Origin of the sequence: Kosakonia oryziphila (assembly GCF_900094795.1) — a bacterium.
GTDB lineage: Bacteria > Pseudomonadota > Gammaproteobacteria > Enterobacterales > Enterobacteriaceae > Kosakonia > Kosakonia oryziphila.
In genome coordinates, this window is the sequence record NZ_FMBC01000027.1 from 1 (window position 1) to 57,671 (window position 57,671).

49 protein-coding genes and 2 pseudogenes (1 of these 51 running past the window's edge) are annotated in these 57,671 nt (G+C 53.6%); 17 read left to right on the plus strand and 34 right to left on the minus strand.

From position 1 onward, the window contains the following. Positions 1-338: 338 nt before the first annotated feature. The 3 genes from GA0061070_RS13740 to GA0061070_RS13750 are packed head-to-tail and all read right to left on the minus strand — an operon-like array spanning position 339 to position 2,894. Positions 339-1,106: an inositol monophosphatase family protein gene (locus GA0061070_RS13740; RefSeq protein ID WP_090121859.1), complete on the minus strand. Its 768-nt coding sequence runs from the start codon at positions 1,104-1,106 to the stop codon at positions 339-341. A 10-nt stretch (positions 1,107-1,116) separates the two neighbouring features. Next, entirely contained in the window at positions 1,117-2,139 is a 1,023-nt protein-coding gene (locus tag GA0061070_RS13745; RefSeq protein WP_090136659.1) for a LacI family DNA-binding transcriptional regulator, read from the minus strand. Continuing rightward, positions 2,136-2,894, minus strand: a complete 759-nt coding sequence (locus GA0061070_RS13750; protein WP_090136660.1) for an MBL fold metallo-hydrolase — start codon at positions 2,892-2,894, stop codon at positions 2,136-2,138. Before GA0061070_RS13750 ends, GA0061070_RS13745 begins: the two co-directional genes overlap by 4 nt. Before the next feature lie 153 nt (positions 2,895-3,047). Here GA0061070_RS13750 and GA0061070_RS13755 point away from each other — a divergent pair, with 153 nt between their 5' ends. From GA0061070_RS13755 to GA0061070_RS13770, 4 genes are all read left to right on the plus strand, one after another. Continuing rightward, the gene (locus tag GA0061070_RS13755) at positions 3,048-4,034 is read left to right on the plus strand and encodes an ABC transporter ATP-binding protein (protein ID WP_090136661.1); all 987 of its coding nucleotides are present in this window, start codon (positions 3,048-3,050) and stop codon (positions 4,032-4,034) included. Positions 4,035-4,068: 34 nt separating this feature from the next. Further along, positions 4,069-5,214, plus strand: coding sequence for an ABC transporter substrate-binding protein (locus GA0061070_RS13760; RefSeq protein WP_425256058.1), 1,146 nt, complete (start codon positions 4,069-4,071; stop codon positions 5,212-5,214). A gap of 64 nt (positions 5,215-5,278) precedes the next feature. Next, the gene (locus tag GA0061070_RS13765; protein WP_090136662.1) at positions 5,279-6,112 is read left to right on the plus strand and encodes an ABC transporter permease; all 834 of its coding nucleotides are present in this window, start codon (positions 5,279-5,281) and stop codon (positions 6,110-6,112) included. Next, a complete protein-coding gene (locus GA0061070_RS13770; RefSeq protein ID WP_090136663.1) occupies positions 6,109-6,930 on the plus strand; it encodes an ABC transporter permease in 822 nt (273 codons plus the stop codon). The genes GA0061070_RS13765 and GA0061070_RS13770 overlap by 4 nt, the downstream gene beginning before the upstream one ends. A gap of 100 nt (positions 6,931-7,030) precedes the next feature. Here GA0061070_RS13770 and GA0061070_RS13775 read toward each other — a convergent pair whose 3' ends face one another. Then, positions 7,031-7,312, minus strand: coding sequence for a YjcB family protein (locus tag GA0061070_RS13775; RefSeq protein WP_090136664.1), 282 nt, complete (start codon positions 7,310-7,312; stop codon positions 7,031-7,033). A gap of 502 nt (positions 7,313-7,814) precedes the next feature. Between GA0061070_RS13775 and GA0061070_RS13780 the strand changes: the two genes are divergently transcribed. Further along, a complete protein-coding gene (locus GA0061070_RS13780) occupies positions 7,815-9,221 on the plus strand; it encodes a GGDEF domain-containing protein (RefSeq protein ID WP_090136665.1) in 1,407 nt (468 codons plus the stop codon). Positions 9,222-9,560: 339 nt separating this feature from the next. Further along, positions 9,561-11,132, plus strand: a complete 1,572-nt coding sequence (locus GA0061070_RS13785) for an EAL domain-containing protein (RefSeq protein ID WP_090136666.1) — start codon at positions 9,561-9,563, stop codon at positions 11,130-11,132. A 712-nt stretch (positions 11,133-11,844) separates the two neighbouring features. Here GA0061070_RS13785 and soxS read toward each other — a convergent pair. Continuing rightward, positions 11,845-12,168: a superoxide response transcriptional regulator SoxS gene (soxS, locus tag GA0061070_RS13790; RefSeq protein ID WP_090136667.1), complete on the minus strand. Its 324-nt coding sequence runs from the start codon at positions 12,166-12,168 to the stop codon at positions 11,845-11,847. 81 nt (positions 12,169-12,249) lie between these two features. Between soxS and soxR the strand changes: the two genes are divergently transcribed. The 4 genes and pseudogenes from soxR (at position 12,250) to GA0061070_RS13815 (ending at position 16,548) form a co-directional block, all read left to right on the plus strand. After that, complete coding sequence (gene soxR / locus GA0061070_RS13795) at positions 12,250-12,708, plus strand: redox-sensitive transcriptional activator SoxR (RefSeq protein WP_090136668.1); 459 nt, start codon at positions 12,250-12,252, stop codon at positions 12,706-12,708. A 265-nt stretch (positions 12,709-12,973) separates the two neighbouring features. Then, a pseudogene (locus tag GA0061070_RS25995) lies at positions 12,974-13,058 on the plus strand (thioredoxin domain-containing protein); the annotation flags it as partial. Between the two features lie 358 nt (positions 13,059-13,416). After that, the gene (gene ghxP, locus GA0061070_RS13810) at positions 13,417-14,766 is read left to right on the plus strand and encodes a guanine/hypoxanthine transporter GhxP (RefSeq protein WP_090136669.1); all 1,350 of its coding nucleotides are present in this window, start codon (positions 13,417-13,419) and stop codon (positions 14,764-14,766) included. A gap of 135 nt (positions 14,767-14,901) precedes the next feature. After that, a complete protein-coding gene (locus GA0061070_RS13815) occupies positions 14,902-16,548 on the plus strand; it encodes a Na+/H+ antiporter (RefSeq protein WP_090136670.1) in 1,647 nt (548 codons plus the stop codon). A gap of 127 nt (positions 16,549-16,675) precedes the next feature. Here the strand turns inward: GA0061070_RS13815 and GA0061070_RS13820 are convergent. Both GA0061070_RS13820 and GA0061070_RS13825 read right to left on the minus strand, forming a co-directional pair. Then, positions 16,676-17,592, minus strand: a pseudogene (locus tag GA0061070_RS13820) (LysR family transcriptional regulator). 202 nt (positions 17,593-17,794) lie between these two features. Continuing rightward, complete coding sequence (locus GA0061070_RS13825) at positions 17,795-18,961, minus strand: iron-containing alcohol dehydrogenase (protein ID WP_090136671.1); 1,167 nt, start codon at positions 18,959-18,961, stop codon at positions 17,795-17,797. Positions 18,962-19,750: 789 nt separating this feature from the next. Here GA0061070_RS13825 and GA0061070_RS13830 point away from each other — a divergent pair. Next, entirely contained in the window at positions 19,751-21,802 is a 2,052-nt protein-coding gene (locus GA0061070_RS13830; RefSeq protein ID WP_090136672.1) for a sensor domain-containing protein, read from the plus strand. 575 nt (positions 21,803-22,377) lie between these two features. Here GA0061070_RS13830 and yajD read toward each other — a convergent pair. Continuing rightward, positions 22,378-22,725 (minus strand): HNH nuclease YajD, encoded by a 348-nt coding sequence (gene yajD, locus GA0061070_RS13835; protein WP_090136673.1) that lies wholly within the window; start codon positions 22,723-22,725, stop codon positions 22,378-22,380. A gap of 528 nt (positions 22,726-23,253) precedes the next feature. Here yajD and GA0061070_RS13845 point away from each other — a divergent pair. Next, the gene (locus GA0061070_RS13845; RefSeq protein WP_090136674.1) at positions 23,254-24,000 is read left to right on the plus strand and encodes an SAM-dependent methyltransferase; all 747 of its coding nucleotides are present in this window, start codon (positions 23,254-23,256) and stop codon (positions 23,998-24,000) included. On the opposite strand, the gene GA0061070_RS25190 is transcribed toward GA0061070_RS13845, so the two are convergent. The 4 genes from GA0061070_RS25190 to acs all read right to left on the minus strand — a co-directional run bounded on the left by GA0061070_RS25190 (position 23,997) and on the right by acs (position 28,468). Beyond that, complete coding sequence (locus GA0061070_RS25190; RefSeq protein WP_167353581.1) at positions 23,997-24,152, minus strand: hypothetical protein; 156 nt, start codon at positions 24,150-24,152, stop codon at positions 23,997-23,999. The two genes, GA0061070_RS13845 and GA0061070_RS25190, sit on opposite strands and share 4 nt — an antisense overlap. Positions 24,153-24,304: 152 nt before the next feature. After that, positions 24,305-25,957: a cation/acetate symporter ActP gene (gene actP, locus GA0061070_RS13850; RefSeq protein WP_208598175.1), complete on the minus strand. Its 1,653-nt coding sequence runs from the start codon at positions 25,955-25,957 to the stop codon at positions 24,305-24,307. Continuing rightward, a complete protein-coding gene (locus tag GA0061070_RS13855) occupies positions 25,954-26,262 on the minus strand; it encodes a DUF485 domain-containing protein (RefSeq protein WP_090136675.1) in 309 nt (102 codons plus the stop codon). Before GA0061070_RS13855 ends, actP begins: the two co-directional genes overlap by 4 nt. A 247-nt stretch (positions 26,263-26,509) precedes the next feature. Next, positions 26,510-28,468 (minus strand): acetate--CoA ligase, encoded by a 1,959-nt coding sequence (gene acs / locus GA0061070_RS13860; RefSeq protein WP_090136676.1) that lies wholly within the window; start codon positions 28,466-28,468, stop codon positions 26,510-26,512. Between the two features lie 686 nt (positions 28,469-29,154). On the opposite strand from acs, the gene gltP reads away from it, so the two are divergent. Next, the gene (gltP, locus tag GA0061070_RS13865) at positions 29,155-30,468 is read left to right on the plus strand and encodes a glutamate/aspartate:proton symporter GltP (RefSeq protein WP_090136677.1); all 1,314 of its coding nucleotides are present in this window, start codon (positions 29,155-29,157) and stop codon (positions 30,466-30,468) included. A 33-nt stretch (positions 30,469-30,501) separates the two neighbouring features. Here gltP and GA0061070_RS13870 read toward each other — a convergent pair whose 3' ends face one another. From GA0061070_RS13870 to fdhF, 3 genes are all read right to left on the minus strand, one after another. Then, complete coding sequence (locus GA0061070_RS13870) at positions 30,502-31,698, minus strand: MFS transporter (RefSeq protein ID WP_244153123.1); 1,197 nt, start codon at positions 31,696-31,698, stop codon at positions 30,502-30,504. 140 nt (positions 31,699-31,838) lie between these two features. Continuing rightward, positions 31,839-33,569, minus strand: a complete 1,731-nt coding sequence (locus tag GA0061070_RS13875; RefSeq protein WP_090136679.1) for a penicillin-binding transpeptidase domain-containing protein — start codon at positions 33,567-33,569, stop codon at positions 31,839-31,841. Between the two features lie 211 nt (positions 33,570-33,780). Continuing rightward, positions 33,781-35,928, minus strand: a complete 2,148-nt coding sequence (gene fdhF / locus GA0061070_RS13880) for a formate dehydrogenase subunit alpha (protein ID WP_090136680.1) — start codon at positions 35,926-35,928, stop codon at positions 33,781-33,783. Between the two features lie 256 nt (positions 35,929-36,184). Between fdhF and GA0061070_RS13885 the strand changes: the two genes are divergently transcribed. Beyond that, the gene (locus tag GA0061070_RS13885) at positions 36,185-36,916 is read left to right on the plus strand and encodes a response regulator (RefSeq protein WP_090136681.1); all 732 of its coding nucleotides are present in this window, start codon (positions 36,185-36,187) and stop codon (positions 36,914-36,916) included. Between the two features lie 3 nt (positions 36,917-36,919). Here GA0061070_RS13885 and GA0061070_RS13890 read toward each other — a convergent pair whose 3' ends face one another. Genes GA0061070_RS13890 through GA0061070_RS13915 form a run of 6 tightly spaced genes read right to left on the minus strand, consistent with a single transcriptional unit; the run spans position 36,920 to position 43,004 of the window. Then, positions 36,920-37,915, minus strand: coding sequence for a carbohydrate kinase family protein (locus tag GA0061070_RS13890; RefSeq protein WP_090136682.1), 996 nt, complete (start codon positions 37,913-37,915; stop codon positions 36,920-36,922). Next, positions 37,912-38,772, minus strand: a complete 861-nt coding sequence (locus GA0061070_RS13895; RefSeq protein ID WP_090136683.1) for a ketose 1,6-bisphosphate aldolase — start codon at positions 38,770-38,772, stop codon at positions 37,912-37,914. Before GA0061070_RS13895 ends, GA0061070_RS13890 begins: the two co-directional genes overlap by 4 nt. Before the next feature lie 11 nt (positions 38,773-38,783). Next, entirely contained in the window at positions 38,784-39,470 is a 687-nt protein-coding gene (locus GA0061070_RS13900; RefSeq protein ID WP_090136684.1) for a D-lyxose/D-mannose isomerase, read from the minus strand. A gap of 46 nt (positions 39,471-39,516) precedes the next feature. Further along, complete coding sequence (locus GA0061070_RS13905; protein WP_090136685.1) at positions 39,517-40,458, minus strand: ABC transporter substrate-binding protein; 942 nt, start codon at positions 40,456-40,458, stop codon at positions 39,517-39,519. A gap of 40 nt (positions 40,459-40,498) precedes the next feature. Beyond that, a complete protein-coding gene (locus GA0061070_RS13910; RefSeq protein ID WP_090136686.1) occupies positions 40,499-41,488 on the minus strand; it encodes an ABC transporter permease subunit in 990 nt (329 codons plus the stop codon). Then, positions 41,481-43,004 (minus strand): sugar ABC transporter ATP-binding protein, encoded by a 1,524-nt coding sequence (locus GA0061070_RS13915; RefSeq protein ID WP_090136687.1) that lies wholly within the window; start codon positions 43,002-43,004, stop codon positions 41,481-41,483. Before GA0061070_RS13915 ends, GA0061070_RS13910 begins: the two co-directional genes overlap by 8 nt. A gap of 148 nt (positions 43,005-43,152) precedes the next feature. On the opposite strand from GA0061070_RS13915, the gene GA0061070_RS13920 reads away from it, so the two are divergent. After that, on the plus strand, positions 43,153-45,717 hold the full coding sequence (locus GA0061070_RS13920) for an ATP-binding protein (protein WP_090136688.1): 2,565 nt from the start codon (positions 43,153-43,155) through the stop codon (positions 45,715-45,717). Here GA0061070_RS13920 and alsK read toward each other — a convergent pair. The 6 genes from alsK to GA0061070_RS13950 all read right to left on the minus strand — a co-directional run bounded on the left by alsK (position 45,671) and on the right by GA0061070_RS13950 (position 51,751). Beyond that, entirely contained in the window at positions 45,671-46,618 is a 948-nt protein-coding gene (gene alsK, locus GA0061070_RS13925) for an allose kinase (RefSeq protein ID WP_090136689.1), read from the minus strand. The two genes, GA0061070_RS13920 and alsK, sit on opposite strands and share 47 nt — an antisense overlap. Next, positions 46,602-47,297, minus strand: coding sequence for a D-allulose 6-phosphate 3-epimerase (alsE, locus tag GA0061070_RS13930; RefSeq protein ID WP_090136690.1), 696 nt, complete (start codon positions 47,295-47,297; stop codon positions 46,602-46,604). The genes alsK and alsE overlap by 17 nt, the downstream gene beginning before the upstream one ends. A gap of 10 nt (positions 47,298-47,307) precedes the next feature. Further along, the gene (gene alsC, locus GA0061070_RS13935; RefSeq protein WP_090136691.1) at positions 47,308-48,288 is read right to left on the minus strand and encodes a D-allose ABC transporter permease; all 981 of its coding nucleotides are present in this window, start codon (positions 48,286-48,288) and stop codon (positions 47,308-47,310) included. Further along, a complete protein-coding gene (gene alsA, locus GA0061070_RS13940; protein ID WP_090136692.1) occupies positions 48,267-49,799 on the minus strand; it encodes a D-allose ABC transporter ATP-binding protein AlsA in 1,533 nt (510 codons plus the stop codon). Before alsA ends, alsC begins: the two co-directional genes overlap by 22 nt. Positions 49,800-49,862: 63 nt before the next feature. After that, the gene (gene alsB, locus GA0061070_RS13945; RefSeq protein WP_090136693.1) at positions 49,863-50,798 is read right to left on the minus strand and encodes a D-allose transporter substrate-binding protein; all 936 of its coding nucleotides are present in this window, start codon (positions 50,796-50,798) and stop codon (positions 49,863-49,865) included. Between the two features lie 62 nt (positions 50,799-50,860). After that, positions 50,861-51,751: a MurR/RpiR family transcriptional regulator gene (locus tag GA0061070_RS13950; protein WP_090136694.1), complete on the minus strand. Its 891-nt coding sequence runs from the start codon at positions 51,749-51,751 to the stop codon at positions 50,861-50,863. A gap of 364 nt (positions 51,752-52,115) precedes the next feature. Here GA0061070_RS13950 and rpiB point away from each other — a divergent pair, with 364 nt between their 5' ends. Beyond that, on the plus strand, positions 52,116-52,577 hold the full coding sequence (gene rpiB, locus GA0061070_RS13955) for a bifunctional allose-6-phosphate isomerase/ribose-5-phosphate isomerase RpiB (RefSeq protein WP_090136695.1): 462 nt from the start codon (positions 52,116-52,118) through the stop codon (positions 52,575-52,577). A gap of 71 nt (positions 52,578-52,648) precedes the next feature. After that, positions 52,649-52,954 carry a DDRRRQL repeat protein YjdP gene (gene yjdP / locus GA0061070_RS13960; RefSeq protein WP_090136696.1) on the plus strand — a complete coding sequence of 102 codons (306 nt, stop codon included), beginning with the start codon at positions 52,649-52,651 and terminating at the stop codon, positions 52,952-52,954. On the opposite strand, the gene GA0061070_RS13965 is transcribed toward yjdP, so the two are convergent. The 7 genes from GA0061070_RS13965 to GA0061070_RS13995 all read right to left on the minus strand — a co-directional run. Then, positions 52,951-53,295 (minus strand): low molecular weight protein tyrosine phosphatase family protein, encoded by a 345-nt coding sequence (locus tag GA0061070_RS13965; RefSeq protein ID WP_090136697.1) that lies wholly within the window; start codon positions 53,293-53,295, stop codon positions 52,951-52,953. The two genes, yjdP and GA0061070_RS13965, sit on opposite strands and share 4 nt — an antisense overlap. 196 nt (positions 53,296-53,491) lie before the next feature. After that, the gene (gene phnP, locus GA0061070_RS13970) at positions 53,492-54,250 is read right to left on the minus strand and encodes a phosphonate metabolism protein PhnP (RefSeq protein WP_090136698.1); all 759 of its coding nucleotides are present in this window, start codon (positions 54,248-54,250) and stop codon (positions 53,492-53,494) included. A gap of 60 nt (positions 54,251-54,310) precedes the next feature. After that, on the minus strand, positions 54,311-54,862 hold the full coding sequence (gene phnN, locus GA0061070_RS13975; RefSeq protein ID WP_090136699.1) for a ribose 1,5-bisphosphokinase: 552 nt from the start codon (positions 54,860-54,862) through the stop codon (positions 54,311-54,313). Continuing rightward, complete coding sequence (gene phnM / locus GA0061070_RS13980; RefSeq protein WP_090136700.1) at positions 54,859-55,995, minus strand: alpha-D-ribose 1-methylphosphonate 5-triphosphate diphosphatase; 1,137 nt, start codon at positions 55,993-55,995, stop codon at positions 54,859-54,861. The genes phnN and phnM overlap by 4 nt, the downstream gene beginning before the upstream one ends. Further along, on the minus strand, positions 55,992-56,678 hold the full coding sequence (gene phnL, locus GA0061070_RS13985) for a phosphonate C-P lyase system protein PhnL (RefSeq protein ID WP_090136701.1): 687 nt from the start codon (positions 56,676-56,678) through the stop codon (positions 55,992-55,994). The genes phnM and phnL overlap by 4 nt, the downstream gene beginning before the upstream one ends. 10 nt (positions 56,679-56,688) lie before the next feature. After that, a complete protein-coding gene (gene phnK / locus GA0061070_RS13990) occupies positions 56,689-57,447 on the minus strand; it encodes a phosphonate C-P lyase system protein PhnK (protein WP_090136702.1) in 759 nt (252 codons plus the stop codon). Next, on the minus strand, positions 57,444-57,671 hold the 3' portion of the coding sequence (locus GA0061070_RS13995; RefSeq protein WP_090136703.1) for an alpha-D-ribose 1-methylphosphonate 5-phosphate C-P-lyase PhnJ. 621 nt of this gene lie beyond the right edge of the window; the window shows 228 of its 849 coding nt (coding positions 622-849); its start codon lies beyond the right edge, outside the window; its stop codon occupies positions 57,444-57,446. The genes phnK and GA0061070_RS13995 overlap by 4 nt, the downstream gene beginning before the upstream one ends.

Here is a 57,671-nt window from a genome sequence, read left to right on the forward strand (position 1 = left end):
GCGCGAATAGCGTGGGCAATCACGACGAACCGCAATGAATATCAGGCCTGCCACATGCAGGCTTGACTTAATCTATTGATTTTTAGGTACTTAAAAAGTAGTTACCCATCTGGTTTTGCGAAGACTGGTTATTGATGACATGAACGGCATATCGGCCTGATGAGAAACCTCACGCAAAAAATGGCTCACTGAAGCCGGGGGGCTTTTCAGGTTCATCAGGCGCGGAACTCATCGTGGCGCGGGCATCCTTGCCCACATAGACGCCGGATAGATTTAAGCAAGCCCACCATTAATCAAAATCAGTGTTGCAAAAATGGGGGTGACCATAGATTTTTGCTTCAGCCGTTTGGCAACAGTACCGGTTGCAGACGTTTCCACACAGCCGGGCTTGCTGCCCACGCATTGTTTCCCTGCGTCAGACCATCACTGGCGAGAAAATCGTTGTGCACGCCTCCCGCTTCCTTAATCAGCGCCAGACCGGCCAACGCATCCCAGCTATGAAGATGGGCTTCAAAATAACCATGTACCTGGCCTGCGGCGACGTGTGCCAGCATCAACGCGCCAGCGCCAAAACGGCGGTGCTCAATGCCATGCTCAAACAGGGTTTCAATGGTCTGCGTATAGTCGCGCGGCGGGGTACGGCTTGAACGCCCCAGCCCCAGAACCACAGCTTCCGGCGACGGCTCGCGAATCGTCAACTTCTGCTCGTTTAAGTACGCGCCTTTGCCCGTTTGCGCGAAGAAGAACTCGTTGCGATCGGGGGCATAAATGATGCCCAACTCAATATTATGCGCGCGCACATAGGCGACGGAGATGCACCAGTAATCCATGCCGAGGATAAAGTTGGTGGTACCGTCGATCGGATCGATAACCCAGATGCCGTCGCTTCCCGGCTCCAGCCCGCGTTCTTCGCCGAGCAGGCCATCCTGCGGGCGCTGCGTTTTCAACCATGCGCGCAGCTCGTTTTCCACATACACATCCGCCTGGGAGACAAAATCCTGGCGGCCCTTTTGCTCAATCGTTAGCCCGTTATCGCGAAGTTGCTTCGCTTGCTGGCCGAGACGACGAATCAACGCGCAGAGCGCGTGGGTAAACTCTTCTGTCATTGCGGGACTCTTAGCCAATACGTGGCGATGTTTGTCGGTGAATCAGTTCCACCTTAACCCACTCAACGCGGGAAGGCTGTAAGGGATTTTTGGCCCGCTCCAGCAGGCGCGTTAACGCCCGGCGCGAGATCTCCGCCACATCCTGATGCAGCGTAGTGAGCTGGTAGCTGAACTGGCTGCTTTGTGGCGTATTATCAAAACCTATCAAATGGAAGTCGTGCGGCGCGAACTTACCGCGCTGGCGCATGCCGTCAAGAAAACCGCAGGCTAGCTGCGCATTGGCGCAGAAGATCCCTTCCGGTAATTCGTCTTTATCGTTGAGCGCAGCCTGCCATCCGCCGTCGTAACCCTCTTCGCTGGCGCTTATCCAGCGCAGATGCCGCTGTGTATCAACACCCAGTTGTTGCAGCGCCCGCTCAAAAGCTTCGCCGCGCATCACGCCTGCCCACGTGGAGCCACGGTTGATTAGCCAGCCGAAACGGCGACAACCCGCGTGAACTAACTGTTCGGCGGCCAGTTGCGCACCGCGATGGTTATCCGAGCAGACAAAATCGACAAACGGAATATCGGGATGGCGATTGATGCCAACCACCGGAATCTGCTGGCTGACACACTCGTTAACGATGGTTTCCGGCGGTTTGCCGGAGGTAACAATTACGCCGGAGACGCGAAACTGAGTGAAGCGGCGTAGCGTGGTGATCAGATCCTGCTCGCCGGTAATTTCGGTGACCAGTGCCTGGTAGTCGCGCCGCTGGATCTCATGCAGTAACCCTTCCAGCAGGCTGCTGCGAAAAGGATCGCCAATGCGCGCCACAATTACGCCAATCAGATGGCTGCGCTGGCGGTTCAGCCCCTGTGCAAGAAAATTGACCTGGTAACCCAGTTCCTGCGCGGCACGCAGTACTTTCTCTTTGGTTGCCGGGGAGATGCTGCCGTTGCTACTTAATGCGCGTGACACCACAGCGCGGGAGACGCCCGCTCGTTTCGCCACGTCTTCCGCCGTAACGGCCTGCTTGCGGATTACCTGGCTCAAATGCTCCCCTCCGCGCGGCGCGTAATCTCAATGCGCATGCCATCTTCGCTGACAAACAGCCCCTGATGCGTAAGACAGGCCTGCGTTAGCGCCGGGCGCGCGCCGTCATTACAGTGATACAACCCCAGTGCCGGTAAACGCAGTTGGCTAAACAGTGCCTGGCAGCCGGGAAAATCCCCGTGCGAAGCATCACTGGCTAACGGCGTCATGGACGCGCACTCCTGAAACGCCAGATCCGCGTGGTGCATCAACGCGATGCTCTCCGGCGTCGGGCGTCCGTCGCCGCTGTAGAACAGCGCTACACCGTCTGTTTCAATGCGCACCGCAAGATTTGGGATCTCGTGATGCGTAAACGCAGTATGCACTTGCCATCCGTGCCAGCACCACTGCGGTTCGCTGTCGCGCCAGTCGATGTCGAAACAGAGTGTGGTGTCCGGCCAGTTGGCGAGGTTTGCCAGTTGCATCAGAACCGATCGCTGTTCACGTTGCGACCAGATAACCAGCGGCTTACGGCGCTGAAAACTTTTCCAGTGATTCAGTAGCGCCGTTAACCCGGTGCAGTGATCCGGGTGGACATGGGTGAAGTAGATCGCGTCGATGGCATTTACATCAAGGCCACGCTGCCACAGTGCGCGCGGAATGGTGGGGCCGCAATCAATCAACCACTGTCGGTTTTCGCGGTCGATCACGCGCAGTGCGGAGGTATTTTGTTGCAGCGAGAAGGCGCTGCCGCAACCCAGAACATCTATTTCCATTTCGCTCCACCAAAATTATTGCGGACTTAATCAAACTGTCACAAATAGACGACAAAGTAGGCTCACATAATGTCGCTGCAAAGTTGCATTTTTTTTACAAATAAATGAACACGTGTTCATCGTTGAAAAAGATGTTGAATAAAAGGATCGCCCATGAGTTATTTGCAAATTAATAAGCTGAAGATTGGCTACGGCAATAACATCGTTCTCCACGATATTCATTTAGCGGTGGAGAAGGGCGAGATGATAGCGCTTCTTGGGCCTTCTGGCTGCGGAAAAACTACGCTACTCAATGCGTTATGCGGATTTATTCCCGTGCATTCAGGGGCTATTGCCATCAACGGCCGTGATATTACGCACAACACGCCGGAACAGCGAAATATCACCATGGTTTTTCAGAGCTATGCGTTATGGCCGCATTTTACCGTTGCACAAAATATCGGTTATGGCCTAAAAGTGCGTCGCGTGAAAAAAGAAGCGATTCAACAACGAGTGCAGGAATTATTAAAAATCGTCAATCTTGAAGGTTACGCGGATATAAAAGTGACCGCACTTTCCGGCGGCCAACGTCAGCGCGTGGCGTTGGCACGTGCGCTGGCGATTGAACCGGAGGTGCTGGTACTGGATGAGCCGCTGTCGAATCTCGATGCCAAAGTGCGCCTCAATGTACGCCATGAAATTAAAGCGCTGCAAAAGAAGCTCGGCTTTACCTCGCTTATCGTCACCCACGATCAGCAGGAAGCGCTGGTGATGGCGGATCGCATTGCTGTGCTGAATAACGGGCGTATTGAGCAAATCGGTACGCCGGAAGATATCTACCATCGCCCGGCAACACCTTTCGTGGCGGACTTTATGGGCGCGGATAACTGCCTGGCGAGCGTGGATGACGGGGGCAAAACCCTCTATTTTCGCAGCGCGGATGTCACCATTTACGCCGCATTGACGCACCCGGCGCCGCAGGGATTAGTGCTGACGGGCGTGATTGAGGAGAGTGCGTTTCTCGGCCACCAGTACCGCCACAGCGTGCGCTGCGACGGGCAGCTTTTGCTCGCCGATTCACCACAGTTCTGGCCGGCGCAAACGCCCGTGGTGCTGCATGTTCCGCAACCGGCGCTGCATCTTTTTGAACAACCTTTGTAATGCCAACCGACACACTTTTTCCTGGGGATACATCATGTCCGTAAAAATGAAATTTGCTGTCACAGCCGCACTCTGTTTGGGGTCACTGCATGCCGCGAACGCCGAAACGGTTCTCAATGTTGCAACGGCGGGCGATCAAAATATGGTGGACTATGTCAAAACCTGGTTGGGGCCGAAATTTGAAGCCGCACATCCAGGGGTAAAAGTGCAGGTGATCGGCACCGGGCCTGGCGATGCCGGGTCGAATAAGATTATCGAAAAACTGACAGCACAGCAGCAAAGCGGCGCGAAAAGCTGGGATATCGATGTCGCAGTGGTGCATCAGAACGCCGGTGGACAACTGGTTGAAAAAGGGTTGCTGGATAAATATCGCCCGGCTGTCAGCACTGGCACCATGGTGACGGCGGAAAACGCGAAAAATGCGCTGGGCGTCAATGTTGATGGCTACGTCATGCCGATGTTCTTAAGCCAGACAGCTATTGCCTATAACAGTGATCTTATCAAAGCACCGCCGAAATCCTATGACGAGCTGGTGCAGTGGTCAGAGAAAAACCCGAAAGCCTTTGGTTATAACGGTATTAAAAACGGCATGTCCGGCGTGAGCTTTGTCGTGGGCTGGATGTATGCCTACGGCACCAGCGCGGATCGCCTTACTGCGCAGCCTTACGATAAAGCCGTGGAAAAAGAGTGGACTCAGGCTTACGCCAAACTGAAAGAATTCAACAAGAACGTCACCTTTACGCCCGGCAACGCCGGGACGCTGGATATGCTGAGCCGGGGTGAAATCACCATGGGGCCGGTGTGGGTCGATATGTTTTATAGCTGGAAAGATCAGGGCAAGCTGCCGCCGTCGATCAAACTGGCGTTGATTGCGCCGGGTATGCCAGGACAGCCAATGTACTACGTGGTGCCAGCGCATGCCGCGCAGGCCAAACTGGCACAGGAATTTATTGCGCTGGCGACCAGCCCGGAAGTGCAGGCGCAGGGGATTGTGAAGCAGTTTAACTGGTACCCAGGGATTGACGCGAAATACGTCAAAGAGAAGCTGGATGATGCCACCTGGCAGAAGTTATTCGCTGAAATTTCACCGCAAGATTTGGCGAAATACGGCAAAAATTTCCCGATTACCCACTACTTTGACGACATCAAAGAGGGTTACGAGAGCCAGGTTTCCAACTGATGGATGTGGGTGCCCGGATGTTGTCGGTCCGGGCATCTTTTTACGGTGATAATTCAGGTTTACCATGCGACACGCGATGAAATATTTACTGCTGGTGGCTCCGGCGACACTGATGATAGCGGTGTTTTTCCTCTGGCCGCTGGGTTTTTCGCTGATCTCCGCCTTTACCCGCGAGACAGGGCAACTAACGCTGGCGCACTTTAATAAAGTGTTGGCGCTCTATTCGAATGACATTCTGTTTACCGTGGTTATTGTGCTGACGTCGCTGGCAATACTCGCGCTGCTGTCGATCGGCATCGCGGCGATCATTGTGCTGTCGCCGTTTCGCGGGATCGTCAAAACGCTGGCCTTTTTGTATCGCTTGCCGCTGTTTATTCCCTTTATTGTGACCGCGCAAATGATGCGGACTTTTCTGGCGAAAAACGGCCTGATGAGTAATGTACTGGTCGCTGCCGGGGTGATGACGCCGATGGAGACCACATCGCTGCTCGGCTGGAGCGGGATCATGATTACGTTTGTCTGGAAACAGATGGCCTTCACTACGTTGCTGATTTGTGGCGCGATGTCGGCGGTCGACCCGGCCCATATTCTGGCAGCGAAAAACCTTGGCGCTTCCCGACTTCGTATTCTGTTCGACATTATTTTGCCGCAGGTGCTGCCGACGATCGGCGTGGCGATGGTGCTGTCGACCGTGACGATGATGTCGGTCCTTTCTGTGCCGCTGATGATCGGTACCGGTACGCCAACGATGATGACGGTGGATATGGCGTTTCGCGTCAACTCTTATGGTGATTACCCGGTCGCCAACGCGATGGGCGTCATCTCATATCTGATTTGCGCGCTGCTTTCCTGGTTCTACTTACGTCACAGCCTGCAGGCGAAAGGAGCTCAATCATGAATGCCTTCCGACAAAAACTGCGCGGCAGTTTTCTACTGCAAACGCTGCTACTGACATTTCTGGTGCTGGCGTTGTTCGGCCCGCTGCTGAATCTGCTGATCTGGACGGTGGCGGAGAGCTGGTTCTTCCCGCATACGCTGCCGAGCCAGTGGGGGCTGAAATACTGGAGCCAGGTGTTTAGCCCATATAGTGACGTTTCAGGTTCTCTATCGATAAGTGTGTTGATTGCCGTGCTGGCAGTGCTGGTTTGCCTGCTCATCTCTGTACCGGCAGGTTATGCGCTCGCCCAGCGCGGTATGCCGTGTCGCGCATTTTTTATGCTGCTGTTTCTGATCCCGCAGGCGTTTCCCAATCTGACGGTGTATATGAACGTGGCGCGGCTATTTTATCAGTGGGGGCTAAATGGCACGATTGCCGGTGTGGTGCTGGTGCACAGCGTACATGGGTTGATGTATTCCATCTGGATAAGCGTCGCGGCGTTTTCGTCGCTCGATCCGCTGCTGCCGCGCGCGTCGCGCAATCTCGGTGCCGGACCGGTATATACGTTTTTCCATATTATTTTGCCGCAGGCCGCGCCAGGTCTGATTGCCGCCAGCATCTTTGTGTTTCTGGAATCGCTGGATGAGTTTACCGCCACCTTCTTCGTCGGCGCGCCGGATATCACCACGCTACCTATTTTGCTTTATACCGCCAGCATGTCAGGCAACTACCAAGTGTCGTCGATCACCGCGCTGATCCTGCTGGTGCCTTCGGTGCTGTTTATGCTGGTGATCCACAAGTTTATGCGCCCCGAGATGCTCTCGAAGCTGGGGAAATAAGCGGGCAGATGGCAATAAAAATGACGGATTCCATAGGCAACCCGTCATTTCAGATACCTTTAAAATCAAGCTAGCGCTTCATTTTTATCCAGTATTTTTATCAAGTAATGACCATCGGCCAGTCTGGTGGGGCTTCACGAGAGATGTCCGCCATGACCTGCACCACGTTGTGCCAGATGTTGGTGATATCCAACACTGTAATGCCCAGCAGCCCGGTCGCGAACCAGCACGCCGCCGCTAAACCCATGCCGCTGCTGATTACTGCCAGACCGATATAATCAGCCCGACGGAAGCGAATATTCAGCGTACTGGCCATAAACATCAACACTGCGCTCAATAACTGCCAGCGCAACAGGACCACGCTGGTGGTAAAGGTAGCCATGAAACTATCCTCAGAAAGAATCGAATACCGGGCGGACCAGGCGTTACGCGCGAGTGGCAAAGATGACGCAGAAGTCCGCAGGAGTAACACAACAATGTGAAACGGCCTGCCCGTTTCAATAATGTGTGAACTGTATCACGTTTGATGATTTATTCGCCAGTGGAAAGCGCATCTTTTGTTGATGTTTCCTACTAATTTTAGTGGGGTAAGTGCATTTCTCGCGGGGACATAATTGCTTAGCACTTGTGGGAATTACCCCGGTATTATTGACCCTTACTGCCACAATATTTACAGTCCGCATAACATATATTATGCTGGTGTTGTTAGCTTTATTTACCTGTTGATGGTTATTCAGGCATCTGATCTTTATCGATATATTCTTTCTTGTCACGGTTTATGTACATCGTGCATTTACGTTATGTGACAACTGTGGGTGAGTGTTTTTTCTTCCTGATTAAATCATGGCAGGCCGGTTTGGTGTTAATAACCTGCGAAAAGAAAAATGAAAACAGAGAATTTAGCCGTTTCCTTAGGAGACGGCGCTGTGGCATTGACGCTTCTGGCGAAGTTGATGCCGTGGCTCGCTGCGCAACGCTCCATGGAAGATATATTGTCCGTTATCAACGCATCCCTGGGCGCGCAACTTTCCTGGGTGGTGATCGAGCAGGACGACGCATGGCAGATAGCCTGCAACGGAGAGATGGAGTGTACGCTACACGATGCACAGACCCTGCTGGAGCAGTTGCAACTGCGTCGTAATCAGCGTGCCTGGCGCGTTATATGCTGGCGACGGAATGTCGGGAAATTATTATTTCCGACACAGCCATTTACCACCAATAAATTACAAAGCGGCGTGTTATGTAAACTGAATTATAAAGATTTGAGCATCAAAGGTTATTTCTTTTTAGCGTTTGCATATCCTTTATCTTCACTATCTATAATAAAGAACGTAGTTATTATTCTGGTCGAGAAGCTTAAAGATTATATGGAGGAAATTATTATCAGAGAACGTGCCGCTAAAGAAATGCAGCGCGTCGTGACACAATATAAAGCACTGTTCGATCGTGCCCCGGTTTTAATGAATTCTTTCGATAAAACGAATCGCTGTATTTTATGGAATGGCGAGTGTGAACGTTTATTTGGCTGGAGTATTAATGAGCTTAATCAGCAGTCCGATCCATTAGCACTATTTTTCCCTGATCCGGAGATGCGCCAGCAAATTCGTTCTTCGGTTAATACTTCGCCCGCCGTCGATATGCATGAATGGCATCCGATACGGCGCGATGGTCAGGTGCTGACTGTGCTTTGGTCAAATATTTTGCTGCCTGACCGCTCGATCCTGAGTATTGGTCTGGATATCACCGAGCGTAAAAAAGTGGAGCAGCAGTTGGAGAAAAAAGCGACAATTGACGATCTGACCGGTTGCTACAATCGTTTTTCTATGCTGCGGAAGTTAAAAGAGGCGCTGGTACAGTGCAAGCCTGACGAACCCCGTAGCCATTTCAGTCTGTTAATGCTGGATCTGGATTACTTCAAAAAGATCAACGATCGCTGGGGGCATTTGACTGGCGATGCCGCACTGGTGCATTTTTGTGACCAGATTCGTGAGCATAGCGATCCGTCGTATCTCTTTGGCCGCCTGGGTGGTGAGGAATTTCTGATTTTGATGCCGCACACTGATCGTAAAAATGCGTTGCGTTTTAGCCAAAAAATTCGTGCTGCATTAGCTTGTTCACCTTTATTAAGCGGGAGTGAAAAGATCCCCTTATCCTTTAGCGCTGGTTTAGTATTCGTGTGTGGTGAGCAGACAGATACTTCAATTTTACTTACGCTTGCCGATAACGCGTTGTACGATGCGAAACGTAGCGGACGCAGTAAAACAGTGGTCGCCAGCGCTTTTTATAAATAAATACGCAAAGATGAAGGAATGTCATTCATTAGATGAAAAAATACCCTACAGGGCGTACCTTTTTTTATCCTGCGGCGAGTTTGGCTTAATCAGTGATACTGTGTTGTATTAAGTGAAAACGCCCCATAACGGATGGATAAATATTTTCCTTAATATAAACATTGGGCACACTTTGAGTTTACCTTACGGCAGAATAATCTGGTCATAACCAAATATTAGGTTTTTAAAGAGAAAAGTCAGTTGCTAATGTCGTATGAATCATGCAACGTAATCACCTGTTTATCAAAGCATCCTGCCGTACATAAAAAAGGCACAATAAATGCGTGGATATAGGCGGACATGAATCATAGCGTCCTTCGCAAGATGCTCAGAGTCGTCGGGATCATCATAGGAGTCATCCTGCCGGTGATGCTGTCGCTATGGTTTGCACATATCCGTGCAGTAAATGAAACTGCCTCCCAGCTCCGCTCTTTTTCCCAACTGGCGTTAAATAAAACTGAAGTGGTTATCCAGCAAGTGGATAGTGTTCGCGCTGCTGCGGAAAAATTTCAGGGTCAGGTATGCTCCCTGGAGCATCGCAAAGCGATGCTGGATATTGTGCGCAGCAGTTTGTACGTTGCCGATCTCATCTATGCGCATGGCAATCAATTTTTGTGCTCCAGCGTTATTGCCCCCGCGCAATCGTATGCTATTGCACCCGCGGAGTATAAACGCTCGCCAGACATTGCGATTTATTATTACCGCAATACACCGTTTTATGCCGGTTATAAAATGGTCTACATGCAGCGTGGTAACTACGTTGCGGTGATCAATCCTCTTTCCTATAGTGATGTTGCCTCGGAAGATAAAGCGCTGGCGTACGGCGTCTACGACACCGTAAGCAAATTATTTTTCTCCCTCAGTAAAAGTGCAAACCTGGAGATGCTGAAGAAACTGATCCACAGCCAGGCATCAACCTTCCAGCAGGACGGGCGTTTTTACACCATCGCGCAGTCGGATAAACGTCCAATTGCTATCATCGTGTCGACCTCTAATGCGCACTATTTTCAGGCGCTGTACCATCAGGTGATGTTGCTGCTACCGATGGGGCTAATTTGCAGTGTGCTCCTTTATCTTGTGTGGTCACGAACACGACAAGAATTTAACTCGCCCCGCCGAATGCTCCACCGCGCGTTAACCAAACGCCAGCTTCAACTCCACTATCAACCGATTATCGATATTAAAAATGGTGCCTGCGTTGGCGCTGAAGCGCTGTTACGCTGGCCGGGTTTTAATGGCCATGTAATGAGCCCGGCAGAATTTATTCCGCTGGCGGAAAAAGAGGGTATGATCGAACGCATCACGGATTATGTCGTCGATGAAGTGTTTAGCGATCTCGGCGACTTTCTGGCGATGGTGCCGCATCTTTATATTTCGATTAACTTATCGGCTGCAGATTTTCACTCTTCGCGCCTTATTTCATTAATTTCCAATAAGACCCGGGAACATGCTGTACGCGCGGAGCAAATTAAGATCGAAGTGACGGAGCGCGGGTTTATTGATGTGCCTAAAACCACGCCGATGATTCAGGCGTTTCGTCAGGCGGGCTATGAAGTGGCGATTGATGATTTCGGTACTGGATATTCCAACCTGCACAACCTCTATTCATTGAATGTTGATATCCTGAAAATCGACAAATCTTTTATCGACACGCTGACTACCAACAGCACCAGTCATCTGATCGCTGAACATATTATCGAGATGGCGCAGAGCCTGCGTCTGAAGATTATTGCCGAAGGGGTGGAAACGGCAGAGCAGGTGAGTTGGCTGCTGAAGCGCGGCGTACAGTTCTGCCAGGGCTGGTACTTTGCCAAAGCGTTGCCGCCTGAGGAGTTTAAACTCTGGGTACTGCATCCGCCGTCAATAAAATGATGGCGTACCGTGTACCCATTATCATCAATAACCGCACCGCCATTCTTCCCTCTGTTGATGCAGTAATAACGGCAATAAATGCTTTGTTGAAAGTATGATGGAGAAGCATATCTATTCCATTTAAAAATGTATTGAAGCCAGACCTGTGAATATTTAATGAGGTTTGTCGGCAGAGAGAACGGACGTGTTTTATAATAACTTTTTTATTTGCCAGGTATGAAAGATAACCTTGTGGTTAGTTAATCGATAATTTTAATTCCGGTGCTACGCAAGAAGCGGAACTATTCCGGCAAAACCGCAATCCAGAAAATAGTCGCTGTATTAAACGCGAATATATATCCTAAATAATTCGAGTTGCAGGAAGGCGGCAATGCAGCGACAAATTCGTCGGGAACGAATTTGCCCAACCGAAGGTTGGCCTCCGGTGAGAGACAGGATGTCTCTCAGTAATCCCCAGGAGCTTACATAAGTCCGTGACTGGGGTGAGCGACAAATCTGCCGGGAGCAGATTTGAATGCTGTAAGCAGCGGTCCCGAAGGGGTAAGGCTCAGGGATGAGCCGAATAAAAAAGCCAACGCACATGCAGCTTGAAGTATGACGGGTATAGTAGGGGACAAATTTATTGCTGGTGAGAGAGGATTCAGCGGTAAAGCTCAGGCGAGCGGTGAATATTTACCACACCAGCTCGCCCTGAACGCTGCTTTGATGGTTGTCAGGCATGGTGCCGGTAATCGCTGGGAGTGCGATCGAATTCACGGCGAAACACTCGTGAAAACGTCTGTTGTGAGATGTAACCTAAATCCATCGCAATATCAAAAATAGGGCGTTGCGTGGTGCGCAGCGCTTCGGCTGCCAGCAATAATCGGCGCTGGCGAATATAGTCGCCCAGCGTTTGATGCATCACGGTACGGAACATCCTCTGTAGATACCACTTTGAATAACCAGACTTTCTGGCGACTACATCAATATTCATTGGTTGGTCGATATGTTCATCAATCCATTCGATAAGCGTCTGAATAATTTGCTGATGGGACATAAAGCTTCCTCATTTCCCGATTCGTCGTTTTGTCTGGGAGCGAGTATAATTCCTCAAGTTAACTTGAGGTAAAGAGGTTTTATGGAAAAGAGAATGCCACGCATTAAACCGCTGCTCAGCCCTGGTGAAGTGGCGAAACGTAGTGGGGTGGCTGTTTCTGCGCTGCACTTTTATGAGAGCAAAGGGCTTATCAAAAGCCTGCGCAATAGCGGCAATCAGCGGCGGTATACCCGCGATGTGTTGCGCTACGTAGCGATCATCAAGATCGCCCAGCGCATTGGTATTCCGCTGGCGACCATCGGCGAAGCATTCGGTGTTTTGCCGGAGGGGCACACCCTGAGCAAAAAAGAGTGGAAGGAATTGTCGTCGCAATGGCGGGAAGAACTGGACCGGCGTATTCATACGCTGGTTACACTTCGTGACGAGCTGGATGGTTGTATTGGCTGCGGCTGCTTGTCGCGCAGCGAATGTCCGTTGCGTAACCCGGGCGACCAATTAGGGCAGCAGGGCACCGGCGCACGTTTGCTGGAAGATGACTGAAACGTACAAAAAACTAAAGCGCCCGTTGGGGCGCTTTAGTCGTTTTCCGGTCTTTGTCTTTCTCTCTATCCCGTTCTGTCACAGGAGGGTTTCCCCCGACATCAGCACCCCTCAACTATGTTGGAGGTTCCGGATTGTGCTGACACTTTTAGTGTAGTTTCCTTATGCAAAATTGCTACTTTTTTGCTCATTTTTTTTCAGGATATTTCATCGCCGTTCCGCTGATCTTCTATAGTTAATGCGTCAATCCGCACGGGCGCAAATCATGCTGACGGTGCATCACCTGAATCAATCGCGCTCGCAGCGCATTCTCCGGGCTTTGAGCGCGGGGTATGCCGTACCAGATCGTCCATTTGCTGGCGGCGGACGATGTTCCTTGGGGGCTATTTGATCTACCCGACGGCTAAGAATGTTTTTAAGATGTTGTAAAGTTGCGCACCGACGATAACGTTTGCGCATCGTCCGCCTGGATCTTCGCCGTGATAAGCAAAATTTAGCAAAAAGCGGCAAAGTTCAGTTGAAAAGCGCCGTATAAACGCTGGATAATCGTTTGCCTTTTTTTGATCAACCGTTGTATGCGCGGAGTTAAACGTTTGCTTTTTTGTGGCTCCTTACCACAACGCAGCACAGGGAGATGACGTTTAACCGGCAGTGGACTGTCCCACCACGCAATGCAATGCACAATAAAATTCTCAGGGGATGTTTTCTATGTCTACGCCTTCTGCGCGTACCAATGGTTCGCTTGACGCACTGTTTAAAATTTCTGCTCGCGGCAGTACCGTTCGTCAGGAAATCGTTGCTGGTTTAACCACGTTCCTCGCGATGGTCTATTCGGTGATCGTGGTGCCTGGCATGCTGGGTAAAGCAGGTTTCCCGCCTGCCGCCGTTTTCGTCGCCACCTGTCTGGTCGCCGGTGTTGGTTCCATTGTGATGGGGCTGTGGGCGAATCTGCCGCTGGCCATCGGCTGCGCTATCTCTCTGACCGCGTTCACCGCGTTCAGCCTGGTGCTGGGTCAGCATATCAGCGTACCTGTCGCGCTTGGTGCAGTGTTCCTGATGGGTGTGTTGTTCACCATCATCTCCGCAACCGGCATCCGTAGCTGGATCCTGCGCAACCTGCCGCATGGCGTTGCGCACGGCACCGGCATTGGTATCGGCCTGTTCCTGCTGCTGATTGCCGCAAACGGCGTTGGCCTGGTGATCAAAAACCCGCTGGACGGTCTGCCGGTTACGCTGGGCCACTTCGCCAGCTTCCCGGTGATCATGTCGCTGATCGGTCTGGCGGTGATTATCGGTCTGGAAAAACTGAAAGTGCCGGGCGGCATTTTGCTGACCATCATCGGTGTTTCCATCGTTGGTTTGATTTTCGATCCGAGCGTGCACTTCTCCGGTATTTTCGCCATGCCGTCGCTGAGCGATGACAAAGGTCACTCGCTGATCGGCAGCCTGGATATCGTGGGTGCGCTGAACCCGGTAGTGCTGCCGAGTGTGCTGGCGCTGGTGATGACGGCAGTGTTTGACGCTACCGGTACTATCCGTGCGGTAGCGGGCCAGGCCAATCTGCTGGATAAAGACGGCCAGATCATCGATGGTGGCAAAGCGCTGACCACCGACTCTCTGAGCAGCGTCTTCTCCGGTCTGGTCGGCGCGGCGCCGGCTGCGGTGTATATCGAATCGGCGGCAGGTACGGCGGCAGGTGGTAAAACCGGTCTGACAGCGATTACCGTCGGCGTGCTGTTCCTGCTGATCCTGTTCCTCTCTCCGCTCTCTTATCTGGTTCCGGCGTATGCCACTGCGCCAGCGCTGATGTACGTGGGGCTGCTGATGCTGAGCAACGTGGCGAAAATTGATTTTGCTGACTTCGTGGATGCGATGTCCGGCCTGATCACCGCTGTGTTCATCGTGCTGACCTGTAACATCGTTACCGGCATCATGATCGGTTTCGCCTCGCTGGTGATTGGCCGCGTGGTTTCCGGTGAGTGGCGCAAGTTGAACATCGGTACTATCGTGATTGCGGTTGCGTTGGTTGCTTTCTATGCAGGCGGCTGGGCAATCTGAACCATAAACGGTTACATAATGGGCGACTTCGGTCGCCTATTTTTTTGCCCACATCCCGGTTTCTTTGCGTTAAGCTGAATGCTCTGGTCTCAAGGTCTGAGACCGTTATAACAAAACATTGCAAACAGGGAACGCATGGAAATATTTTTTACCATTCTTATCATGACGCTCGTGGTGTCACTCTCGGGGGTCTTCACGCGGGTTCTACCTTTTCAAATCCCGCTGCCGTTGATGCAAATCGCCATCGGCGCACTGCTGGCCTTTCCCACGTTTGGCCTGCATGTCGAATTCGATCCGGAACTGTTTTTGGTGCTATTTATCCCGCCGCTGCTGTTTGCTGACGGCTGGAAAACGCCGACGCGCGAATTTCTCGAACATGGCCGCGAAATCTTCGGCCTTGCGCTGGCGCTGGTGGTTATCACCGTGGTTGGAATCGGCTTCTTGATCTACTGGCTGGTGCCTGGCATTCCGCTGGTGCCCGCTTTCGCGCTGGCGGCGGTGCTGTCGCCAACTGATGCTGTGGCGCTCTCCGGCATTGTTGGTGAAGGGCGCATTCCGAAAAAAATCATGGGCATTTTGCAGGGCGAAGCGTTGATGAACGACGCTTCCGGCCTGGTGTCACTGAAATTCGCCGTCGCCGTGGCGATGGGCACGATGGTCTTTACCGTCGGCGGCGCCACGGTCGAATTTATGAAAGTGGCAATTGGCGGCCTGCTGGCTGGCTTTGTGGTTAGCTGGTTGTACGGCCGTTCGTTGCGCTTTCTCAGCCGCTGGGGCGGTGATGAACCGGCCACACAGATCGTGCTGCTGTTCCTGCTGCCGTTTGCTTCTTATCTGATTGCGGAACATATCGGCGTCTCCGGCATCCTGGCCGCCGTTGCGGCGGGGATGACTATCACCCGTTCCGGCGTTATGCGCACCGCACCACTGGCGATGCGTTTGCGTGCTAACAGCACCTGGGCGATGCTGGAATTTGTCTTTAACGGTATGGTGTTCTTGCTGTTAGGCTTGCAACTGCCGGGGATCCTGACCACCTCACTGGTGGCAGCGGAAGCCGATCCTAATGTCGAAACCTGGATGCTGTTCACCGATATCGTGCTGATCTATGCCGCGCTGATGCTGGTGCGTTTCGGCTGGCTGTGGGCAATGAAGAGATTCAGTCTGCGTTTCTTACATAAAAAGCCGATGCAGTTCGCCTCCTGGAGCGATCGCGAGCTGCTGATCGCCACCTTCGCCGGGGTTCGCGGGGCCATCACGCTGGCCGGTGTGCTCTCTATTCCGTTGCTGCTGCCCGGCGGCGATGTCTTCCCGGCGCGTTATGAGCTGGTGTTCCTTTCCGCCGGAGTGATCCTTTTCTCGCTGTTCGTTGGCGTCATCGCGCTGCCGTCGCTGTTGCAGCATATCGAAGTGCGCGACCACGCTCAGCAGCACAAAGAGGAGCGGATGGCGCGGGCGGTAACTGCTGATGTGGCGATTGTCACAATCCAAAAAATGGAGGAGCGCCTGGCGGCGGATAGCGAAGAGAATATCGATGATCAGCTGCTGACAGAGGTTAGTTCGCGGGTGATTGGTAATCTGCGACGCCGCGCTGATGGGCGCAATAACATCGAAAGCTCACTACAGGAAGAGAACCTGGAGCGCCGTTTCCGTCTGGCGGCGCTGCGCTCTGAACGCGCTGAGCTTTACCACCTGCGCGCTACCAGGCAGATCAGCAACGAGACGCTGCAAAAGCTGTTGCACGACCTCGATTTGCTGGAAGCGTTGCTGCTGGAAAATAAATAACCTCCTTCCGGGTCGGGATAACACCCCGCACGATGTGGAAGTGCGTATTCTGACGGCAGGATTTCCGTAGGTGAATCTGCAAGGTCCGTGGGGGCCGGGCAACGCCGCCTGAGCGATGCGGGGGAAGCTACGCTTTCCCCGCAGGCAACGATGAGGCGGCTGACTCAAGCCAGAACGCCTCACAACAGCTTAACCACGCCTGCGCACTGTGGGAAAGATAGACGCCTTCGCGCCAAATCATCCCAAGTTGCCAGCGTAAATCGCTCTGTAAAGGAAGCCAGCGCAGGGTTTGTTTATATCCAGCCGCTGGCAAATCGGTTCCGGCAGAATGGCTATGCCGACGCCTGCCTGCACCATCGCAGCCAGAAAATCCCACTGCCCGCTCCGCACGGCGATGCACGGCTTCACGCCATGCTGATTAAACAACTGCATCAACTGGCGGCTGAGGGCAAAATCTTCGTTGTAGATAAGCAAAGGGTGCTCGCCTAACTCTTCCGGCGTGACCACTTCGTGTTTCAGCCAGTTGTCGGAGCGCGGCACCAGCACGCACATTGGGTAACTGAACAGCGGCATTGTCGCTAAACCGCTGTCTTCTTCTACCGGCAGCGCGGTTATCGCCAGATCCAACTCGCTATTGCTTACCGCATGCTGCACCGTCAGGCCGCCAAATTCGGCAATTTTCAGCTCGATGCCGGGATAACGCTGACGAAACAAGCTGATTGTCCCGGCCATCAGCATGCCGACCATAGGTGGAATGCCGAGGCGCAACAGACCTTTGTTCAGATTGTTGATATCGCCAAGCTCCGCTTCCAGTTGTTGGAACTCGGCGAGGATCGCCATGCCGCGTTCAAACACCACGCGACCGGTATCGGTCAGCAGCAATTTACGGCCATCGCGAATCAACAATGTGCAGTTGAGTTCATCCTCAAGATTTTTCAGCATTTTGCTAATGGTCGGTTGGGTGACGAACAGGCGCTCCGCCGCGCGAGTGAAACTTTGCTGGCGTACCACTTCGACAAAATAGCGCAGCGTTCTGATGTCCATAATGATTCCCTGGAGCTCTGTGTGCGATGAGTTTAATTCATTTCAGCAACGTAAGGGCGCTCTCTGTACTGGCCGTGCACTGAATTTAATCACGAGATGCAGGGAATGAATGGTTTCTGGCTCTGTTATGAAACTGCAAAACAGAGGCCTTATTGCCAGCAACCAGCAATAAGGCCTCTTCGTGTCCTGCAATGGCGCTTATTTATAGCGCTCCTTCACCTTCGTAAGCCTGACGATAAAGCTCAATGACCTGCTCTTTCGTCGCTTTTCTTGGGTTAGTTAACTGGCAAACATCTTTTTTGGCGTTTTCCGCCATAATGGCAAAGTCTTCAGGTTTTACTCCCAGACTTTTCAGATCGGCTGGAATGCCGACTTGTTTGCTCAGGCGACGAATGGCGGCAATAGCTTTCACTGCCGCTTCATCGGTCGACAGTCCGGCGACTTTTTCCCCCATCGCTTCGGCAATATCACGGAAGCGATTAAGGTTGCCAATAAGGTTAAAAGATTCAACATAAGGCAGGAGAATAGCATTACATACACCATGTGGAAGGTTATAGAATCCGCCCAGTTGATGCGCCATTGCATGTACATATCCCAAAGAAGCGTTGTTAAACGCAATCCCGGCGAGATATTGAGCATAGGCCATGTTGTCCCTTGCCGTCATATACTCACCGTTCGCTACTGCTTTGGGCAGGTATCGCGTAATCATCTTAATGGCTTGTAATGCAGCGGCATCTGTTAACGGATTAGCCATTGTCGACACATAGGCTTCGATTGCGTGTGTCAGCGCATCCATGCCAGTTGCTGCGGTAAGGGATGGCGGCATTCCGACCATTAATACCGGGTCGTTGATGGAAATTTGAGGTGTTACGCGCCAGTCCACGATCGCCATTTTCACCTTGCGTTCTGTATCCGTAATAATACAGAAACGGGTAATTTCGGAGGCTGTCCCTGCGGTGGTGTTAATCGCCATCAACGGAATCATATCGTTGCTGGATTTATCTACCCCTTCGTAATCGCGAATATTTCCGCCGTTTGCCGCAACCAGCCCAATGCCTTTTGCACAGTCATGGGATGAACCACCACCGAGTGAAACAATCCCATTACAGCCATGCTCACGATAGCACTCGATGCCTGCTGCTACATTTTTATCTGTAGGGTTTGGTTCTGCGCCACCAAATATATGCACATCAATACCGGCTTCCTGGTAAATTTTCGCAACATTATCCGCCATGCCGTTTTTTGCCAGAAATGCGTCGGTAACAATAAGTATTTTTTTTACATTTAACGTTCTTGCCAAAGTACCAGCTTCCTGAACACTACCTTCACCAAATACGTTTCGTGTTGGCAGAAAATAATATGTCGACATTGCTCATCCTCTGTTCATAAATATAATTGTTAAATGCTTTTAAACTCCTGGCAAAGTATCAATAGCTCAGGATGACGATACTCAGGTGATGCGAATAAAAGCGCTGACTGACTGAATGTGTGGGGCAATGTTAAAGAAAAGCTGAGTGGGAACAGTGAACAACCTCACAAAAATAGTGGTTTTTAACAGAAATAATCAATTATATTTACAGGTTGACTTTCTAATTATCACTTTTGTTATTAATTTGTTATGAGTGAAATGTGAAACATCGCCGTACAGCCTGTGGACGATGGTTCTTCACATGCATCTGGTGATGTCTTATGGCGTGGGAGAGATACAATTCGCCACAGCTTTGTCACCGCCACTATCACTTCCTGTGCTTACGTTGCGGCTTGATGCAAAAGCGTGCGTCAGCGCTGTCGGCAGGGGAATGCTATGATTGAGGTTATCCTCTCAACCATTTGCTCCAGTCTGTTGACGGTGGGCGAAAAGGTAGCCGATAGTGTGTAAGCCGGTCAATACGTATACGTTTTTTCTATCACAAAGAGTGAAAGGTGCTGGTGTTGCACTATTTAACGTAAATGGAATTGATCGTAGCAGAATGACGTTTTACATATTACATGATGTTATGCATTGAATGGGGTAAATCGATTCTGCTATTTTTCTGCGACAAAGGATTGTTAACTGTCAATGTCCGGATAGAGTTTGATCGTTTATGGGTCGGTGGTTGGAATAGTAATTACGCGCTGAGGGTAAATTATAGTTTTTCTTGATCGTGGCGAGGGCATTATGAATAAAACTCACTGGGATGAAAGTGGCTTATTTCAGGCAATCCTCGATAAATGTCCCGTCGGAATAGCGGTAATTAACTACGAAGGGCTTTATCTCACTGTTAATCCCGCTTATTGCGATATATATGGCTACACGAAAAATGAGATGTTGCATCACTCTTTCACAATGCTTTTTCCTTCTGCAGATAAACAGGCGGTTCTGGAGCGCCATTATCGATTTCTGGATGAAGGTGCACACCTTGGCGGAGAGTGGTCTGTTCTGCATCGTGATGGGTCACAGATGACGGTCTTTTCGGAATCCGTCACGTTTTATCCTGCCCATGGGCTACCGGCCAGGCTGGTCTATGTCCAGAATATTACTGAACGCAAAAAGGCGCAGGAGCAAATGAAAATTGCGGCAGCCGTCTTTGAGGCCAGCCAGGAAGCCATTGTTGTGACCAACAACGAAAATAATATCATTACTGTTAACCCGGCATTCACCACGCTGACTGGGTGGTCTTTAGAGGAGGTGAAAGGACTTAACCCCCGGGAATTTAAATCAGGCCGCCATCCTGGTTTTTTTTATACGGAGATGTGGCAGTCATTAAATGACACGGGACAATGGATAGGGGATGTCTGGGATCGACATAAAGATGGTACCGAATTTCTCAAGGAGCTGAGAATTTCGGTGATTAAAGATCCTGATGGCAATGTGCTTAATTATGTCGGTATGTTTTCCGACATTACATTACGCAAAAAGCAGGAAGAGTTAATTTGGCAGCAAGCTAATTACGATGTTATCACCGGTTTACCCAACCGCCATTTGTTTCAAACTAAACTTGAACAGGCCGCCCGCCATGCCTCGCGTACCCGTCATATTATGGCGTTGATGCTCATCGATCTTGATCAATTTAAATCGGTTAATGACAGCATGGGGCACCGCGCAGGGGATGAATTATTAGGTTGTGTGGCAATTCGTTTACTCGAATGCACCCATAATACTGAATGCGTCGCGCGACTTGGTGGCGATGAGTTCGCGATTATTATCCCGGATATTGAAGATCCGTCCGAATGTACGGATATTGCCCGCAATATTCTCAGGAAGCTGGAGACGCCCTTTACGATTAATGGTGAAACCATGTTTGTTTCCGCAAGCATTGGCATTTCTATTTATCCTCGAGACACGGAAAATCTGGAAGATTTATTTAAGAATGCCGACCAGGCTATGTATGCTGTTAAAAATGCGGGCCGTAAGAATTTTCGCTTCTACTCCCGCGCCCTTCATGATGCGATTCATACGCGTCTTCGGATGATAAGACATTTAAGAAAGGCACTTGAAGAGAACCAGTTCGTGCTCTATTACCAACCGATTGTCTCGCTGAAGACGGGACATCTTACTCGAATGGAAGCACTGGTTCGTTGGCATCACCCGGTCCAGGGGCTTATTAGCCCGGATGCCTTTATCCCGCTGGCCGAAGATACCGGCCTTATTGTTCCTATCGGTAACTGGATAGCAAAAGAGGCCATTACACAACTGGCTTACTGGCGACAAAAATATAATCCTGAACTCAAAATGGCCATTAATTTGTCGCCGGTGCAGTTACGCAGCCAGGAATTTGAAGACATTCCCTGGATTCATGATCTGCAAAGCAAGGGACTCAATGGTGAGGCGGTCACTATTGAAATTACTGAAGGGCTGCTGCTTAATTCAGAAACTCGCGTCAATCATAATTTAAAGATGATACACCAGATCGGTATTCAGATTGCCATAGATGATTTTGGCACAGGTTATTCATCACTGGCGTATCTGAGAAAATTTAATATTGATTTCCTCAAAATTGACCGTTCATTCGTCGAAGATTTAAAAGGCGTGGGTTTTGAACTCTGTACGGCCATCATTGCGATGGCCCATAGTCTGGGACTCGGTGTGATTGCCGAGGGGGTTGAAACCGAGGAGCAGGAAAAATTGTTGACTGAGCTGGAGTGCGACTATATGCAGGGGTATCTGTATTCGAAGCCACTGCCAGCCGATGAGATTGAGAAACTGCTGGTTTTACCTTATATACGATAATCATTTTGTTTCATTAAAAGGGTCTGTATTAATCTGACTACCCTGCAATTCAGGATTGCCAAAGTAATTCTCCAGCGCTGAGAGCAGCAAAAACAGAATTACGGAAGGGTTTCAAGGCACCATTCACAGGAGATACAGACAACGTGTTTCTGGTGCCTGGCTTATCGAAGAGAGCGTTCAGAATTCTGTGTCACGTTAAAAACTCTACAACGTCATCACGTTATTCAGACGTCCGTCAAAATAAATGGCTAACTGAGACAATGTCAAATTCCAGCTCTATCTGGCACTACCGGTAGAGATTCAGCGATCTGGCGGCAGCGAGAAAGATCTCGGCCCGCTCCTGGCTGCTACTGGCGCTGTTTCCTCTGTGCAGCGCCATTGCCCTGACCATGATTTGTCGCCCGCTAAAAAGACCGCTTATCACGAAAAACTGAATGCCGGATGCTGGAAACGGATTCGAACCGTTTACTTAGGATATGTTTTCCGGCGTATGGCTCACATCGGAATTTCCAGCCTTCAGGTATCACTCTTAGCAGACTGAGTGCGGCATACTGGCAGTTTTATGCGGAGGGAGACTATTTCTTCTTGTTAAGCATCGACTTTAAATCGGCAAACGGATTATAGGTCGCTTCGCCAACATCTTTTTGTGCGTCTTCCCCTGCCACAACGGTGGTGCCGTACTGATCCGCTTCCGTGTATTTTGAGTGTTCGTGGTCATGGCAATACAGACACAACAACTCCCAGTTACTGCCATCTTCCGGGTTATTGGTATGGTCATGATCGATATGGTGAACCGTTAATTCACGCAGGTTTGAATAAACAAACTCCCGTGAACAGCGTCCACACACCCAAGGGTAGATTTTTAGTGCTTTCTCGCGGTAGCCGCTTTCCAGCCGCGCGTAGTTTTTTGGAATCAAAGCCATTGCCGATGCCGCCTGTTACAAAGAGATAGTTTGATAATATCCCATAATAGAACAGAAAGAGACGGGGATATTTTCAGGATTGAAAACCTGAATGTTATCTTCTATTGTTGCAATGCCGCTGGCGCCTTAGACAGCGGCATGCTTTGTTTGCCGGGATAAGAGCAATTCCGGCGCTTTTTTGGCAGCATGTTTTTCCTGGACGATCACACTCTTCCGACTTATGCCTGTCCTTTTTATATCACTGTGTTACCATTCGTCCGGTAAATACCTTTCAACCCATCCGAGGCTTTGATGCTGGAGAATGTCATCATCTGATAATCGGCTTACCAGGCTTTTCAGGCCGGGCTGGTTATCAATGCGCTGAAATCGAATGCGGACACCGCTGTGTGTTTGCTCGTTTTGCTCATGATGATGAAACAGGTTTTCCAGTATGAATTTATCCCGTCAGAAACAACATCTCTTACACGTTCTCACCCACGATGGGCGTATTGTGCTCGTCCGCATTATCCCCGCGAAAGGAGTTAACTAATGGATATACCGCGTATTTTTACTATCAGTGAAAGTGAACACCGCATCCATAACCCATTTACTCCAGAAAAATATGCCACCCTTGGGCGCGTGTTACGTATGAAGCCGGGGACCAGAATCCTCGATCTCGGCAGTGGTTCGGGTGAGATGCTTTGCACCTGGTCTCGCGATTACGGCATTACCGGTGTCGGCATTGACATGAGCCCGCTCTTCACTGCGCAGGCAAAATTGCGTGCCGAAGCGCTGGGTGTTGCGGCGTATGTGCATTTTATGCATAACGATGCGTCCGGTTATATTGCCGACGAAAAATGCGATGTAGCTGCCTGTGTCGGTGCAACCTGGATAGCGGGCGGCGTCGGCGGGACCATCGCACTGCTGGCTAAGAGCCTCAAACCCGGCGGGATCATGCTTATCGGTGAACCGTACTGGCGTCAGTTACCCGCAACGGATGAGGATGCTAAAGCGTGCGGCGCCAGCGCGTTAGCCGATTTTCTCACGCTCCCACAGCTCGTCGCCAGCTTCGGCGAACGCGGCTATGACGTGGTGGAAATGGTGCTGGCAGACCAGGAAGGTTGGGATCGGTATGAAGCGGCAAAATGGCTAACCCTGCGTCGCTGGCTGGCGGAAAACCCCGACGATGAATTTGCCGCCGAAGTGCGGGAAACGTTGACGGTAGCGCCTGAGCGCCACGTTACCTGGACGAGGGAATATCTGGGTTGGGGTGTTTTTGCGTTAATGGCGCGCTAAACGAGACAACCGGTATCGCGGAAAAGCGATACCGGCGTCTGGTTGCTGTCGCAAAACGCCACCATGCGTGCATTTTCCCGCCACTCTCCACCGATGGCGGCAATATATAACCCGGCGCGCCCGCCCGTACCCACAAGAGCATATTTTTTCATTGCATCCTCGCATTCCATTTATGAATCCATGTGTCGATAAAATAAAAACATTATTTTATTTTTATAATGGCACTGTAGCGCGATAGCGAGAGAGGGATAGAGCAGAAAGGCGAAAATGTGATCCCCGGTCATTACTGACCGGGGCAGGGGGATTAATGTGCGTGACCCTGTTCGATACCAATACCGGTCTGCGAGCGAATAAACTGTGCGCGGAACTGCTCGCGCTCCAGCTTGCCTGCTTCGGTATTGTCGGTGGCAGAGAAGATCCAGATACCGATAAACGCGATGGCAATCGAGAACAGCGCCGGATACTCATACGGGAAGACCGGTGTGGCGTGGCCGAGGATCTGTACCCAAATGGTCGGGCCGAGGATCATCAAAATCACCGCCGTCAACAGGCCGAGCCAGCCGCCGATCATCGCGCCGCGCGTGGTCAGCTTCGACCAGTACATCGAGAGCAGAATAATCGGGAAGTTGCAGCTTGCGGCAATTGAGAAGGCCAGCCCGACCATAAAGGCAATGTTCTGCTTCTCAAACAGAATGCCCAATAAAATGGCGACCACGCCGAGCACCAGCACGGTAATTTTGGACACCTTCAGCTCCTGACGTTCGGTCGCGCCTTTACGGAACACGTTGGCGTAGAGATCGTGCGAGACCGCCGATGCGCCTGCCAGCGTCAGCCCGGCGACCACTGCCAGAATGGTGGCGAACGCCACGGCGGAGATAAAACCGAGGAACAGGTTGCCGCCAACGGCATCGGCAAGGTGAACCGCTGCCATATTGTTACCGCCAATCAGCGCGCCTGCTGCATCTTTAAACGCTGGATTTGCGCCTACCAGCATGATCGCGCCAAAGCCGATGATAAAGGTCAGAATGTAGAAGTAACCCATAAAACCGGTGGCGTAGAGCACGCTTTTACGGGCTTCACGCGCATCGCTGACGGTAAAGAAACGCATCAGGATATGCGGCAAACCGGCGGTGCCGAACATCAGGCCCAGGCCTAACGACAGGGCGGAGATTGGATCTTTCACCAGCCCGCCAGGGCTCATGATTGCCGCGCCTTTTGGGTGCACCGCCATCGCTTCGCCGAACAGGTTATTGAAGCTGAAACCGACATGTTTCATCACCATAAAGGCCATAAAACTTGCGCCAAACAGCAGCAATACCGCTTTGATAATTTGTACCCAGGTGGTGGCGAGCATACCGCCGAACAGCACGTACAGCACCATCAGCACGCCGACCAGTACCACGGCGACGTGATAGTTCAGGCCGAACAGCAGTTCGATAAGCTTACCGGCACCCACCATCTGCGCAATCAAATACAGCGCAACCACCACCAGCGAACCGCAAGCGGAAAGGGTACGAATCGGCCCCTGTTTCAGGCGGTACGAGGCCACGTCGGCGAAAGTATAGCGCCCAAGGTTGCGCAGCCGTTCGGCGATCAAAAACAGGATAATCGGCCAGCCGACAAGGAAGCCTAGCGAGTAAATCAGCCCGTCGTAACCGGAGGTGTATACCAGCGCGGAAATCCCGAGAAAGGAGGCCGCCGACATAAAGTCACCGGCAATCGCCAGTCCGTTCTGAAAACCGGTAATATTGCCGCCTGCGGTGTAGTAATCACTGCGCGAACGCACGCGTTTCGACGCCCAGTAAGTAATGTACAGGGTGAGCGCCACGAAAATCACAAACATGATAATCGCCTGCCAGTTGGTTGGCTGGCGTTGTACCGCGCCAGTAATGGCATCGGCAGCGTTCGCCGTGAAAGGAAGTGTGGCGGCCAGCGCCATCAGGACTCGTTTCATCATGCTTTTACCTCGCTCAGCACGGCTTTGGTCAGACGATCGAACTCGCCATTTGCCCGCCAGACGTAGACGCCGGTCAGCACAAACGAAATCACAATCACGCCAATCCCAATTGGGATGCCGCGCGTCACGCTCGTGCCTGCGTGCAGCGGCGTACCGAGCCAGTGCGGCGCAAAAGCGATAAGCAGAATAAAGCTGACGTAGATAATCAGCATGATGATGGAAAGGAAAAAGGCAAACCGTTGCCGTCTTTTGACTAACTCCCTGAAATGCGCACTGTTTTCTATCTGTTGATAAATGTTATTCATCACAGAATTCTCCAGAGGTCTCCCCTTTGCCTTTCGCGCCGCAGGTTCGTTGGCAGCACGTACCCACCCAGTCACATAGTCACCTATGCTCCTGGGGAGGTGCGCGTTTGCCGCTTTCCTGCAACACGAAATCCATTGAGGAGTGTAGGGTGAGGTGATTGTTTCCTCTCCTTATAAGGAGAGCGTTATGGTTTTGTTTGTAAGCCGGATAGAGGCTGACGCCTTATCCGGCAGGGCGTTACGATGATTAAGACGGCATGGTAATAGCCTGCTTCTCTTCGAGCAGTTTTTCCACGACGCCAGGATCGGCGAGCGTCGAGGTATCGCCGAAGTTACTGATATCGCCAGCCGCGATTTTGCGCAGGATGCGGCGCATGATTTTGCCGGAACGTGTTTTCGGCAGTGAATCTGTCCAGTGCAGTACATCCGGCGTTGCCAGCGGGCCAATCTCTTTACGCACCCAGTTACGTACTTCGGCGTAGAGTTCCGGCGACGGCTCTTCACCGTGGTTCAGCGTGACATAGGCATAAATCGCCTGGCCTTTAATATTGTGCGGAATACCCACCACGGCGGCCTCAGCGATTTTCGGATGCGAAACCAGCGCCGATTCAATCTCGGCGGTGCCCAGGCGGTGGCCGGAAACGTTCAGCACATCGTCCACGCGACCGGTGATCCAGTAATAGCCCTCTTCGTCACGACGCGCGCCGTCGCCGCTGAAGTAGCAGTTTTTGAAGGTGGAGAAGTAGGTCTGCTCAAAGCGCTCGTGATCGCCAAACAGCGTACGCGCCTGGCCTGGCCAGGAATCGGTGATCACCAGGTTACCTTCGGTAGCACCATCAAGGCGATTTCCTTCGTTGTCCACCAGCGCCGGTTGCACGCCAAAGAACGGATGGGTGGCCGAACCGGCTTTCAGGCGCGTTGCGCCGGGTAGTGGGGTGATCATAAAACCACCGGTTTCCGTCTGCCACCAGGTGTCCATCACCGGGCATTTACCGTTGCCGATCTTCGACCAGTACCACTCCCACGCTTCCGGGTTAATTGGCTCGCCCACAGAACCGAGAATACGCAGCGAAGAGCGGTCAGTGCCCTCGATGGCTTTGTCGCCTTCCGCCATCAGCGCGCGAATTGCCGTCGGTGCGGTATAGAGAATATTGACCTGGTGTTTATCCACCACCTGACTCATACGCGCCGGGGTTGGCCAGTTCGGCACGCCTTCAAACATCAGTGTGATGGCGCCGCAGGCCAGCGGCCCGTAGAGCAAATAGCTGTGGCCAGTCACCCAGCCGACATCGGCCGTACACCAATAAACATCGCCCGGATGATAATCAAAGACATATTTAAACGTCGTCGCGGCATAAACCAGGTAACCGCCAGTGGTGTGCAGCACACCTTTTGGTTTGCCGGTCGAGCCGGAGGTATAGAGGATAAAGAGAGGATCTTCTGCGCCGACTTCCACCGGCTGATGCTGGTCACTGGCTTTTTCGGTCAGCTCGTTCCACCACAGATCCCTGCCTGCGTTCCAGTCGATTTTGCCACCGGTACGTTTCAGAACCACAACGTGTTCAACGCTGCTAACGTTGCGGTTTTTCAGTGCGTCATCGACATTTTTCTTCAGCGGAATGGTACGGCCGGCGCGAACACCTTCGTCGGCGGTGATCACCAACCGGGAGCTGGAATCGATGATACGTCCGGCTACCGCTTCCGGCGAGAAGCCGCCGAAAATCACCGAATGCACCGCACCGATGCGGGCGCAGGCGAGCATCGCAACAGCCGCTTCCGGCACCATTGGCATATAAATCGCGACAACATCGCCTTTCTTAATCCCCAGTTCGACCAGCACATTGGCAAACTGGCATACGCTGCGGTGCAACTCGCGGTAGGTGATTTTTTTACTCTGGTTGGCGTCATCGCCTTCCCAGATAATGGCCGTCTGGTCGCCGCGTTCGGCGAGATGACGATCAAGGCAGTTGGCGGCCAGATTTAATGTGCCGTCTTCATACCATTTAATCGAAACATTGCCAGGCGCGAAGGAGGTATTTTTCACCGTCTTATACGGTGTAATCCAGTCGAGGATCTTTCCCTTCTCGCCCCAGAATGTGTCAGGGTCGGTGATGGATTGCTGATAGTTAGCTTCATACTGCTCCGGATTGATCAGGCAACGTTCCGCAATATTGGCGGGAATATCATGTTTATGTATTTGGCTCATGGCAATTGCTCTCCTTGTAAGATGTTAATAATATGTCAAAATAACGTTAATTGTAGGGCCTTTACCAGCTTTGTTTATTATTTGAGCGATAGATCACGCATTGATGATATTCAGTAAAAAAGCAGCAAAATAAATGCGCTGACATAGTGCAGAAATGAAAATGAGGCGGGAGAAGAAAAATTATTCATAACAATAGGTTATGAAATTTGACGATTTGATTACACTTAATAGCATTGCAGAATAACGCGCTGTGGCAACCTGCTGAAAATACATTGCGGAACCAATAGCGGCATAATTATTTTTATCAGGTACTATTCACTGTCTTAATGACAAATAGCAGACGGAATTTCCGCCATTAAGCGACCTCAGTGGCATTTATGTTGCTTAAAAAACGCGCAAATAAACGCATTTTGCAGAATAATTTTCTAACGGGAATATTGGAATTCAGTGGATTGAAAAATTTTACATAACAACTACTTATTATTAATAACTGAAATAAAAGATGGTTTTTAGATAAAATATCAGTCAAACCCTCTACAGGTATAGGGTTGCGCGTTATACCCTGCAAATGATACTGATAATATGCGTTAGAAAACCCCCGCAATACCGTGCGACGTTAATCATACCCTTTCAGTATGTGTCGTTCCCGGGCATGGAATGGCGCTTCATTGAGGAAGTCTATAGTCATGAAAAACATAAAAATCAGCCTGGCCTGGCAGATTCTGCTAGCCCTTGTGCTGGGCATTCTTCTGGGTAGTTACCTGCATTATCACAGCGACAGCCGCGAATGGCTGATTGCGAATCTCCTGTCTCCAGCGGGCGATATCTTTATTCACCTGATCAAAATGATCGTGGTGCCGATTGTTATCTCGACGCTGGTTGTCGGGATTGCTGGCGTTGGCGACGCGAAACAGCTTGGACGTATTGGCGCGAAAACCATCATCTATTTCGAAGTGATCACTACGGTTGCGATTGTGCTCGGTATTACGCTGGCGAATGTGTTCCAGCCAGGGGCGGGGATCGATATGTCGCAACTGGCTACGGCGGATATTTCGAAATACCAAAGCACCACCGCAGATGTGCAAAGTCATGCCCATGGCCTGATGGGGACGATTCTGTCGCTGGTGCCGACTAATATCATCGCGTCGATGGCGAAGGGCGATATGCTGTCGATCATCTTCTTCTCGGTGCTGTTTGGTCTGGGGCTTTCATCGCTGCCCGCATCGCACCGTGAGCCGCTGGTGACCGTGTTCCGCTCTGTCTCCGAAACCATGTTTAAAGTCACCCATATGGTGATGCGCTACGCGCCGGTCGGTGTATTTGCGCTGATCTCGGTAACGGTGGCGAACTTCGGTTTTGCCTCGCTGTGGCCGCTGGCGAAGCTGGTGATTCTGGTTTACTTCGCGATCCTGTTCTTCGCGCTGGTGGTGCTGGGCATTGTGGCGCGCGTCTGTGGGTTGAGCATTTGGATCCTGATCCGCATTCTGAAAGATGAGCTGATTCTGGCCTACTCAACAGCCAGCTCAGAGAGCGTGCTGCCGCGTATTATTGAAAAAATGGAAGCCTACGGCGCGCCTGCCTCCATCACCAGCTTTGTGGTGCCGACCGGTTACTCCTTTAATCTCGACGGTTCAACGCTGTACCAGAGTATTGCCGCCATCTTTATTGCGCAGTTGTACGGTATCGATCTGTCGTTGTGGCAGGAGATTATCCTTGTGCTGACGCTGATGGTGACTTCAAAAGGCATCGCGGGCGTTCCGGGCGTCTCCTTCGTGGTATTGCTGGCGACGTTGGGCAGCGTTGGTATTCCGCTGGAAGGGCTGGCCTTTATCGCCGGTGTTGACCGTATTCTCGATATGGCGCGTACCGCGCTGAACGTGGTGGGTAATGCACTGGCGGTGCTGGTGATTGCCAAGTGGGAACACAAATTCGACCGTAAAAAAGCGCTGGCCTACGAGCGCGAAATGCTGGGTAAATTTGATAAAACCGCCGGTCAGTAAGCCGCTCAGTCCCTCCTTCACGGAGGGATTTTTTTATCCTCTTGCCGTGTTGTTTTTGCCCACCATCGCCAGAAAACCCGCCACCACCGGCACCAGCGATCCCCACAGCACCGCATTCCAGCCAAAGGTATTGAGCAGCGCGCCGGAGGAGAAAGAGCCGACGATCATCACGCCAAAGACAATAAAGTCATTCAGCGACTGGACGCGGGTTTTCTCTTCCGGGCGGTGAAACTCAATGATCTTCGCCGAAGCACCGGTAAAACCAAAGTTCCAGCCGATGCCGAGCAGGATCAGCGAAAGCCAGTAATGCAGGATGTCGGTACCGAGCAGACCAGCGAGCACGGAGAGGGCGGTGATCAATAATCCCGCTGCACCAATGCGGCTGGCGCCAAAGCGCTGAATCAGTTTGCCGGTAAAAAACCCCGGCCCGTACATCGCAATCACATGCCACTGAATGCCCAGGTTCGCTGCTTGCAGAGAAAGGCCGTGCTGATGCATCGACAGTGGCGCGGCGGTCATCAGGAAGTTCATCACCATATAAGCCACCGCGCCGCCAAACACGGTACGACGGAAGCCTGGCTGGTGGGCGATCTCGTGAAGTGAGCGACCGCCATGTTGTGTGTGATCGGCAACGGCAGGGGATTTCACGCCGAGTAGTACCGCTGCGGCAATCACCGCGACTGCTGCCTGCGCGAGAAAGGTAACGGCAAAAGTATGCTCCGGCCAGGCATTCATGGTGCTGCTGACCAGCATCGGGCCAAGGACGCCCGCTACGACACCGCCACCCATCACCAGCGACAGCGCCCGCGCTCGTCGTTCGCTGCCCACGCCGTCGGTGGCGGCAAAACGAAACGAGAGCGCAACAGCCGCGTACGCGCCGCCGAAAAAAGCCGCCAGGCAGAACAGGGAAAAAGAGCCGAGCACGACCGCCAGCGAGGCCAGCAGCCCGGTCAACACGCCCGCGCCAGTGCCGGTCATAAAGGCAGCTCGTCTGCCCCGGCGGCGAGCCAACGCGCCAAACGGCAGAATGCAGGCCGCCATCCCCAGAACAAACACAGTGACGGGCAATGTTGCCAACGCGCTGCCGGGCGCGAGGGTATTACCGACTATCGCGCCAGTGGCGTAAAAGACGACCGAGTTAGCGCCAGCCAGCGCCTGTGCTGTCGCGAGGCGCACAATGTTATGGTTCTGCTGACTGATCGGTAATTCTGCTTCTGTAGAGTTCAACAACGGCGCTCTCATTCATTAGGGAATTCTGTTGCTGACATTACACTACCGGCCGGTTTGTCACACCTGTTAGACGCTACGCCCTATCGCGACATCGCCATCAACATCCCAACGCTGCGCGAGCCGCCTTAAGCGCTTCGGCATCAGGATGCATTTACCGAGGGTTTATTGCTGATGGCATCAGGCGCGATATTCATATGTTTCAGTACCGGGCCGATGATTTTGCCGAATATCGGTGCCGCGACCGAGCCACCAAAGTGATCGCCCACTGTCGGATGGTTGACCATCACCACCAGCGCCACTTCCGGGTGGCTGGCTGGTGCAACGCCTGCGGTGTAGTTGACGTAGCCGCCATCGTACTTCCCATCGGTGCCCATTTTTTCCGCCGTACCGGTTTTCGTGGCGAGCTGATATCCTGGTACCGCCGCACGTAAACCTGAGCCGCCCGGTAAAACATCGCTTTCCATCATATACACGACGGTTTTCGCTGTGACCGGGTTCGCCACTCTGACGCCCATTACCGGCGGCGTTACTTTGGTGATGGAAAGAGGGCGATAGATACCAAACGAGCCCAGCGTCGCATATTCCCGCGCGATTTGCAGCGGCGTCACGCGCAGACCGTAACCAAAAGAGAACGTCGCACGCTCAATGTCGGCCCAGCGCTGGCGGTGTAAGGGAAAGTAACCCACACTCTCACCCGTTAAGCCCAGCCCGGTAGGCTTGCCGAGGCCAAACGCCTGGTAGGTATTGACCAGCGCCTGAGCAGGCATGGCCAGCGCAATGTGGGAAGCGCCCGTATCGCTCGATTTCTGCAATATGCCGGTTATTGTCAGACGCGGCCAGTGCCCGACATCACGTATCAAATGCCCGTTTACGACGTAAGGCGACGTATCAAGAACCGAGTTCGGTTGAATTAAATGGCGCTCCAGCCCTTCGAGAACCACCAGCGGCTTCACGGTTGAACCTGGTTCATAGCTATCGTTAATGGCCGTGTTGCGCATTTGCATCGGAGTGGCGCTTTCGTAATTGTTGGGATTAAACGAAGGATAAGACGCCATTCCCAGAATCTCGCCGGTGTCGATTTTCACCAGCACTGCCGCACCTGAATCCGCCTTGTTAAGCAGCACGCCGTCACGTAATGCGCTGTAAAGCGTGTATTGATCGAACTTGTCGATGCTGAGCTGAACGGTTGGCGGTTGTTGTGGTGGTTCGTAATTGACCACGGAAATCAGGTGGCCGTTACCGTCCTGGCGGTACTCTTCCTGCCCCGGTTTGCCTTCAAGAATGGCGTTATAACTTTTTTCCAGCCCATTCAGCCCAGTGTTATCGGCACCCACGATGCCCAAAAGCGGCGCGGCAGCTTCTCCCATGGGATAAAAACGGCTGTCGTCATATTCGGTAGTAATCCCTTTCAGATGTAGTGCGGCAATATCTTTGGCGATACCCAGTTCGATTTTTCGTCCCAGGTAGAGGAAGTGCTTATTGGGATTCGCCATAAGCTGCGCCCGCAGGGCTTCCGGGCTGACATTGAGCGCTGCGGCGAGGTAAGCCCACTTAGGGCTGGTAAAATCAGGATTCGCTTCGAGAATGTGTTTCGGATCGGCAATGATGTCGCGCGAGGGAACACTCAGGGCTAGCGCCTGGCCGTCACGATCCACCAGCGTTCCACGGTTGGTCGGTAATGCAATGGTGCGTAATGAACGTTGGTCGGCTTCATGCTCCAGCATCGGGTGATTGAGCAGTTGCAGGTCGGCAACGCGTACCAGCAGCAGCGCCAAAAACACCAGAATCACAAGAGAAAGCAGGTGATACCTGTTCAGGTTAAATGAGGAACCGGGGTGATCTTCTCTGCGGTGCTTTTTTACAGGGGGCATGGCGTTTCGTGGCAATCATCAATGAGCATATTCTCCTGTTAGTTATAGGTAAACATGCCAGCAGATGACAGAAGAACTGTGTTTCAGTTCGTTAATAATGATTTTTCAGGAGGCTGATTGAGGTGCCGTTCACGCGCGGTATGACCAACGGCAGGTAAATAAAAAAAGCGGAGTGAAGATCACTCCGCTTTGACGTCGACAAACGCGGCAATCAGCCCATCGCGCTTTCGCGCAGCCGGGTTTTCAGCTTGTTATATTCGTCGATCACATACTGCTCGGCGGCGCGCTGATCGGCGATCGGCTCAATGCGCACGGCGCAGTATTTGTACTCCGGCGTTTTGGTTATCGGGCTTAAGTTTTCCGTTACCAGTTCATTACAGGCGCCAATCCACCACTGGTAGGTCATATACACCGCACCTTTGTTCGGACGTTCGCTGACCTGCGCGCGGGTGATGATTTTGCCTTTACGCGAGTTAACCCACACCAGCGCGTCATCCTCAATGCCCAGCCTTGCGGCGTCGGCAGTGTTGATTTGCGCATAGCCTGGTTCATCCGCCAGCGCGGCCAGCGCTGCACAGTTACCGGTCATTGAGCGGCAAGAATAGTGGCCCACTTCACGCACGGTGGAGAGCACCATCGGATACTCGTCGGTGAGTTTATCCATTGGCGCGACCCAGTCGCAGGTGAAGAATTTCGCCAGCCCGTTCGGTGTGTCGAACTTCTCTTTAAACAGATAAGAGGTACCTTGATCAGCCTCCGACGTATCGCGACACGGCCACTGGATATAGCCCAGCTCACCCATTTTTTCGTAGGTGGCGCCGTAGAAATCGGGACATAAATGACGTAACTCGTCCCAGATCTCCTGCGTGTTGTTGTAATGCATCGGATAACCCATACGGCTGGCGATTTCACTGATGATTTGCCAGTCCGTTTTCAGATCCCACTTCGGTTCAACCGCTTTAAAGAAACGCTGGAAGCCGCGATCCGCTGCCGTATAAACACCTTCGTGCTCGCCCCAGGAGGTGGAAGGCAGGATGACATCCGCCGCGGCTGCGGTTTTGGTCATGAAAATGTCCTGCACAATCACCAGTTCAAGCCCTTCAAATGCCTTACGAACTGCCGACAGTTCGGCATCCGTTTGTAACGGATCTTCACCCATAATGTACGCGGCGCGCACTTCACCATGCTCAACACGATGCGGTAATTCGCTGATGCGATAGCCGGTATGCGCAGGCAGGCTTTCCACGCCCCACGCCTTGGCGAATTTCTCGCGGTGTGCATCCTCTTTCACATACTGATAGCCCGGGAACGTATCCGGCAGCGCACCCATATCGCATGCGCCCTGCACGTTGTTCTGACCACGCACCGGGTTTACCCCAACGTGCGCTTTCCCCAGGTTGCCGGTCAGCATGGCAAGACTGGTGAGCGAACGCACCGTTTCCACGCCCTGATAGAACTGGGTCACGCCCATGCCCCACAGGATGGCTGCGGTTTTCGCTCCGGCATACATACGGGCGGCCTGGCGGATCTCCTGCGCGCTGACGCCGGTGATATCCTCGACCGATTCCGGGGTGTAGCCCTCGACAATTTTCCGGTACTCTTCAAACCCTTCCGTCCGGCTGGCGACAAACGCCTGGTCGTAGAGGTTCTCTTCAATGATCACATGGCCCATGGCGTTAAGCAGGGCGATGTTGGATCCGTTTTTCAGTGCGACGTGCATGTCGGCAATTCGCGCGGTTTCAATTTTTCGCGGATCGCAGACGATGATTTTCGCCCCATTCTGTTTCGCCCGAATTACATGATTAGCGACGATAGGGTGAGAATCTGCCGGGTTGTAACCAAAGATAAACACTAAATCCGTGTTATCGATTTCATTAATGGCATTACTCATCGCGCCATTGCCGACCGATTGGTGCAGACCTGCAACCGAAGGGCCGTGTCAGACACGAGCGCAGCAATCGACGTTATTGGTACCAATAACGGCGCGCGCGAATTTTTGCATTATGTAGTTGGTTTCATTACCCGTACCACGGGAAGAACCGGTGGTCTGGATGGCATCCGGGCCGTACTTCTCTTTAATGGCGCTTAAACGGCTGGCGACATAATCGAGCGCTTCATCCCAGGAGACCGACTCCAGTTTTCCGCCGCGCTGGCGACGGATCATCGGGCTTTTAAGCCGGGGCGTCAGGATCTGGGTATCGTTGATAAAATCCCAGCCGTAATAACCTTTCAGACAGAGAGTGCCCTGATTGGTTTTGCCCTGTGCGGCTTCCGCCCGAACGATTTTGCCGTTATCGACCACCAGATGGATTTTGCATCCCGAGGCGCAATACGGGCAAACCGTGACGACTTTTTTCATCACTTTCGCTCCAGTTAACAGTGTCGCCCCCACTATGCATCTTCTATGCCATAACAATATTGTGGGTATTCACCGATATTACGCCGGAAATTTGCGCAAAATACTGACGAAAAACAGGCTGTCGTCAAAAGTGACGTGACGAAGATCGAAGGGGATGTGACCACGGTTAAATATTCGGTATTTAGTCGCTGCATTTATAAATGACCGCCAACAGAATGGATCAGACTTACCCAAACGAGCCTGACGGAAGCGGACAATGAAACCTGCAATTCTGGTGGTGGATGACGATAGCGCGGTGTGCGAACTGTTGAAAGAGGTGCTGAGCGAGCACGTCTTTACGGTTTATGTCTGCCATAACGGGCAGGATGCGCTGACGCTCAGTGCGCAGCATGCGGATATCGCGCTGGTGCTGCTCGATATGATGCTGCCGGATATCAACGGCCTGCGGGTGTTGCAGCAGTTGCAAAAACAGCGTCCGTCGCTGCCGGTGGTGATGCTCACGGGGCTTGGTAGCGAGTCGGACGTGGTGGTCGGCCTGGAGATGGGGGCGGACGACTATATCGGCAAACCGTTTAACGCCCGCGTGCTGGTGGCGCGCGTCAACGCGGTACTTCGGCGCAGCGGCGTGCTGGCGGCAGAAATATCAATGGAAAAGCTGCCTGGTTTTACCTTTAACGGCTGGCATCTCGACCCTGAGCGCTGCGAGCTGTTTAACCCGCAGCATCAGGTGGTTGACCTGACGCAAGGTGAGTACAGCTTGTTGCTGGCGCTAGTGCAAAATGCGCGGCGGGTGCTGAACCGTGAGCAGTTGCTGACTTTAACGCACAGCGAAAGTGTGGAAGTGTTTGATCGCACTATTGATGTGTTAATCATGCGCTTACGCCGCAAAATCGAAGCCAATCCCCACCAACCGGCGCTGATCAAAACCTTGCGCGGTCTCGGCTATGTCTTTGCCGCCGACGTAGCGCACAGCAATAAAGCTGCCTGAGCTTCAGCACTCTTGCAATAACGCCTCCAGCGTCTTCGCGCCGTCAATGGCGTTGGCGCACAGCAGGCTGGCGCGTGCGCAGGCATGCGCCAGTTGAATGCTCTTTTGCAGTGTCCAGGCTTCGTGGCAGCCGTATAAAAAACCGGCGCAAAAGGCATCGCCCGCGCCGACACTGCCGATAATCTCCGACTGGCTTAACGTGCGCGATGGGATCCACTTTCCGGCCTGATCAACCTCCTCGCCCCATGCGCCTTCCGGGCAGTGGATCACCACCCGCTGGCGCACCCCGGCGGCAAGCAGTTGCGCGGCGGCGGCAGCGATATGCTCAATATGCGGTTCATCGGTTTCGGTGCGCATCGGTAGCCCGCTAAATTCCCCGGCTTCCAGCTCGTTAATCACCAGAAAATCAAGATGCTTCAGGCACGGCAGTACCAGCGGCTGGTAACGCGGATCGCCCTTGCGTGACACCAAATCCAATGAGGTGAGAAAACCCTGCTCGCGCATCTGCGCCAGCAGTCGCGCGCTGCGTGTTCCGTATTCTTCGTCCGGCAAATCAAGGCTATCAAGTAACAAGAGATAGCCGAGATGGAAAATCTTCATGCTGCCGTCCAGATGCTCAAACGCCGGTAAATCCAGCAGACGGTTTGCGCCGGGCGAGTGGAAAAAAGTGCGTTGCCCGGAAGGATCGGTCATCACTTGCGACATTGATGTGGGCGCAGAAGAGGTGCGCTGCACCGCCTGGCGATTGACGTGGTACTGATCCAGCATCGCCATGATGTAATCGCCATCACTGTCTTCGCCCACTAATCCTACCGCCTGCAACGGTATTCCCACGTGCAACTTTGCCAGTGTCAGCAGTACATTCAGCGGCGCGCCGCCCGTTGAGCGCTCGCTCTGGGTGATCTCCGCCAGCCAGCCGCGCTCCGGCCACTGCACGATCTGGTGAACATGATCGACCAGCATGTTGCCAGCGGCGATAACGCCGTTGCGTGCCATCAGAGTTGCCCCGCGCTGCCGAAAATACGCATCTGCGTGGCGACGGTATCGGTGATGGCTTCTTCGACACTTAACAGTAACTGGGCGAACTCATCGTACAGCGGCTGGCGATCCGCCATGCGCTGCTCAATTGCGCCGAGGGCGGCCTGTGACATGCCGGTGTAGAAATTGATTTTATGGATACCCAGCGAAATGGCGCGGCGGAAATCCGCATCGCTGATACCGGAACCGCCGTGCAGCACCAGCGGCAGCCCGGTCTGCTGGCGAATGGCGTCCAGCCGTGTAAAATCCAGCTTCGGTTCACCTCTGTATTTGCCGTGGGCATTGCCAATAGCCACCGCCAGCGTGTCGATACTGGTACGGTCGACAAAATCCCGCGCCCGCGCCGGGTCGGTAAAACAGGCTTCGTCGGCATGACCATACAGCGCGCCGCCCTCATCGCCACCAACCGCGCCCAGCTCCGCTTCCACCGAAACGCCGACCGCATGGCACATCTTTACCACTTCTCGCGTCTGGCGAATATTTTCTTCATATTCCAGCACGGAACCGTCAAACATCACCGAGCTGAAACCGAGGCGCAGCGCGCGCACGACCGATTCAAAATGCAGCCCATGATCGAGATTCAGCACCACTGGAATGTCGTGGCGTGCGGCTTCGAACTTCACCGCTTCGACCAGCGATTCCAGCGAGACATATTTAAAATGGACTTCGGCGATGTTGATGATAAAGGGCGAGCGCTCCTGCTTTGCGGCAGCAAACAGCGCGCGTAAAAAGTGCGAGTCGAGCACGTTAAACGCGCCCAACGCATAGCGGTGTTCACGGGCGTGTGCCAGACCGTCGGCGAGTGAAATCAAAGGCATAGCATCCTCCTTTAGCCGAGAAAAAGATGATATTCATTACACAGCGCCAGCAGTGCCGGTTCGTCTTCCTGAATAGTGGTAAAACGATCGACGGGGTGCAGGAAGTGATTGTCGTGCTCATCGTCATTCACCGACGACACTTCACCAACCAGCACATCGCCAAAGCCCGGTTCGCCCCAGAAGCTGTGATACAGCCCCGGCGTCAGGCAAATACTTTCCCCTGGTGAGAGGCGCAATTGGCTGCCCGCCGCATGGGTCTGTAGGCAGCCATCAATGACCACGGTAACGTCGGAGGTAATCGTCTCTTCGTGCGCGCCGGCGTTCCACAGTTCAATAATCAGATTACCGCCGCCGCGATTAATGATGTCCTCGCGCTTGCGCCAGTGAAAATGCATCGGCGTGAGCTGGCCGTCGCGCACATGCATAATCTTTTCCGCATAACATTTTTCATACGGCATGCCGTTGGGCGAGCCGTTACGCAGAGTGAACAGCGTCAATCCCTGGGTAAAAAAATTGTCGCCGCCAAATGCAGTGACATCCCATCCCAGTTTCAGATCGAACACTTCACGCCACGCCGCGCGATCCAGCTGTTGCCATTTGGTCGGCGGGAAGCTGGCGAATGGCGGCAAATGAACATCATGCATTGAGAAAAACTGCCGCGTGTGGCCGAGAATTTCATTAATGGCGGAGCGTTTCATTTCACCTCCAGAGAAGATCCCCCGCCGGATAAAGCGGGGGAAAATCCTATTTCACCGTCCAGCCTTTGTAGCTGCCGACGTTCTGTTTATCGATCATCGTCACCGGGATCAGCACCGGTGCGGTTGGCGCAGGCTTGCCTTGCAGAATGTCGTAGCCGATCTCCACCGCGCGGGCGGCCATCACTTGCGGATCCTGTGCCGGAGTAGCGACAAACAGCGAGTTTTTGCGTTTCAGCGCTTCTTCGCCGTCCGGGCTACCGTCGACGCCAACAATAAAGAACTCGTGACGCTGCGCCTGTTTGGCGGCCAGATCGGCACCGATCGCTGTCGGATCGTTAATCGCAAAGACACCGTCGATTTTCGGGTTAGCGGCAAGCAGCGAGGTCATCACTTCCAGCCCGCCTTCTCGGCTACCTTTCGCGTTCTGGTTATCAGAGAGCACTTTGATATCCGGGTGACGCTTAAACTCGGTCTGGCAGCCTTCGACACGGTTTTGCACCGCAGAAACCGGCGGCCCGTTGATGATCACTACATTGCCTTTGCCTTTCAGGCGGTCGGTAATGTACTTACAAGCCATTTCCCCCGCCTGGGTGTTATCGGAGGTGATGGTGGCGTCGGCGCCTTCTGCTGCCACGTCAACCGCCACCACCACAATCCCGGCCTCTTTTGCCCGTTTCACCGCCGGGCCGATGCCTTTGGAATCCGCGGCATTGAGGATGATCATGTCCACTTTGGCGGCGATAAAGTTATCGATCTGCGCTACCTGCTGGCCCAGATCGTAACCGCTGGAGACCAGCGTCACTTTGACGTTATCGCCCGCCAGTTTGCGTGCTTCCAGCTCCGCGCCTTTGGTTATCTGCACGAAGAAGGGGTTCGCCAGATCACCCACCGTAACGCCGATGGATTTCAGATCTTTGGCCTGCGCAAACGGCGCGCTGGTCAGTAGAGCAGTGGCGCAGAGCGCCGTGACAAGAGGTTTAAGACGCATGCTGTAATCCTCACTTATGTTACTGTTTTGTAGGGTATTGTTATGCTGCCTGATGATGCCGGGTACGGTATTTGTCGATCAGCACCGCTATGATGATCACCGCCCCTTTGATCACCAATTGCCAGAAGTAGGAGACGCCCATCAGCGTCATGCCGTTGTTAAGGGTGGCGATAATCAGCGCGCCAACCAACGTGCCAGTAATGGTGCCAATTCCACCGACAAAACTGGTGCCGCCAAGGATCACCGCGGCGATGGCATCCAGCTCATAGCCGGTGCCGAGGTTGCCGTTGGCGCTGTACAGCCGTGAGGCGCTCATTACACCACCAAGGCCTGAGAGCAAGCCGCTCATGCCATAAACGAACAGCAGCACCAGCCACACTTTAATGCCGGTCAGGCGCGCCGCCTGCATATTGCCGCCCACCGCGTAAATATGAACGCCCAGCGTCGTGCGGCGCAGGATAAACCAGCACAGCACAATCACCGCCAGCGCAATCACCACCAGCCACGGTACCGGGCCAAGATAGTTATTGCCGACCCACTCAAAACTAATATCGGAGTTAATCACCGTGGTGCCGTCCGCCAACAGATAGGCCACGCCGCGTAGCGCAGTATAGGTGCCGAGAGTGACAATAAACGGCGGCAAACCGGCAAACGCTACCAGCGTGCCATTGAACAGGCCGAGCAGCAGGCCGAGCATCAATGCTGCCGGGACGGAGAGCATGGCCAGTCCGGGTATCAGCGAAACCACCATCGCCGCTACCGCTGTAGTACCGAGAATCGACCCCACAGACAGATCGATACCGCCGGTCAGAATGATGAAGGTCATGCCTGCCGCCAGCACAATGTTGATCGACGCCTGGCGGGTGATATTCAGCAGGTTGCTTTCAGTAAAAAAGTTTGGCGCGATAAAGCCAAAAACCGCGACGATCAGGATGAGAATCGGCAAAATACCGACGGTTTGCATCAGATCGCCCATCAACATCTTTTTGGCGGAAGGGCTTTTCGCTGCGTTCTCTTTAGCATCAGTCATGGTGTACCGCCTGGTGGTGGGATTCGTTAACGCCGGTGGCCAGCGTCATAATGTTTTCCTGTGTGATGTCATGCTGTTGCAACTCGCCGACGATGCCGCCTTCGCGCATTACATAAACGCGATCACTCATGCCGACCACTTCCGGCAGTTCGCTGGAGATCATCAGGATCGCCACGCCTTTGCGCGCCATCTGGTTCATGATCCGGTAGATCTCGCTTTTGGCGCCGACATCCACGCCGCGCGTTGGCTCATCGAGGATCAGAATGCGCGGGCCGATTGCCACCCAGCGGGAGATCAATAACTTTTGCTGGTTGCCGCCGGATAAGCCGCCCACCCGCACTTGCGCGTGCGGCACTCGAATATTCAATAACTTGATGGCGTCATCTGAGATTAACTGCGCTTTTTTGCGATCAAGCATGCCCCAGGTCGCGTCGCGCTCCAGCGTCGCCATGGTGATGTTTTCCTGTGCCGCCAGCTCCAGAAACAGGCCTTGCTCTTTGCGGTTTTCGGTCAGGAAACCGATGCCCAAATCGATGGCGGCGCGCGGCGAGTGGATCACCACTGGCTCACCGTCTACTTCGATCATGCCGCCAGTGGCTTTGCGTACGCCGAAGATCAACTGCGCCAGTTCGGAGCGTCCGGCACCGACCAGCCCGGCAAGGCCGACGATCTCACCGGCACACACCTGCAAGCTGACCGGCTGGATTTTCTCGCCGTCCGTCAGGTGGTGAACGCTCAGACGCGGGTTACCGAGTGGGATATCGCGCTCTTTGTTAAACAGATCGCTTAACGGGCGTCCGACCATCATACGTACCAGTTCAGAGGCGTTGAGTTTGTCGCGCGTCAGGCTGCCGACATACTGGCCGTCGCGCAGAACACTGACGCGGTCGGAGAGTTCATACACTTCCGCCATGCGGTGGCTGATGTAGATGATCGCCATCCCTTCATCGCGCAGGCGCAGGATCAGTTCGAATAGACGGTGTGTTTCGCGCGAGGAGAGGGCGGCGGTGGGTTCATCCATCACCAGAATGCGGCTGTTGCGGTGTAACGCGCGGGCGATCTCCACCTGCTGCTGTTCGGCGATCGTCAGCTTCATCACCCGATCGGTGGCATTAAAATTCGCGCCAAGACGATCAATCACTGCTTGCGCCTGCGCCACCATCTCTTTGCGCTGCACCAGCCCGCCGCGGGTTATTTCGCTGCCAAGAAAGATGTTTTCCGCTACGGTCAGGTTCGGCGCTAACTGCATCTCCTGGTAAATCAGTGTAATACCAGCGGCGAGCGCATCTTTCGGGCTTTTGATGGCGTAAGGCTGGCCGTCAATCAGGATCTCGCCGCTGGTGGCACTATACGCCCCGGCGAGGATCTTCATCAGCGTGCTTTTCCCCGCGCCATTTTCCCCCATCAGTGCATGGATCTCGCCGGGCCAGACCGTCAGATCGACCCCTTTGAGGGCGTAAAATTTGCCGAAAGCTTTGGCAATGTTGCGCATCTCCAGTACGGGCGTGTTGCTCATCAGCGGGCTTCCTCGGAGGAACGATATCCGCACTTCATCACACGTTAGTAAATGCACAATGTCAGGTTCTGTTCATATTTGTCATAGTTACTTGAGGAGACCTTTTCCTGCCGCCTTGTGTCAGGGTCAACATTGCACCGGAGCCACTATGTCGTATCACGCGAACCCGTTTTTCAGCAGCGCTCGCGGGCGTCTGTTGTTCTTCAATTTACTGGTGGTGGCGGTAACCTTAATGGTCTGCGGCGTAGCGGTGCTGGGCTTTCGCCACGCCAGCCAGATCCAGGAACTGGCGCAGCAGCAGACGCTGGACGACATGACTGGCAGCATGAATCTGGCACGCGATACGGCCAGCGTCGCCACGGCGGCCGTGCGGTTGTCGCAAGTGGTGGGGGCGCTGGAATATCAGGGCGAAGCCGAACGCCTGAAGGCAACACAGAGCGCGCTGCAACATTCGCTCAGCCAGCTTGCCCGCGCGCCGCTGGCGCAGCAGGAACCGCAACTGGTGGCGCAGATCACCCGCCGCAGCCACGAATTACAGCAAAGCGTCACCGAGATGCTGCAACGCGGACAACAGCGGCACCTGGAGCGCAATGCGCTGCTCAGTTCGCTGTATCAGAACCAAAGTTATTTGCGCCATTTACAGATGATCACCGCCCGGGAAGCGAGCAACATCCCGGATAGTCGCCTGCTCGCCGAGATGGACCGGTTGATCATCGCCGCTATTCAGACGCCGTCTCCCAGGCCGACAATCAAGCAGATCTCCGACATCATGGGGCAGTTGCCGTCGCGTACCGCCAGCCAGACGGTGGATTTTATCCTGCCGGATTTCAGCGCCGAGCTGCGCAAGCTGGGGCCGCTGTCGCTCCGGCTGGAAGAGAGCGATCTGGCGATTAGCTGGTCGATGTTTCATATCAAAGCGCTGGTGGCACTACTCAACAGCGACATCAACCAGTACGTTGCGCAGGTAGCGCAGGCGTCGGAACTGCGCACGGCGCAAAGCCACCAGGATATGCACTCGATTATTCTGTTTATCAGCGCCTTCGCCCTGCTGGCGCTGGTGATCACCGGTTTTGCCGGGTGGTATATCTATCGCAATCTGGGGTCGAATCTGACCGCCATTTCGCGCGCCATGTCGCGGCTGGCACGCGGCGAGCAGGACGTGTCGGTTCCGGCGCTGCAACGGCGCGATGAGCTGGGCGAACTGGCACGCGCGTTTAACGTGTTTGCCCGTAATACTGCTTCGCTGGAACACACCTCTAAATTGCTGAAAGAGAAGAGCACACAACTGGAAACCACCTTCCACGCGATGCGCGATGGTTTTGCGCTGTTTGATAATCGGGGTTGTCTGGTGGTGTGGAACCCGCAATATCCGTTGCTGCTCGGTCTGACGGCAGAGGCATTGCAACGCGGTCAGCACTATCAGAGCCTGTTACAGCAGGTGAGCGATCTTCCCGGCCATGTGCAGGAGAATCTGGCTCGCCCGCTACCCAAACCGCAGGAATTACAGTTGGCGGATAACCGCACCATTGAGCTGCGTTTTAGCCCGGTACCGGGGCGCGGCATGGTTAACGTGGTACTGGATCGCACTGAGCGTAAAGGGCTGGAAGAGGCGCTGCTGCATAGCCAGAAGATGAAAGCCGTCGGCCAATTGACCGGCGGGCTGGCGCACGATTTCAATAACTTGCTGGCAGTGATTATCGGCAGCCTTGAGCTGGTAACGCCCGGTTCACCGGATGCGTCGCGTATCTCTCGGGCGCTGAAAGCCGCCGAGCGCGGCGCGTTGCTGACCCAGCGGCTGCTGGCCTTTTCCCGCAAGCAGTCGTTGCATCCCCATGCTGTGGAGATGCAGCCGTTGCTGGAGAATCTCGGCGAGCTTATACGCCACTCGTTACCCGGCACACTGACGCTGGAGATCGAAGCGCAAAGCCCGGCATGGCCCGCGTGGATCGATGTTGGACAACTGGAAAATGCCATCATCAATCTGGTGATGAATGCCCGCGATGCGATGGAGGGCGAGAGTGGCGCCATTAAAATCCGCACCTGGAACCAGCGCGTTACCCGCAGTGATGGACGCCGCCAGGATATGGTGGCATTGGAGGTGATCGATCGCGGCTGCGGTATGTCACAGGAGGTCAAAGCGCAGGTGTTCGAACCCTTTTTCACTACCAAACAGACCGGCAGCGGCAGCGGGCTGGGCTTGTCGATGGTATATGGCTTTGTTCGCCAGTCAGGTGGACGGGTAGAGATTGAGAGTGCGCCGGGGCAGGGCACTACCGTACGTCTGCAACTGCCGCGCGCGGCAGTGCAGGCGGTGGAAAGCCGGGAGCCTGATGTCACGCAGACACGCGATAGCAGCGATACGCTGATTCTGGTGCTGGAAGATGAGGCCGATGTGCGCCAGACATTGTGCGAACAGTTGCACGAGCTGGGCTATTTGACGCTGGGGGCGGAAACCGGTGAGCAGGCGTTGCAGTTACTGGCTGCTTCGACGGAGATTGGCGCGCTGGTCAGTGATTTAATGCTACCGGGCGCGCTCAGTGGCGCGGAAGTGATTCACCAGGCGCGCCAGCAGCATCCGCGTCTGCCGATGCTGCTAATCAGCGGTCAGGATCTGCGCCCGGCGCACAACCCTGCGCTGCCGGACGTGGAACTGCTGCGTAAACCCTTTACCCGTGCAGAGCTTGCGCAGGCGCTGCGACGGATTGCGGCGTAAAACGGCTGCGGGCCAGTGTTGCCGCGCCCTGCGCGCCGTTAAACGCAGATGATGAGGCCGCCAGAAAACGCACCGCTTCCCACGGCAACGGTTTGCGCAGCCAGGTGCGGATCGCCGCGATCAACGCTTCACGCGGAAATGCAGGCATATCCATGACGCCGCCGCCGAGGATCACCGCATCGGGATCGAACAGGTTAATGCTGGTGGCGATGGCGCGCGCTGCGTGATCCAGCAGATCGACGACAAAAGGCTCCTGTGCTGCATGGATAAACAGGTCGCCAAGATCGTAATCCCGCGGCTGCTGTTCATACCAGCGGCGCAGCGCAAGGCCAGAACACACCGTTTCCAGACAACCTGCATTGCCACAGCCGCAGCGCAGTTGCCTGTCGCCCTGCGGAATATGCCCCAGTTCGCCCGCCACGCCGTGCGCGCCTGTCCACGGCGCACCGTTCAGCCAGATGGCGAAACCCATGCCGGTGCCGAGATAGGCCGCCAACACCTGCTGCTGCGTGAGGTTATGCTCCTGCACGTCAAAAGAGAGTTGCAGATTCACATCACGGGAAAACTCCACCGGGCAGCCCAGCGTATTTTCCAGTTGCCTGGCCAGCCCGCTCAGCTCACCCGGGGCCAGCGGTAAATTGGGCGTGGAGATAATGGTGCGTTTATCTTTGCCGACCAGCGCAGGAAAGCCCATTACCAGCCCGTAACAGCGGGCATTACGCGCGTCAAGCTGTGCCTGTATAAGCGCAGTAATGCCGTTTACCACGCCGTGTGCAATGACCTCTGCGGTGCGCTGCTTTTCGCAATGCAGCACCTCGCCTGCGGCGGTTTGCAGGCAGAAGCGAATATGGGTCGCGCCCATATCAACGCCTGCTACCAGCTGATTATGCGGTTCGTGCATGAGGCAGTACCTCGTTTTTGGCCGCCAGAATCTGTTCGGTCATTACCGTCCAGGCATCATCGATGTTTTCCGCATGGTTGAATAACCCGGAGGTGCCGACGATAAAGACATCCGCGCCTGCGGCCATCAAACGCTGATAAGTTGCCTGGTTGCAGGAGCCGTCGATTTCGATTTCATAACTCAGTCCTTCGCGCTCGCGCCAGGCTTTCAGTTCGGCGACCTTGTCGAGCATTTCCGGAATGAACGGCTGCCCGGCAAAGCCAGGATCGACCGTCATCACCGTCACTTTGTCGGCCTTATGAATATAGTATTTCATCGTTTCGACGGAGGTTTCCGGGTTGAGGATCAGCCCGACTTTTATGCCGTGGCGGCGGATCTCATCGATCAGGCGAAACGCCTGGCCGTTGATCGTTTCCGGGTGCAGGGTTATAAAGTCTGCGCCTGCGCGCGCCAGTTGGCCGATATAATCCTGCGGGCGCGTCACCATCAGATGACAATCCAGCGGTTTGCTGGCCAGTTTCTTCACCTGGCTGACAAAGAATGGCGACAGCGTCAGGTTCGGCACAAAGTGCCCGTCCATAATGTCGATATGGAAATAATCCGCGTGGCTGTCGATAAACTCGATCTGTTCTTTAAACTTGAGGAGATCCATACACATCAGGGAGGGGGAGATTTTCATCATTTATTCCTTACTTGCTGATAAGCCGGTCAAGCGCAACAGCGGCAATAATCAGCCCGCCCATTACCACCAGCTGGTAATACGTTTGAACTTGCAGGATATTCAGGCCGTTATTGATGGTGCCGATAATCAACCCGCCAATCACAACCGAGAAAATACGCCCCTTACCGCCGAAGAAGCTGGTGCCACCGATAATGGCACTGGCAATGGCGTAGGTTTCAAACCCCATTCCCGCCAGCGGCTCCGCCGCACCAAGACGCGCGGTGGAGACCACGCCCGCCAGCCCGGCGCAAACACCGGAGATAATGAACACCACCAGCACGTGAAACTTCACATCGATACCGGAGTAGAAGGCGGAGTTTTTATTGCCGCCCAGCGCGTAAATATTGCGCCCCAGCCGCATGCGCGTAGTGAGGAACCAGAGCAGCAGTGCCACCAGCAGCGAGAAGATCACCGGCACCGGAATGCCTGCCACGCTGGCGGCAAAGAAATTCACAAAGTCGAAGGAGAAGCCATACACCGAGTTAGCGTCGGAAATAACCAGCGTAATGCCGCGAAAAATCGCGTTGGTGCCAAGGGTAATAATGAACGGGTGCAGGCCGGTCCAGTTGACCAGGCAGCCGTTAATCGCCCCCAGCACGCCGCCCACCAATACGCCGCCGATCAGTACTGCCAGCACGGGATCGACGCCCGCCAGCATCAGTTTAGCGGTTACCATGCCGGAGAGAGCAAGGATCGCCCCGACGGAGAGATCAATCCCGGCGATCAGAATGGCAAAGAACTCACCCATGCCGATCAACACCGTTACCGAACTCTGAACAAAAATCTGCGTGATATTGTTGGTGTTGAGGAAGTATTCCGGCGACATCGTACCGAAGATGGCGACGATGATTGCGAGGATAAAAAAGGTGCCGTATTTATCCCAGAACAGTGCGAAGTTGAAGGGCTTTTTCTCGCTCATTTCGCTTTTTACTCGTGTGGTAATGCCCATGCCATAATCTCCTCTTCGCTCATGTCGTCGCGATTGGTCAGGATTTGCGTCAGCCGCCCTTCGCAGAACACGGCGATACGGTCGCAGACGGCAATAATTTCGGGAAGCTCGGATGACACCATCAGGATGACTTTTCCGTCATCCGATAGCTGGCGCATCACTTTGTAGATCTCAGCCTTCGCGCCGACGTCGATACCGCGGGTCGGTTCATCGAAAATGATCACCTCGGGTTCGCAGCACAGCCATTTGGAGATCAGTACCTTCTGTTGGTTACCGCCGGAAAGCTCGGTGATGCTCTGCTCCACCGAGTGGCACTTCAGCGCCAGTAGTTCGCGCTGCGCTTCAGCAATCCGTCGCTCTTCGTGTTCGTTAAACAGCCCCATTGCGCCTTTGTAACCGCCGAGCTTGAGGCTTTTGCTGAGCGCCATGTTTTGCGCAATCGAGAAGTTAGGGAAGAAGCCGTTGTCGCGGCGGCTTTCGGTGATATACGCCATGCCTTTTTTCAGCGCATCCAGCGGTGAGCGTGGTGAAATAGCGTGACCATTGAGGTAAATTTCACCGCTGCTGCGCTTATCGATGCCGAACAGGCAGTTCATCAATTCGGTACGGCCGGAGCCGACCAGCCCGGCGAAACCAAGGATCTCGCCGCGGTTCACGCTAAAGGAGATATCACGGACTTTTTTCTTGTCGCGACTGGTGACGTTTTTCACCTCAAACACCGTATCGTGCTCGATATTGCCGGTGTTCTCTTTCATCGCGTTAAAGCGGTTTTGCAGCTCGCGTCCGACCATCAGCCGCACGATGTCGTCATTGGTGACGTCGCTGACCATGCCGCTGCAGACACTGCTGCCGTCTTTCATCACCGTATAGCGATCGCAGATCCGGCGAATTTCCGCCAGCTTATGCGAGATATAAACAATGGCGGTGCCTTCTTTACGCAACTGATTCATGATCAGGAAAAGATAATCCACCTCTTTATTCGTCAGCGAAGAGGTGGGCTCGTCCATAATAATGACTTTAGCATCCAGCATTAATGTTTTGGCAATTTCCAGCATCTGCTTGTGACTAATCGATAAATTCGCCACTTTGGTATCGAGATCGACTTTTAAGCCGACGCGCAATAACATCATTGCCGCCCGTACGCGCATTTCTCGCCAGTCGATAATATTGACGCCACACACCTTTTTGGTGATGTGTCGGCCAATATATAAATTCTCCAGAACGGTTAATTCATCAATAACGCTGAGTTCCTGATAAATAATGCCGATACCAAGTCGTGCTGCCAGTTTATGATCAAGTTTGTCGTAATTAACGTTATTAATGATGATGGTGCCTTTGGTCGGGTCGTGAATCCCCGAGAGAACTTTCATTAACGTTGATTTACCGGCACCATTCTCTCCTAATAACGCATGAATTTCATAAGGATAAATAGTTAGATCAACGGACTTTAATGCGTGGACCGGGCCAAAGGATTTGCCGATACCCGCCATTGAGATATATGGCGTGACCATAAGTAACCTCTTTGCACACTCTTCAGGCCGGATGCGCGCAAAGCGTCACCCGGCATTGATGGTTTACTTAGTGACCAGAATTGAATCGACCAGTTTGAATTCCGGGGTTTTATCCAGCGGAATAACTTTGCCGGTTTTTGCCGCATCAACCATCATTTTCAGACCCGAAGCGCCAATATCCGCCGGGTTTTGTGCAACGGTGGCGGTCATCTGCCCGGCTTCCACCATTTTGCGCGCTTCCGGAATGCCGTCGGTGCCGACGACCAGCACTTTGCCGGTTTTACCAGCGTTCGCCACCGCCTGGGCAACGCCCATCGCCATGGTGTCATTGGCGCAGTAGAAGGCTTTCAGGTTCGGGTTGCGTTGCAGCACGTTGGTGGCGACATCCAGCGCCTTAATACGATCCCAGTCAGCAGGCTGGCTGGCAACGAGTTTGATTTGGCTGGCTTTCTTAAACGCTTCGCTGGCACCGTTGCGGCGCGCTTCACCCGAGGCGTTACCTGCTTTACCTTCGATAATCGCCACTTCGCCGCCCTGCGCGCCAAGCTGTTCAATGATAAAGCTTGCGCCTTTTGCGCCGACTGCAACGTTATCGGTGGTAATAAAACCTTCGACATTCCCGCCAGCTTTTTTCAGGTTATCCATATCGATTTTTTCATCGAGGTTCACCAGATAAATGCCTTTTTTCCAGGCACGGGCGACCGGCATCACCAGGTTAACGGAAGAGAGTGGCGCAAAGGCGATGCCTTTATAATTTTTATTGCTCAGATCTTCGAATAATTGTAATTGCGACTGAAAATCACCTTCCGACGGCGAGGCAAAAATATCCACACTGACGCCGAGTGTTTTCGCTTCGTCTTCGATACCTTTTTTCATATCCACCCAGAACGGGTTGGATAATGTCTTTAAGACGACGGCGTATTCGGCAGCGGCAAATACACTGGTGCTCATCATCAGGCCGATAGCAGCTCCGCTGAATAATTTCAGATATTTATTCATAGTAGTCTTCTCATTGTAGGGTAATTTTACTCATCCCGTTGCGGTGGGATGAGTATTTGTTTTTACTTCAATGCGCCCGGTGAGAAAAAATCAACGATGGCACCGGTTTTTTGCATATTCTGTGTGGCCAGTTCAATGTTCTGTTGTGCAACCGAAACAAAAAAAGCATCAAGTAATGTTAATTGTAATATTCGTGCTGAGGCATTTCGCCCTAATAAAGGGGTCTCTGGTGCTGGCGAGCAAATAATAAAGTCGGCCATTTTGGCAATCGGCGAATGGTAGCTGTGAGTAATACAAATAATTTTTGCCCCATTTTTTTTCGCCAGCTCAACGGCCGATTTTAAATCACTGGTGCGTCCAGAATGTGACACCACCAGTACGACATCGCCCTCTTTAAGCAGCGATGCAGACATCATCATAATGTGCGCGTCCTGGTAAGCGTGGCAGCGAACCCCGATGCGCAACATCTTATGTTCAATATCGGCGCAGATGGCGTTGGAACCGCCAACGCCGTAGAGATCGCGCTGTTTGGCCTGATAGAAGAAGCGCGCCGCGCGGTGGATTTCATCCACGTTAACGATCGATTGGCCTTCCATAATGGTGCGCAGCGTAATATTGAACACTTTGTTCACCACATCCTGCGGCGCTTCGTCAAACGACAGCTCAGCGGGCAGCACCTGCTGTGAGTGAGAAAAGTACTCCACCAGCGCGCTGCGCAGATTGCGAAAACCGCTAAAACCCAGCAGTTTCGACACTTTCACGATCATGGCTTCCGACACCGTCAGCATCTCCGCGACATCTTTAATCGCGGAGGCATCGCTGATATTGCCCGGTGTTAATAGCCAATCCACGATGCGGCTTTCGTTTTCCGTCATCCCTTCCTGCTTCATGCGCAGGTAAGGAGCGAGGCCGATGCCGTTGGGAAGACCGTGGTCGAATTCTGTCTGACTCATCGCTTTCTCTTGTCCTTGAAATGAAGACGACACTATATCACCACATACGGAACCATAAATATGCTGGCAACTTCACAGAATAAATTAATTCATAAAGTTTTATATGTTGTGAAGTTTTCTGCAATGTTTTGGCCAGTGTTTTTATATTTTTTATTTTAAAAACAATAAATTACATTTATTTGTGAAATGTGGTACGTCTGATATGTAGGGGTTTTCATGCATACAAGTCTATTGATTTGTGAATTCATGCCGTGTAGAACAGGCGCTGTTCCCGGTAGTTTTGCGGTTTTATTCAGCAGTTAACCGGTCAAAAATCACAAGACTCACCGGGTTCGTAAAGTTTGTACACTAACCAGGCGGATATATGAAGAAGATTGCGTTCGGCTGCGATCATGTCGGGTTTATCCTGAAGGCGGATATCCTGGCACATCTGTCAGCAAAAGGTATTGAAATTATTGATAAAGGCACATGGTCGACGACACGCACCGATTATCCCCGCTTCGCCAGCGAGGTAGCGCAGGCGGTACTAAATGGCGAGGCAGATGGCGGTATTTTGATTTGCGGTACCGGCGTTGGCATTTCCATCACCGCCAATAAATTCCCTGGTATCCGTGCGGTGGTGTGTAGCGAACCTTACTCCGCACAGCTTTCGCGCCAGCATAACGATACCAATGTACTGGCGTTCGGTTCGCGCGTGGTCGGACTTGAACTGGCAAAAATGATTGTCGATAGCTGGCTGGGTGCCGAGTTTGAAGGCGGTCGCCATCAGCTACGCGTGGATGCGATTGCACAGATTGAGAAGCAGCCACCTTCCGCCTGCAATTGAGATTCCTCCGCTACCCGCTAAGGCAGGCTCTGCACTAACGTACAGCCAGTTCCTTCTTTGAGACTGGCTTTATGAAACGTTACGTGACTGCGCTGTTATTCGGCGCTCTTTCACTCAGCAGTCAGATGGCGCACGCCGATATTATCGACGACGCTATTGGCAATATTCAGCGGGCAATCGGCGACACGTACAGCTCTGACAGCAGTCGTGACGATGAAAGCCGCCGCCGCGATGAGCAGTACCGGAATTATGATAACCGCTACCGCCAGCTTGAAGACAGGCGACGTCAGCTTGATGAACGCCAGCGTCAGCTCGATCAGGAGCGACGCCAGCTTGATGATGAAGAACGCAGGCTGGAAGAGGACGATGACCGCTAACGTGTCAGAGACGGGACGCACAAACCCAGGCGTTCCGGAACGATATCCTCAAGCAGCGTGATTAATTGCGGGTCCATAAAATGGTATTGATCCGGAATATCAAGCACATGAACAGGTTTATGCTGCACCAGGCGACTAAAGTCGGCAAGGATGCTGTTTTTGTGTTTTTCTTCCATCACACAGATGACGTCTGCCCAGGAGAGAATGGCGGGCGAGACGGTTTTTCTCGCATGGCGTTGTGTGCCAGCAGAGCGAGCATTTACCCCGGGGTAGCGACGAAACACGTGCTCAGCAGTCGGGCTGCGCCATTGGTTGCGGCTACAAATAAAAAGCACATTCATGGCAAGTGATACTCTGTAAGCCGCGATGTGCTAATTATTTATTGGTCACACGCGGGTATTTAAGACCCGGTTGCGTTATCCACAACCCTATCAGTGCGAGTCTGTACGCTTTATCCTTCAAACGACCTCTTTACAGGCTGCGTCTGCTTACCCCATGCCGGTAAGCAACGGGACGAATATAGCCATATTGTGCGGTCTAATCCAGTACAATCCGCATGCCATCAAAACCCACCTCAAACCCCGTCGGCAGCACGTTATTCATCAACCAGACATCAAAGCGATGCCCGATATGGGTTAGCACGACGCGCGGGCAGCCAATCACCTCATTCAGGTCGATAACGGTGCGCAGATCGTTATGATTTTTCGGCGTCTCTGCGCAGGGCGGTTCACTGCAATCAATGATCACCACCTGCGGGTGATTATTGAGTAAAAACTTAAGCGTCTTATCCGGCAGACCGGCAGTATCCGAGAGCCAGGCGACCCGGCTGTGTGCCGATTCCAGCAGATAACCAAAGGTGAGTTTCGAATGGTTCAGCGGCAGCGGCGTAACCTGCAATCCTTGCAGATCGAACACCACAAATGGCTCAACGGTATGGCTGAAATCAAGCAGACCGGGATGTTTAAACAGATCGTCGCAGCCTTGTTCATCCGGCGGGCCGTAAACCGGGATTTTCGCGCCTAAGCCCCAGCGTAGAGGAAACAGCCCTTGCACATGATCCATATGGTAATGCGTCAACAGAATCTGCTGAAACTGACCCGCCGGGAAACGCTCCATTAAATCGGCAAGCCCGGCATCCAGCAGCGTCACCGCGTCGTTAAACTGCACTACGCCGCTGCAAGGCTGGCGACGATATTGCGGCTGCTGGCGCGCGCGTAAGCAGGCTGCGCAATTGCAGCCGAATGCCGGAACCAGTTGCGCACCGCCAGTGCCGGTCAGGGTGAGGGTCAGGCTCATAGCGCCTCGCTTTAACGGTTGAGTTAACGTAAACGGCGCACGATGAATGCGCCGGTAGCATTACGCACTTTTCCCTTGTTGCGCGCGTATCAACGAGATCAATCCTTCCACTGACTGTAGCAGACTTCCGTCGTTGTTCAGCGTCAGGCAATTACCCGGCGAGTAACGGGCTGCGCGCTCCAGCCGCGCGGTAATTTCCATGCTGCTTTCGCGCCCGCGTTTTTCCAGCCGCTGGCGCAAAATCTCCGGCGATACTTGCACATACACCGGTATCAACACCTCGCCGTATTGCGCCTGCGCCTGCGGCAGATGCCCGCGCGAGCCGTTGACCACCACATCAAACCCCGCCTGTAACCAGAGATCGACCTCCACGCCAATACCGTAGTAGAGATCGTTGGCGTGCCAGCTCAGGGTAAACAGATTCTGCCCGGCGCGGGTAAAAAACTCTTTTTCGCTTAGCTCGATATGGTTCTCGCTGCCGGAAGATGCCGGGCGCGTGATATAGCGGTGCGCCACCAGCAACTGAGGATGCTCGCGGCTGCGCAGCGCGGCCAGCAGCGTATCTTTCCCGGCGCCGGATGGCCCCATCAACCAGATCAGTCTGCCCATCAGAACACCCGTTTCCCCTCGCGCCAGACATGATCGACGCGGACGTGGTCGCCTTTGTTGTGCACCAGAACCAGATCTGCCCGTTTCCCTTCGCCGAGGGTGCCGCGATCGTCAAGCTTGAGCGCCTGCGCCGGATTTTTCGTTACCAGATGGATGGCACGCGGCAGGGTGAAATCATTCTGCTCATCTGCCGCAACGCGGAAGGCAGCGTCCAGCAGGCTGGCGGGATAATAATCCGATGAAAGGATATCCAGCATGCCGAGCTGCGCCAGTTTATGCGCCGCCACGTTGCCGGAGTGCGAGCCGCCGCGCACGATGTTCGGCGCACCCATCAGCACGCTCAGACCATACTCGCGTGAGGCTTCGGCGGCAGCAAAGGTAGTGGGGAATTCGGCTATCACGCTGCCTAACTGGTGGGATTCCACCACATGCTCGCGCGAGGCGTCATCGTGGCTGGCCAGCGGCAGGTTACGCGCCCGGCAAATTGCGGCAATTGCCAGCCGGTTAGGCTGCGACCACTCGGCGGCCAATGCCAGTTGCTCCTGTTCAAACGCATCCATTTGCTCGTTGGTCAGGTGATATTTGCCCTGAAAGTAGTCGCGATATTTTTCATAGCTGGCGTACTGGCGCTGGCCTGGTGAGTGATCCATCAGCGATACCAGCGTTACCGGTTCGCGGCCGACCAGCTTTTCAAACAGCGGCAGCGTGGTGTGGTGCGGCAGTTCGCAGCGTAAATGCAGGCGGTGTTCCGCGCGGTTCAGCCCGCGTTTTTGCGAATCTTCCACCGCGTTGATCATCTTCTCCAGATTCTCCAGCCGATCGCCGCCGTCGCGCACATCGCCAATGGCGACGGCATCCAGCACTGTGGTGATGCCGTTGGCGACCATCAGCGCGTCGTGGCTGCTCATCGCGGAGTGGGCGGGCCAGTCCACTTTCGGGCGCGGGGTGAAGAATTTGTCGAGGTTGTCCGTATGCAGTTCGATAAGGCCTGGTAACAGCCAGCCACCGTCGCCATCATGGGCGCCTGGCTGGCGGCTTTGGGTTTCGGCGAAGGTACGGATCACACCGTCGCGCACTTCCAGTGAACCGTCGACCACTTCGTCTTCAAGGATAAGTTTTACATTGTTGATAATCATGCGGAGATTCCCATCGGAAACAGACGGTCGGCGACATTTTCGCGCACGGCCTCGTCATGGAAGATGCCGACAATCGCTGCGCCGCGCGCTTTGGCCTGCGCGATCAGTTCAACGACGGCGGCGCTGTTTTTCGCATCCAGCGAGGCGGTTGGTTCATCAAGCAGTAGAATCGGGTAGTCAACAATAAAGCCGCGGGCAATGTTGACGCGCTGCTGCTCACCGCCGGAAAACGTTGCCGGTGCAAGGTGCCATAAGCGTTCCGGTACATTAAGCCGCGTCAGCAACTGGCTAGCTTTGCCGATGCAGACATCGCGGGAAAGTCCCAGATCCAGCAGCGGTTGCATCACCACATCCAGCGCGCTGACGCGTGGAATGACGCGTAAAAACTGGCTGACCCAGCCGATGGTATGACGGCGCACGTCCAGTACTTTGCGCGCCGGGGCCTGCACTAAATCGACCCATTCCTCACCATGTTTGACATGAATATGCCCGGCGTCCGGCAAATAGTTGGCATACAGCGAGCGCAGCAGCGTCGATTTGCCGCTGCCAGAGTGGCCGTGCAGCACCACGCATTCTCCGGCGTTCACCTCCAGCGAGGTGTCGCGCAGCACCGGCAGACGCACGCCATTCTGATGGTGCAGGACAAAGGTTTTGCTGACATTTTCCACACGCAAAACAGACATCGCAGACTCCTTAATTTTGCAATACCGAGGAAACCAGCAACTGGGTATAGGGATGATGGGGATCGTCGAGCACGCGATCCGTTAACCCACTTTCCACCACCTGGCCCTGTTTCATGACCAGCAGGCGGTTTGCCAGCAGCCGCGCGACGCCCAAATCATGGGTCACCATCACTACCGCAAGGTTCATCTCCACCACCAGGCTGCGCAGGAGATCCAGCAAACGCGCCTGTACCGATACATCCAGTCCACCAGTTGGCTCATCCATAAACACCAGTTTTGGTCGCGTCACGAGGTTGCGGGCGATTTGCAGTCGCTGCTGCATCCCGCCGGAAAACGTGGTGGGTAAATCGTCAATGCGTGACGGTGGGATCTCGACATCCGTCAGCCACTGTTGCGCGCAGGAGCGGATATCACCGTAATGTCGCACGCCGGTCGCCATCAGCCGTTCGCCGATATTGCCCCCGGCGGAAACCTGGCGGCGCAGGCCATCCAGCGGATGTTGGTGAACCACACCCCATTCGGTTCGCAGCAGGCGGCGGCGTTCGGCTTCGCTGATGGCGTACAGATCGCGGTTGTTATAGATAACCTGTCCCTGTTGTGGCGCCAGCCGCGCTGAAATGGCATTCAGCAGGGTGGTTTTACCGGAACCGGATTCGCCAACAATGCCCAGCACTTCACCCGGCCACAGATCGAACGAGACGTCCTGAAACCCTTTACCTGGCGCATAGAGATGGGAGAGTTGATTTACCGAAAGTAGCGGTTGGGTCATTTGCGTAAAGCCTCGCTCTGTTGGCGGCAGTAGTCGGTATCGGAGCAGACGAACATGCGCGTGCCTGTGTCATCCAACACCACTTCATCCAGATAGCTGTGGGTGGAACCGCAGATGGCGCACGGTTGATCCCACTTTTGCGGCGCAAAGGGGTAATCCTCAAAGTCGAGGCTCTCGACCCGGGTATATGGCGGAACGGCGTAAATGCGTTTTTCACGTCCGGC

Bases quoted from the DNA above. Each gene is read 5' to 3' on its own strand.
- GA0061070_RS13895 (WP_090136683.1), bottom strand. From the start codon at position 38,772: ATGCCTTTGATTTCACTCGCCGACGGTCTGGCACACGCCCGTGAACAC.
- GA0061070_RS13855 (WP_090136675.1), bottom strand. From the start codon at position 26,262: ATGAATAACATTTATCAACAGATAGAAAACAGTGCGCATTTCAGGGAG.
- GA0061070_RS13885 (WP_090136681.1), top strand. From the start codon at position 36,185: ATGAAACCTGCAATTCTGGTGGTGGATGACGATAGCGCGGTGTGCGAA.
- GA0061070_RS13750 (WP_090136660.1), bottom strand. From the start codon at position 2,894: ATGGAAATAGATGTTCTGGGTTGCGGCAGCGCCTTCTCGCTGCAACAA.
- alsE (WP_090136690.1), bottom strand. From the start codon at position 47,297: ATGAAAATCTCCCCCTCCCTGATGTGTATGGATCTCCTCAAGTTTAAA.
- GA0061070_RS13965 (WP_090136697.1), bottom strand. From the start codon at position 53,295: ATGAATGTGCTTTTTATTTGTAGCCGCAACCAATGGCGCAGCCCGACT.
- soxR (WP_090136668.1), top strand. From the start codon at position 12,250: ATGGAAAAGAGAATGCCACGCATTAAACCGCTGCTCAGCCCTGGTGAA.
- yajD (WP_090136673.1), bottom strand. From the start codon at position 22,725: ATGGCTTTGATTCCAAAAAACTACGCGCGGCTGGAAAGCGGCTACCGC.
- GA0061070_RS13875 (WP_090136679.1), bottom strand. From the start codon at position 33,569: ATGCCCCCTGTAAAAAAGCACCGCAGAGAAGATCACCCCGGTTCCTCA.
- GA0061070_RS13905 (WP_090136685.1), bottom strand. From the start codon at position 40,458: ATGCGTCTTAAACCTCTTGTCACGGCGCTCTGCGCCACTGCTCTACTG.
- phnK (WP_090136702.1), bottom strand. From the start codon at position 57,447: ATGACCCAACCGCTACTTTCGGTAAATCAACTCTCCCATCTCTATGCG.
- GA0061070_RS13780 (WP_090136665.1), top strand. From the start codon at position 7,815: ATGAAAACAGAGAATTTAGCCGTTTCCTTAGGAGACGGCGCTGTGGCA.
- GA0061070_RS13910 (WP_090136686.1), bottom strand. From the start codon at position 41,488: ATGACTGATGCTAAAGAGAACGCAGCGAAAAGCCCTTCCGCCAAAAAG.
- GA0061070_RS13845 (WP_090136674.1), top strand. From the start codon at position 23,254: ATGGATATACCGCGTATTTTTACTATCAGTGAAAGTGAACACCGCATC.
- rpiB (WP_090136695.1), top strand. From the start codon at position 52,116: ATGAAGAAGATTGCGTTCGGCTGCGATCATGTCGGGTTTATCCTGAAG.
- phnM (WP_090136700.1), bottom strand. From the start codon at position 55,995: ATGATTATCAACAATGTAAAACTTATCCTTGAAGACGAAGTGGTCGAC.
- phnL (WP_090136701.1), bottom strand. From the start codon at position 56,678: ATGTCTGTTTTGCGTGTGGAAAATGTCAGCAAAACCTTTGTCCTGCAC.
- alsK (WP_090136689.1), bottom strand. From the start codon at position 46,618: ATGCACGAACCGCATAATCAGCTGGTAGCAGGCGTTGATATGGGCGCG.
- alsB (WP_090136693.1), bottom strand. From the start codon at position 50,798: ATGAATAAATATCTGAAATTATTCAGCGGAGCTGCTATCGGCCTGATG.
- GA0061070_RS13825 (WP_090136671.1), bottom strand. From the start codon at position 18,961: ATGTCGACATATTATTTTCTGCCAACACGAAACGTATTTGGTGAAGGT.
- acs (WP_090136676.1), bottom strand. From the start codon at position 28,468: ATGAGCCAAATACATAAACATGATATTCCCGCCAATATTGCGGAACGT.
- phnP (WP_090136698.1), bottom strand. From the start codon at position 54,250: ATGAGCCTGACCCTCACCCTGACCGGCACTGGCGGTGCGCAACTGGTT.
- GA0061070_RS25190 (WP_167353581.1), bottom strand. From the start codon at position 24,152: ATGAAAAAATATGCTCTTGTGGGTACGGGCGGGCGCGCCGGGTTATAT.
- GA0061070_RS13830 (WP_090136672.1), top strand. From the start codon at position 19,751: ATGAATAAAACTCACTGGGATGAAAGTGGCTTATTTCAGGCAATCCTC.
- GA0061070_RS13950 (WP_090136694.1), bottom strand. From the start codon at position 51,751: ATGAGTCAGACAGAATTCGACCACGGTCTTCCCAACGGCATCGGCCTC.
- GA0061070_RS13765 (WP_090136662.1), top strand. From the start codon at position 5,279: ATGCGACACGCGATGAAATATTTACTGCTGGTGGCTCCGGCGACACTG.
- GA0061070_RS13775 (WP_090136664.1), bottom strand. From the start codon at position 7,312: ATGGCTACCTTTACCACCAGCGTGGTCCTGTTGCGCTGGCAGTTATTG.
- GA0061070_RS13815 (WP_090136670.1), top strand. From the start codon at position 14,902: ATGGAAATATTTTTTACCATTCTTATCATGACGCTCGTGGTGTCACTC.
- GA0061070_RS13920 (WP_090136688.1), top strand. From the start codon at position 43,153: ATGTCGTATCACGCGAACCCGTTTTTCAGCAGCGCTCGCGGGCGTCTG.
- GA0061070_RS13755 (WP_090136661.1), top strand. From the start codon at position 3,048: ATGAGTTATTTGCAAATTAATAAGCTGAAGATTGGCTACGGCAATAAC.
- gltP (WP_090136677.1), top strand. From the start codon at position 29,155: ATGAAAAACATAAAAATCAGCCTGGCCTGGCAGATTCTGCTAGCCCTT.
- actP (WP_208598175.1), bottom strand. From the start codon at position 25,957: ATGATGAAACGAGTCCTGATGGCGCTGGCCGCCACACTTCCTTTCACG.
- GA0061070_RS13900 (WP_090136684.1), bottom strand. From the start codon at position 39,470: ATGAAACGCTCCGCCATTAATGAAATTCTCGGCCACACGCGGCAGTTT.
- GA0061070_RS13785 (WP_090136666.1), top strand. From the start codon at position 9,561: ATGAATCATAGCGTCCTTCGCAAGATGCTCAGAGTCGTCGGGATCATC.
- GA0061070_RS13770 (WP_090136663.1), top strand. From the start codon at position 6,109: ATGAATGCCTTCCGACAAAAACTGCGCGGCAGTTTTCTACTGCAAACG.
- GA0061070_RS13915 (WP_090136687.1), bottom strand. From the start codon at position 43,004: ATGAGCAACACGCCCGTACTGGAGATGCGCAACATTGCCAAAGCTTTC.
- yjdP (WP_090136696.1), top strand. From the start codon at position 52,649: ATGAAACGTTACGTGACTGCGCTGTTATTCGGCGCTCTTTCACTCAGC.
- alsA (WP_090136692.1), bottom strand. From the start codon at position 49,799: ATGGTCACGCCATATATCTCAATGGCGGGTATCGGCAAATCCTTTGGC.
- GA0061070_RS13740 (WP_090121859.1), bottom strand. From the start codon at position 1,106: ATGACAGAAGAGTTTACCCACGCGCTCTGCGCGTTGATTCGTCGTCTC.
- GA0061070_RS13760 (WP_425256058.1), top strand. From the start codon at position 4,069: ATGTCCGTAAAAATGAAATTTGCTGTCACAGCCGCACTCTGTTTGGGG.
- alsC (WP_090136691.1), bottom strand. From the start codon at position 48,288: ATGGGCATTACCACACGAGTAAAAAGCGAAATGAGCGAGAAAAAGCCC.
- soxS (WP_090136667.1), bottom strand. From the start codon at position 12,168: ATGTCCCATCAGCAAATTATTCAGACGCTTATCGAATGGATTGATGAA.
- ghxP (WP_090136669.1), top strand. From the start codon at position 13,417: ATGTCTACGCCTTCTGCGCGTACCAATGGTTCGCTTGACGCACTGTTT.